The sequence below is a fragment of the Mycobacterium sp. MFM001 genome (assembly GCF_003402475.1).
In the GTDB taxonomy this organism is placed as follows: Bacteria; Actinomycetota; Actinomycetes; order Mycobacteriales; family Mycobacteriaceae; genus Mycobacterium.
In genome coordinates, this window is the sequence record NZ_BFAB01000003.1 from 1 (window position 1) to 57,241 (window position 57,241).

General features: G+C 68.2%; 53 protein-coding genes and 1 other RNA gene (1 of these 54 cut by a window edge). 23 read left to right on the top strand and 31 right to left on the bottom strand.

The features are described from left to right. Positions 1-126: 126 nt before the first annotated feature. The gene (gene trpD, locus MFM001_RS06250) at positions 127-1,167 is read right to left on the bottom strand and encodes an anthranilate phosphoribosyltransferase (RefSeq protein WP_371685316.1); all 1,041 of its coding nucleotides are present in this window, start codon (positions 1,165-1,167) and stop codon (positions 127-129) included. 170 nt (positions 1,168-1,337) lie between these two features. Between trpD and MFM001_RS06255 the strand changes: the two genes are divergently transcribed. The 4 genes from MFM001_RS06255 to MFM001_RS06270 are packed head-to-tail and all read left to right on the top strand — an operon-like array spanning position 1,338 to position 5,621. Continuing rightward, entirely contained in the window at positions 1,338-1,949 is a 612-nt protein-coding gene (locus tag MFM001_RS06255; protein ID WP_045382917.1) for a heme-copper oxidase subunit III, read from the top strand. Beyond that, positions 1,946-2,791, top strand: a complete 846-nt coding sequence (locus MFM001_RS06260) for a c-type cytochrome (protein WP_116374417.1) — start codon at positions 1,946-1,948, stop codon at positions 2,789-2,791. The genes MFM001_RS06255 and MFM001_RS06260 overlap by 4 nt, the downstream gene beginning before the upstream one ends. Continuing rightward, positions 2,788-3,984: a ubiquinol-cytochrome c reductase iron-sulfur subunit gene (locus MFM001_RS06265; RefSeq protein ID WP_116374700.1), complete on the top strand. Its 1,197-nt coding sequence runs from the start codon at positions 2,788-2,790 to the stop codon at positions 3,982-3,984. The genes MFM001_RS06260 and MFM001_RS06265 overlap by 4 nt, the downstream gene beginning before the upstream one ends. Further along, on the top strand, positions 3,981-5,621 hold the full coding sequence (locus MFM001_RS06270; protein ID WP_116374418.1) for a cytochrome bc complex cytochrome b subunit: 1,641 nt from the start codon (positions 3,981-3,983) through the stop codon (positions 5,619-5,621). Before MFM001_RS06265 ends, MFM001_RS06270 begins: the two co-directional genes overlap by 4 nt. A gap of 41 nt (positions 5,622-5,662) precedes the next feature. Here the strand turns inward: MFM001_RS06270 and MFM001_RS06275 are convergent, their stop codons facing one another. The 4 genes from MFM001_RS06275 to MFM001_RS06290 form a co-directional block, all read right to left on the bottom strand. Further along, on the bottom strand, positions 5,663-6,298 hold the full coding sequence (locus MFM001_RS06275; protein WP_116374419.1) for a DUF2561 family protein: 636 nt from the start codon (positions 6,296-6,298) through the stop codon (positions 5,663-5,665). Then, entirely contained in the window at positions 6,298-7,173 is an 876-nt protein-coding gene (locus MFM001_RS06280; RefSeq protein ID WP_116374420.1) for an MmpS family transport accessory protein, read from the bottom strand. Before MFM001_RS06280 ends, MFM001_RS06275 begins: the two co-directional genes overlap by 1 nt. A 193-nt stretch (positions 7,174-7,366) precedes the next feature. Continuing rightward, a complete protein-coding gene (locus tag MFM001_RS06285; protein ID WP_116374421.1) occupies positions 7,367-7,786 on the bottom strand; it encodes a cytochrome c oxidase subunit 4 in 420 nt (139 codons plus the stop codon). Between the two features lie 18 nt (positions 7,787-7,804). Continuing rightward, a complete protein-coding gene (locus MFM001_RS06290; protein WP_116374422.1) occupies positions 7,805-8,857 on the bottom strand; it encodes a cytochrome c oxidase subunit II in 1,053 nt (350 codons plus the stop codon). Positions 8,858-9,023: 166 nt separating this feature from the next. Here MFM001_RS06290 and asnB point away from each other — a divergent pair, with 166 nt between their 5' ends. Next, positions 9,024-10,943 (top strand): asparagine synthase (glutamine-hydrolyzing), encoded by a 1,920-nt coding sequence (gene asnB / locus MFM001_RS06295; protein ID WP_116374423.1) that lies wholly within the window; start codon positions 9,024-9,026, stop codon positions 10,941-10,943. On the opposite strand, the gene MFM001_RS06300 is transcribed toward asnB, so the two are convergent. Then, entirely contained in the window at positions 10,940-11,914 is a 975-nt protein-coding gene (locus MFM001_RS06300; protein ID WP_116374701.1) for a carbohydrate kinase family protein, read from the bottom strand. The two genes, asnB and MFM001_RS06300, sit on opposite strands and share 4 nt — an antisense overlap. A 121-nt stretch (positions 11,915-12,035) precedes the next feature. On the opposite strand from MFM001_RS06300, the gene MFM001_RS06305 reads away from it, so the two are divergent. Continuing rightward, positions 12,036-12,719 carry a hypothetical protein gene (locus MFM001_RS06305; protein ID WP_116374424.1) on the top strand — a complete coding sequence of 228 codons (684 nt, stop codon included), beginning with the start codon at positions 12,036-12,038 and terminating at the stop codon, positions 12,717-12,719. Positions 12,720-12,734: 15 nt separating this feature from the next. Here MFM001_RS06305 and MFM001_RS06310 read toward each other — a convergent pair whose 3' ends face one another. Beyond that, a complete protein-coding gene (locus MFM001_RS06310) occupies positions 12,735-13,091 on the bottom strand; it encodes an iron-sulfur cluster assembly accessory protein (protein WP_116374425.1) in 357 nt (118 codons plus the stop codon). Positions 13,092-13,151: 60 nt separating this feature from the next. Next, complete coding sequence (locus MFM001_RS06315; RefSeq protein ID WP_116374702.1) at positions 13,152-14,228, bottom strand: glycerate kinase; 1,077 nt, start codon at positions 14,226-14,228, stop codon at positions 13,152-13,154. Positions 14,229-14,451: 223 nt separating this feature from the next. Here MFM001_RS06315 and MFM001_RS06320 point away from each other — a divergent pair, with 223 nt between their 5' ends. The 4 genes from MFM001_RS06320 to MFM001_RS06335 are packed head-to-tail and all read left to right on the top strand — an operon-like array spanning position 14,452 to position 17,365. Beyond that, entirely contained in the window at positions 14,452-15,066 is a 615-nt protein-coding gene (locus MFM001_RS06320; protein WP_116374703.1) for a DUF3043 domain-containing protein, read from the top strand. Positions 15,067-15,072: 6 nt separating this feature from the next. After that, the gene (locus MFM001_RS06325; RefSeq protein ID WP_116374426.1) at positions 15,073-15,609 is read left to right on the top strand and encodes a bifunctional adenosylcobinamide kinase/adenosylcobinamide-phosphate guanylyltransferase; all 537 of its coding nucleotides are present in this window, start codon (positions 15,073-15,075) and stop codon (positions 15,607-15,609) included. Next, entirely contained in the window at positions 15,606-16,640 is a 1,035-nt protein-coding gene (gene cobT, locus MFM001_RS06330; protein WP_116374427.1) for a nicotinate-nucleotide--dimethylbenzimidazole phosphoribosyltransferase, read from the top strand. The genes MFM001_RS06325 and cobT overlap by 4 nt, the downstream gene beginning before the upstream one ends. Next, the gene (locus tag MFM001_RS06335; protein ID WP_116374428.1) at positions 16,637-17,365 is read left to right on the top strand and encodes an adenosylcobinamide-GDP ribazoletransferase; all 729 of its coding nucleotides are present in this window, start codon (positions 16,637-16,639) and stop codon (positions 17,363-17,365) included. The genes cobT and MFM001_RS06335 overlap by 4 nt, the downstream gene beginning before the upstream one ends. Here MFM001_RS06335 and MFM001_RS06340 read toward each other — a convergent pair. Then, complete coding sequence (locus MFM001_RS06340) at positions 17,362-18,468, bottom strand: branched-chain amino acid aminotransferase (RefSeq protein ID WP_116374429.1); 1,107 nt, start codon at positions 18,466-18,468, stop codon at positions 17,362-17,364. The genes MFM001_RS06335 and MFM001_RS06340 overlap by 4 nt on opposite strands. A gap of 22 nt (positions 18,469-18,490) precedes the next feature. After that, a complete protein-coding gene (gene gcvT / locus MFM001_RS06345; RefSeq protein ID WP_116374430.1) occupies positions 18,491-19,585 on the bottom strand; it encodes a glycine cleavage system aminomethyltransferase GcvT in 1,095 nt (364 codons plus the stop codon). Positions 19,586-19,657: 72 nt separating this feature from the next. On the opposite strand from gcvT, the gene MFM001_RS06350 reads away from it, so the two are divergent. After that, positions 19,658-20,749, top strand: coding sequence for an adenylate/guanylate cyclase domain-containing protein (locus MFM001_RS06350; protein ID WP_116374704.1), 1,092 nt, complete (start codon positions 19,658-19,660; stop codon positions 20,747-20,749). A gap of 11 nt (positions 20,750-20,760) precedes the next feature. After that, on the top strand, positions 20,761-22,284 hold the full coding sequence (locus MFM001_RS06355; protein WP_116374431.1) for a leucyl aminopeptidase: 1,524 nt from the start codon (positions 20,761-20,763) through the stop codon (positions 22,282-22,284). 74 nt (positions 22,285-22,358) lie between these two features. Here the strand turns inward: MFM001_RS06355 and MFM001_RS06360 are convergent, their stop codons facing one another. From MFM001_RS06360 to MFM001_RS06370, 3 genes are all read right to left on the bottom strand, one after another. Continuing rightward, the gene (locus tag MFM001_RS06360) at positions 22,359-23,780 is read right to left on the bottom strand and encodes an NAD(P)/FAD-dependent oxidoreductase (RefSeq protein WP_116374432.1); all 1,422 of its coding nucleotides are present in this window, start codon (positions 23,778-23,780) and stop codon (positions 22,359-22,361) included. 10 nt (positions 23,781-23,790) lie between these two features. Beyond that, a complete protein-coding gene (locus MFM001_RS06365) occupies positions 23,791-24,255 on the bottom strand; it encodes an SRPBCC domain-containing protein (RefSeq protein ID WP_116374433.1) in 465 nt (154 codons plus the stop codon). A gap of 77 nt (positions 24,256-24,332) precedes the next feature. After that, positions 24,333-26,093, bottom strand: coding sequence for an SDR family oxidoreductase (locus MFM001_RS06370; RefSeq protein WP_116374434.1), 1,761 nt, complete (start codon positions 26,091-26,093; stop codon positions 24,333-24,335). Between the two features lie 220 nt (positions 26,094-26,313). On the opposite strand from MFM001_RS06370, the gene sucB reads away from it, so the two are divergent. The 5 genes from sucB to MFM001_RS06395 are packed head-to-tail and all read left to right on the top strand — an operon-like array spanning position 26,314 to position 31,357. Beyond that, positions 26,314-28,071: a 2-oxoglutarate dehydrogenase, E2 component, dihydrolipoamide succinyltransferase gene (sucB, locus tag MFM001_RS06375; protein WP_116374705.1), complete on the top strand. Its 1,758-nt coding sequence runs from the start codon at positions 26,314-26,316 to the stop codon at positions 28,069-28,071. Between the two features lie 4 nt (positions 28,072-28,075). Continuing rightward, complete coding sequence (locus MFM001_RS06380; protein WP_116374435.1) at positions 28,076-28,987, top strand: TIGR01777 family oxidoreductase; 912 nt, start codon at positions 28,076-28,078, stop codon at positions 28,985-28,987. A 12-nt stretch (positions 28,988-28,999) separates the two neighbouring features. Continuing rightward, positions 29,000-29,671, top strand: a complete 672-nt coding sequence (lipB, locus tag MFM001_RS06385) for a lipoyl(octanoyl) transferase LipB (protein WP_116374436.1) — start codon at positions 29,000-29,002, stop codon at positions 29,669-29,671. Then, the gene (gene lipA / locus MFM001_RS06390) at positions 29,668-30,600 is read left to right on the top strand and encodes a lipoyl synthase (RefSeq protein WP_116374437.1); all 933 of its coding nucleotides are present in this window, start codon (positions 29,668-29,670) and stop codon (positions 30,598-30,600) included. Before lipB ends, lipA begins: the two co-directional genes overlap by 4 nt. A gap of 4 nt (positions 30,601-30,604) precedes the next feature. Continuing rightward, on the top strand, positions 30,605-31,357 hold the full coding sequence (locus MFM001_RS06395; protein WP_116374438.1) for a DUF4191 domain-containing protein: 753 nt from the start codon (positions 30,605-30,607) through the stop codon (positions 31,355-31,357). On the opposite strand, the gene MFM001_RS06400 is transcribed toward MFM001_RS06395, so the two are convergent. Beyond that, complete coding sequence (locus tag MFM001_RS06400; protein WP_116374439.1) at positions 31,358-31,810, bottom strand: RDD family protein; 453 nt, start codon at positions 31,808-31,810, stop codon at positions 31,358-31,360. Positions 31,811-32,006: 196 nt separating this feature from the next. On the opposite strand from MFM001_RS06400, the gene glnA (MFM001_RS06405) reads away from it, so the two are divergent. Together glnA (MFM001_RS06405) and MFM001_RS06410 are read left to right on the top strand one after the other, a co-directional pair. Continuing rightward, a complete protein-coding gene (glnA, locus tag MFM001_RS06405) occupies positions 32,007-33,443 on the top strand; it encodes a type I glutamate--ammonia ligase (RefSeq protein ID WP_116374440.1) in 1,437 nt (478 codons plus the stop codon). A gap of 26 nt (positions 33,444-33,469) precedes the next feature. Continuing rightward, positions 33,470-34,018, top strand: coding sequence for a DoxX family protein (locus MFM001_RS06410; RefSeq protein ID WP_116374441.1), 549 nt, complete (start codon positions 33,470-33,472; stop codon positions 34,016-34,018). A gap of 67 nt (positions 34,019-34,085) precedes the next feature. On the opposite strand, the gene mddA is transcribed toward MFM001_RS06410, so the two are convergent. The 11 genes from mddA to MFM001_RS06465 form a co-directional block, all read right to left on the bottom strand. Further along, the gene (gene mddA, locus MFM001_RS06415; RefSeq protein ID WP_116374442.1) at positions 34,086-34,850 is read right to left on the bottom strand and encodes a methanethiol S-methyltransferase; all 765 of its coding nucleotides are present in this window, start codon (positions 34,848-34,850) and stop codon (positions 34,086-34,088) included. Between the two features lie 102 nt (positions 34,851-34,952). Then, complete coding sequence (locus MFM001_RS06420) at positions 34,953-36,077, bottom strand: epoxide hydrolase family protein (protein ID WP_116374443.1); 1,125 nt, start codon at positions 36,075-36,077, stop codon at positions 34,953-34,955. Then, on the bottom strand, positions 36,074-36,307 hold the full coding sequence (locus MFM001_RS06425; RefSeq protein WP_045378126.1) for a hypothetical protein: 234 nt from the start codon (positions 36,305-36,307) through the stop codon (positions 36,074-36,076). The genes MFM001_RS06420 and MFM001_RS06425 overlap by 4 nt, the downstream gene beginning before the upstream one ends. Before the next feature lie 67 nt (positions 36,308-36,374). After that, positions 36,375-37,745 carry a 13E12 repeat family protein gene (locus MFM001_RS06430; RefSeq protein WP_116374444.1) on the bottom strand — a complete coding sequence of 457 codons (1,371 nt, stop codon included), beginning with the start codon at positions 37,743-37,745 and terminating at the stop codon, positions 36,375-36,377. Positions 37,746-37,911: 166 nt separating this feature from the next. Next, positions 37,912-38,772, bottom strand: a complete 861-nt coding sequence (locus MFM001_RS06435; RefSeq protein WP_116374706.1) for a TIGR03619 family F420-dependent LLM class oxidoreductase — start codon at positions 38,770-38,772, stop codon at positions 37,912-37,914. Beyond that, positions 38,769-39,368, bottom strand: coding sequence for a PaaI family thioesterase (locus MFM001_RS06440; RefSeq protein WP_116374707.1), 600 nt, complete (start codon positions 39,366-39,368; stop codon positions 38,769-38,771). Before MFM001_RS06440 ends, MFM001_RS06435 begins: the two co-directional genes overlap by 4 nt. A gap of 29 nt (positions 39,369-39,397) precedes the next feature. Then, positions 39,398-42,364, bottom strand: a complete 2,967-nt coding sequence (locus tag MFM001_RS06445; protein ID WP_116374445.1) for a bifunctional [glutamine synthetase] adenylyltransferase/[glutamine synthetase]-adenylyl-L-tyrosine phosphorylase — start codon at positions 42,362-42,364, stop codon at positions 39,398-39,400. Between the two features lie 24 nt (positions 42,365-42,388). Further along, positions 42,389-43,729, bottom strand: a complete 1,341-nt coding sequence (gene glnA / locus MFM001_RS06450; protein ID WP_116374446.1) for a type I glutamate--ammonia ligase — start codon at positions 43,727-43,729, stop codon at positions 42,389-42,391. A 20-nt stretch (positions 43,730-43,749) separates the two neighbouring features. Then, positions 43,750-45,294, bottom strand: coding sequence for an alpha/beta hydrolase (locus MFM001_RS06455; RefSeq protein ID WP_116374708.1), 1,545 nt, complete (start codon positions 45,292-45,294; stop codon positions 43,750-43,752). Positions 45,295-45,419: 125 nt separating this feature from the next. Then, complete coding sequence (locus tag MFM001_RS06460; RefSeq protein ID WP_116374447.1) at positions 45,420-46,985, bottom strand: alpha/beta hydrolase; 1,566 nt, start codon at positions 46,983-46,985, stop codon at positions 45,420-45,422. 89 nt (positions 46,986-47,074) lie between these two features. Further along, complete coding sequence (locus MFM001_RS06465; protein WP_116374448.1) at positions 47,075-48,466, bottom strand: wax ester/triacylglycerol synthase family O-acyltransferase; 1,392 nt, start codon at positions 48,464-48,466, stop codon at positions 47,075-47,077. 185 nt (positions 48,467-48,651) lie between these two features. On the opposite strand from MFM001_RS06465, the gene panB reads away from it, so the two are divergent. Beyond that, positions 48,652-49,491: a 3-methyl-2-oxobutanoate hydroxymethyltransferase gene (gene panB / locus MFM001_RS06470; protein WP_116374709.1), complete on the top strand. Its 840-nt coding sequence runs from the start codon at positions 48,652-48,654 to the stop codon at positions 49,489-49,491. Between the two features lie 31 nt (positions 49,492-49,522). Beyond that, positions 49,523-50,956, top strand: coding sequence for a CYTH and CHAD domain-containing protein (locus MFM001_RS06475; protein WP_116374449.1), 1,434 nt, complete (start codon positions 49,523-49,525; stop codon positions 50,954-50,956). A 6-nt stretch (positions 50,957-50,962) separates the two neighbouring features. Here MFM001_RS06475 and rnpB read toward each other — a convergent pair. After that, positions 50,963-51,353: RNase P RNA component class A (rnpB, locus tag MFM001_RS06480), an RNA gene on the bottom strand. A 283-nt stretch (positions 51,354-51,636) separates the two neighbouring features. Here rnpB and MFM001_RS06490 point away from each other — a divergent pair. Further along, on the top strand, positions 51,637-52,356 hold the full coding sequence (locus MFM001_RS06490) for a 2OG-Fe(II) oxygenase (RefSeq protein ID WP_116374451.1): 720 nt from the start codon (positions 51,637-51,639) through the stop codon (positions 52,354-52,356). Here the strand turns inward: MFM001_RS06490 and MFM001_RS06495 are convergent. After that, entirely contained in the window at positions 52,341-52,982 is a 642-nt protein-coding gene (locus MFM001_RS06495) for a bifunctional 2-polyprenyl-6-hydroxyphenol methylase/3-demethylubiquinol 3-O-methyltransferase UbiG (protein WP_116374710.1), read from the bottom strand. The genes MFM001_RS06490 and MFM001_RS06495 overlap by 16 nt on opposite strands. Before the next feature lie 46 nt (positions 52,983-53,028). Here MFM001_RS06495 and MFM001_RS06500 point away from each other — a divergent pair, with 46 nt between their 5' ends. Then, complete coding sequence (locus MFM001_RS06500; protein WP_116374452.1) at positions 53,029-53,607, top strand: helix-turn-helix domain-containing protein; 579 nt, start codon at positions 53,029-53,031, stop codon at positions 53,605-53,607. On the opposite strand, the gene MFM001_RS06505 is transcribed toward MFM001_RS06500, so the two are convergent. The 4 genes in view from MFM001_RS06505 to cobC are tightly spaced (each overlapping or abutting the next) and all read right to left on the bottom strand, a layout consistent with a single transcriptional unit that may run on beyond the window. Beyond that, positions 53,604-54,686: a bifunctional RNase H/acid phosphatase gene (locus MFM001_RS06505; RefSeq protein ID WP_116374453.1), complete on the bottom strand. Its 1,083-nt coding sequence runs from the start codon at positions 54,684-54,686 to the stop codon at positions 53,604-53,606. The two genes, MFM001_RS06500 and MFM001_RS06505, sit on opposite strands and share 4 nt — an antisense overlap. Next, complete coding sequence (locus MFM001_RS06510; RefSeq protein ID WP_116374454.1) at positions 54,683-55,417, bottom strand: zinc ribbon domain-containing protein; 735 nt, start codon at positions 55,415-55,417, stop codon at positions 54,683-54,685. Before MFM001_RS06510 ends, MFM001_RS06505 begins: the two co-directional genes overlap by 4 nt. Further along, positions 55,414-56,553, bottom strand: a complete 1,140-nt coding sequence (locus MFM001_RS06515; protein ID WP_116374455.1) for a Nif3-like dinuclear metal center hexameric protein — start codon at positions 56,551-56,553, stop codon at positions 55,414-55,416. The genes MFM001_RS06510 and MFM001_RS06515 overlap by 4 nt, the downstream gene beginning before the upstream one ends. Then, positions 56,550-57,241 carry the 3' portion of an Rv2231c family pyridoxal phosphate-dependent protein CobC gene (cobC, locus tag MFM001_RS06520; RefSeq protein WP_116374456.1) on the bottom strand. It continues 340 nt past the right edge of the window, so the window shows 692 of its 1,032 coding nt (coding positions 341-1,032); its start codon lies off the right edge, out of view — the gene reads right to left on this strand; its stop codon occupies positions 56,550-56,552. Before cobC ends, MFM001_RS06515 begins: the two co-directional genes overlap by 4 nt.

The window sequence follows — 57,241 nt, forward strand, 5'->3', positions numbered from 1 at the left end:
GATGCGCCCGGCGTGCGCATTGTGCAGGCCGACCACGGGTGGGCGTCGCCGCTGCACGCGGCGGGCCGATGGGCGGCGTGGGCGGCGGCGGCCCGCTCGGCGCGGGCCGCCGCCGCGCAGGCCGAGTCAGAGCTTCTGACCGAACCGCACCCATCGCGCGAGGAGTTGTTCGGCCGCACCGGAATCGATCGCGTCGGCGGCGCGGCACAGCCCGTCCTCCCACGCCGGCAGCCACTCGGCGCGGCTGGATAGCCCGGCGTGGGCCACGATCGCGCCGGCGGCGTTGAGCACGACGGCGTCGCGCACGGGGCCCTTGGCGCCGGACAGCACGGCCCGCGCCTCCGCCGCGTTGGCCTCCGCGTCGCCGCCGAGCAGGTCGTCGAGATCCGCACGGGCGAACCCGAACCCGGCGGGATCGAATGTCAGCCTGTCGACCGTGCCGGCTTGCACCCGCCAGATCGTGCTGGTCGTGGTCGTCGTCAACTCGTCGAGGCCGTCGTCGCCGTGCACCACCAGCACGCTGGAGCGCCGTGCCGCAAACACCGTCGCCATCACCTCGGCGAGGTCAGCGAAGGCGCACCCGATCAGCCCGGCCCGCGGCTGGCCCGGATTGGTCAGTGGCCCAAGGAGATTGAAGACCGTCGGCACACCCAGCTCGCGTCGCACCGCCGACGCGTGCCGATACGACGGGTGGAAGGTCGGCGCGAAGCAGAACCCGATCCCGATCTCGGCGACACTGCGGGCGACCTCGTCGGGTCCCAGGTCGATGCGCACGCCGAGCGCCTCGAGCGTGTCGGCCCCACCCGCCAGCGACGACGCCGCCCGGTTGCCGTGCTTGACCACCGGCACACCGGCGGCAGCGACCACGATGGCGGCCATCGTCGACAGGTTGACGGTGGACACGCCGTCGCCGCCAGTGCCCACTACATCGACAGCATCGATTTCGCCGGTGGGCAGCCGGCGCGCGTGGTGCAGCATCACTTCGGCGAGCTCGCCCACCTCCGCGGCGGTGGGCACCTTCGTCGTCAACGCGACCGCGAAGGCGGCGATCTGCGACGGCGCCGCGGCGCCGGTCATGATCTGCTCCATGGCCCAGGCGGCCTGGCCGCGGGCCAGGTTCTGGCCCGCCGTCAAGCTCGCGAGCACCTGGGACCACGACACCGCCACTCGCCGATGGTCCCATATGGCCAACCCGCACCTCGCCTTCGGCGAGTGTGGGCTTGTGGCACGCATGCTGTGCTTGGGCGTGTCATAAGTCCACTCTCGGCGCCGACCCGCCGCGCCAATTGCTGCCCCCGGGTGGAGTTCGACAACTACAAAGCGTCATACTTGCGGATGTGACGAGTGCTGTAGGGACCTCGGGTACTGCCATCACGTCGCGCGTGCATTCGCTGAACCGACCGAACATGGTCAGTGTCGGCACCATTGTGTGGCTTTCCAGCGAACTGATGTTCTTTGCTGGACTGTTCGCGATGTATTTCACCGCACGCGCTCAGGCCGGCGGCGACTGGCCGCCTGAGCCCACGCACCTCAACCTGTATCAGGCCGTGCCCGTCACGCTGGTGCTGATCGCATCGTCGTTCACCTGCCAGATGGGGGTGTTCGCCGCCGAGAAGGGCGACGTGTTCGGCCTGCGCCGCTGGTATGTCGTCACGTTCCTGATGGGGTTGTTCTTCGTGCTCGGCCAGGGCTACGAGTACTACCATCTGACCGGCCACGGCACCACGATCCCGGGCAGCGCCTACGGCAGCGTCTTCTACCTGGCCACCGGCTTCCACGGGCTGCACGTCATCGGCGGGTTGATCGCGTTCATCTTCCTGCTGGCCCGCACCACGATGAGCAAGTTCACCCCCGCACAAGCGACCGCGTCGATCGTCGTCTCCTATTACTGGCACTTCGTCGACATCGTCTGGATTGCGCTGTTCGCCACCATCTATTTCATCCGATGACCGACAAGAACAGGAGTGCTCGGTTGAAGACTTCTGCGTCACCACGCGCGAAGCGGCGGCTGCGCCGCCGGCTCTCCGCCGGACTGCTGCTGTTGGTGGCGCTGGCCGTCGCCGGTGGCTTGGCCGCCGTCTTGACACCGACGCCGCAGAAGGCGGTTGCCGACGAGTCGTCCTCGGCGTTGCTGCGGACCGGCAAGCAGTTGTTCGACACCTCGTGCGTCACCTGCCACGGCGCCAACCTGCAGGGCGTGCCCGACCGCGGCCCGAGCCTGATCGGCGTCGGCGAGGCGGCCGTGTACTTCCAGGTCTCCACCGGGCGGATGCCCGCCGCGCGCGGCGAGGCCCAGGCACCCCGTAAGGACCCGATTTTCGACGCCGGGCAGATCGACGCGCTGGGCGCCTACGTGCAGGCCAACGGCGGCGGCCCCACCGTGGTGCGCAACCCGGACGGCAGCATCGCCCAAAAGTCGCTGCGCGGAGACGATCTGGGCCGCGGCGGCGACCTGTTCCGGCTCAACTGCGCCTCCTGCCACAACTTCACCGGCAAGGGCGGCGCGCTGTCGTCGGGCAAGTACGCGCCCGACCTGGAACCGGCCACCGAGCAGCAGATCCTCACCGCGATGCTGACCGGGCCGCAGAACATGCCCAAGTTCTCTGATCGTCAGCTGTCCTTCGAGGCCAAGAAGGACATCATCGCCTACGTGAAAACCGTGAACGAGGAACGGCAGCCCGGCGGCTACGGCCTGGGTGGTTTCGGGCCCGCTCCCGAGGGCATGGCGATGTGGATCATCGGGATGGTTGCCGTCATCGGCGCAGCACTGTGGATTGGGGCGCGATCGTGAGCGACACGAAGGGCACCGACACACCCGGTCAGAAGGGCGTACCGGACCAGCCCACCGAAGACGAGCTGAACGCCATGTCGCGTGAGGAGCTCGTCGAGCTCGGCGGACGGCTCGACGGCGTCGAGACCGTATATAAGGAATCGCGCTGGCCGGTCGCGGGCACCAGGGCCGAAAAGCGCGCCGACCGCCAGGTGGCGCGCTGGTTGTTGCTGGGCGGCTTTTTCGGGTTGGCGCTGCTGCTGGTCTTTTTGTTCTGGCCTTGGGAGTACAAGCCGAAGGAAGCCGAAGGCAGTTTCCTGTACTCACTGGCCACCCCGCTCTACGGCCTCACCTTCGGGTTGTCCATCCTGGCGATCGCCGTCGGCGCGGTGCTGTTCCAGAAAAAGTTCATCCCCGAAGAGATTTCGATCCAGGAACGCCACGACGGCGACTCCCCGGAGATCCACCGCAAGACGGTGGTCGCCAACCTGACCGACGCCTTCGAGGGCTCAACGTTGCGGCGCCGCAAGCTGATTGGCGCGTCGCTGGGCATCGGCCTGGGCGCGTTCGGCCTCGGCACGCTTGTCGCCTTCGCTGGCGGCCTGATCAAGAACCCGTGGAAACCGGTGGTACAGACCGCCGACGGTAAGAAAGCCGTGCTGTGGACGTCGGGCTGGACGCCGCGCTATCACGGCGAAACCATCTATCTGGCCCGGGCCACCGGTGAGCATCTGGGTGCGCCGTTCGTCCGGATGCGTCCGGAGGACATCGACGCGGGTGGCATGGAAACCGTCTTCCCCTGGCGGGAATCCGACGGCGACGGCATCAGCCACGAGTCGCGGGAACGGTTGCGCGAGATCATGATGGGCGTCCGCAACCCGGTGATGCTCATCCGCATCAAACCGGGCGACATGCCGCGGGTGATCAAACGCAAAGGCCAGGAAAGCTTCAACTTCGGCGAGTTCTTCGCCTTCACCAAGGTCTGCTCGCACTTGGGTTGTCCCTCATCGCTTTACGAGCAGCAGTCCTACCGCATCCTGTGCCCGTGCCACCAGTCGCAGTTCGACGCGCTGCAGTACGCCAAGCCGATCTTCGGTCCCGCGGCGCGCGCGTTGGCGCAGCTGCCCATCACGATTGACAGCGACGGATACCTGGTCGCCAACGGCGACTTCATCGAGCCTGTCGGACCGGCATTTTGGGAGCGCACCTCATGAGTCCGAAAATTGATGTTGGCAATCTGCTGGCCCGCCAGGCGCAGGACATCGACACCCGGTATCACCCGTCGGCGGCGGTGCGGCGTCAGCTGAACAAGGTCTTCCCGACGCACTGGTCGTTCCTGCTCGGCGAGATCGCCTTGTACAGCTTCATTGTGCTGCTGATCACCGGCGTGTACCTGACGCTGTTCTTCGACCCGTCGATGACCGAGGTCACCTACAACGGCGTCTACCAACCGTTGCGCGGCGTGGAAATGTCGCGCGCGTACGAGTCAGCGCTCAACATCTCCTTCGAGGTCCGCGGCGGTCTGTTCGTGCGGCAGATCCACCACTGGGCCGCGTTGATGTTCGCCGCGGCGATCATGGTGCATCTGGCGCGCATCTTCTTCACCGGCGCGTTCCGCCGGCCCCGCGAGGCCAACTGGGTCATCGGCTCACTGCTGCTGATCCTGGCCATGTTCGAGGGCTACTTCGGCTACTCGCTGCCCGACGACCTGCTGTCGGGTATCGGGCTGCGCGCCGCGCTGTCGTCAATCACGTTGGGAATGCCGGTGATCGGGACGTGGCTGCACTGGGCGCTGATCGGCGGCGACTTCCCCGGCAACATCCTCATCCCCCGGCTCTACGCGCTGCACATCCTGCTGATCCCGGGCATCATCCTGGCGCTGATCGGCGTGCACCTGGCGCTGGTGTGGTTCCAGAAGCACACTCAGTTCCCGGGGCCCGGCCGCACTGAGCGCAACGTCGTCGGCGTGCGGGTGATGCCGGTGTTCGCGGTCAAGTCCGGCGCGTTCTTCGCGCTGACCACCGCCATCCTCGGCCTGATGGGCGGCCTGCTGCAGATCAACCCGATCTGGAACCTCGGTCCCTACAAGCCATCTCAGGTCTCGGCGGGCTCACAGCCGGACTTCTACATGATGTGGACCGAGGGCCTGGCCCGCATCTGGCCGGCGTGGGAGTTCTACTTCTGGCACCACACGATCCCCGGCCCGGTCGGCGTCGCGCTGATCATGGGCTTGGTTTTCGTGCTGCTGACCATCTATCCGTGGATCGAGAAACGGCTCACCGGCGACTACGCGCACCACAATCTGCTGCAGCGGCCGCGCGACGTTCCGGTGCGCACGTCGATCGGCGCGATGGCGATCGCGTTCTACATGGTGCTGACGCTGTCCGCGATGAACGACATCATCGCGTGGAAGTTCCACATCTCGCTGAACGCGACGACGTGGATCGGCCGCATCTCGGCGGTGGTGTTGCCGCCTCTTATCTACTTCGTCACCTACCGGTGGTGCATCGGGCTGCAGCGCAGCGACCGCGCGGTGCTCGAGCACGGCATCGAGACCGGGATCATCAAGCGGCTGCCGCACGGCGCCTACATCGAACTGCACCAGCCGCTGGGTCCGGTCGATGACCACGGACACCCGATTCCGCTGGAATACCAAGGCGCTCCGGTGCCCAACAAGATGAACAAGCTCGGCTCGGCCGGCTCGCCCGGCTCGGGCAGCCTCCTGTTCGCCGACCCGGCGTCGGAAGATGCGGCGCTTCGCGAGGCGGCGCACGCCGGCGAGCAGCGCGCTCTCACCGCGCTGCGTGAGCACCAGGACAGCTCCAACGGTGAGGTCAACGGCGAGCACTAGCCCGTCACGGATATTGCGCTGCCCGTGAGGCTTTCCCGCAGCTAGTGCTGCGCAAGCATGCGACGCAGCTGCCGTACGTGTTGCCACGGGATCACCGGCATGGCGGCCGTGACGATCCCGGCAATCACGTACGCGGTCCAGGCGGCCCCCTGATGCCCGACAGCCATCAGGTAGGTCGCCGTCGCGACCGCTATCAGCGCCACCCCCATCGCGGCCATCAGCGCAACGCTGCCGCGTAGCCAGATGCGCTCCACCGCCGCGTCCGGCAACCCGGGTCGCAGTGTGGTCAACCGTTCGGTGCGGGCCTGCTGAATTGTGGTGCGCGCCTGCGGATGTCCGGGCCGCAGCTGGCTGCCCGCGCCGCGCGCCGGCACCACCGCCGACCGCGCGGCGGCGTCGGGCCGGGCCGTGCGCCGGGCCCGCAGCAGCACCGGGATCGCCGCCAGGATGACCAGCGCCGAAACGGCGATGATGACGTACAACACCGCCGACGAGTGTGGGCTGCCGGTGCTCTCGTGGAAGCCGCGGCCCAGGTCGGCCAGTGCGACGACGGCGGCCACGCTCACGCCGACCAGCACCAGCCAGATCGCGGCGCAGGCGCCGATCAGGATGCGGTCGCCGGTGGTCGGCGACATCGTGGACCAGCCGCGCGGGCCGGTGGAGTATCTGTCGGCCATCAGCAGCTCGTCTGCGGGGCGTTGTTTTCGTTCGACGACAAGACCTGGCCGTCGCTGGTGGTGATCGAGCAGTTCAGCCTGCTGACCCGAAACAGGCTGGACGCCTCCACCGATCCGACCTCCGACTGCGAGATCGGCGTGACCGTGATCGACCACGGGATGTAGACGTTGTGCTGGGTGCGTCGCCGGCCCGAGGCGTCGACGTAGGTCACCGAGATGATGTCGCCGGGCGCTTTGGTGCCGGTCACCGAGTAGGTGACCTGCCGCGGGCCGGCCGGGGCGGTCGTGGTCGGAGGCGGAGGCGGCGCGGCGGACGTGCTCGCCGGCGGTGGCGCCGGCTCGGGCGTCACTGTCACCGTCTCTGGCGGAGGCGGTGGCGGTGGCTCGCTGGTCGGCGGCGGAGGAGGCGGCGCCTCACTGGTCGGCGGCGGAGGCGGCGGTGGCGGCGTGGTGACGATGATCTCGTCCTGCATCGGCGGTGTGGACGTGGGAGCGGTCTCGGGGGTGGCCAGTTTGTTGGTGTCGGTGCGGGCGAACAACAACGACACCGACACCACCAGGGCGATCGCCGCCACGATCGCGGCAATACCCACCACCCACGGCCAGCGCGGCGGCGTCGCTTCCTCTTCGGCCTGCTCGTCGTAGCTGTCGTAGTCGTACAGGTCGAGGTCGACCGGGACATAGGGACCGCTGGTGAAGTGCTCCGATTCCGGGGCCGAGTAGGCCCGCGAATGGATTTCGGTCTCGCTGGTCTGGACGCTGTCGTCGGCGTGGTCCCCGTCGTAGGCTTCTTCGTCGAATTCGTGGTCTTCGCTGGGCTCGACGCCGGGTTCCACTTCGTCCGAGTCCGGTCCTGGGGGATTCGGCCCGCTCATGTCTGCCTGTCCTGTCCGCCTACATCACCAGCGCACGCAGCGCCGCGGCTGCGTGTTCGAGTGCGCGCTCCGATAATCCTCATTGTGCCTCGCAAACCCTACCCAACCGGCACAGGCACGGCATTCTCGGCGAGCTGGTCACGGATCAACTGATGCCCCGATTGTGACCTTGCCAGTGACTGGTGTGCGCCGATCAGTGCTTCTCGGGTCCGAGGTAGTACTCGAAGACCAGACCGGCCGCCGCGCTCAGGATGAACACCACGCCGGCGACGATCAGCCACGGCAACCACAGCGCGATGCCGACGGCGGCCACCGAACCCGCCAACGCCACCAGTACCGGCCACCAGCTGTGTGGGCTGAAGAAACCCAACTCCCCTGCGCCGTCGCTGATCTCGGCGCCCTCGTAGTCCTCCGGACGGGTGTCGAGCCGACGGGCCACGAACCGGAAGAACGTGGCGACGATCAGCGCCATGCCGCCGGTCAGCACCAGCGCGGTGGTGCCGGCCCATTCCACCCCGCCGGTCGCGAACAGCTGAGTCAGCACGCCGTAGAGCACCGCGGTCACCACAAAGAATGCGGCGACGAATTCGAACAGCCTGGCTTCGATGTGCATCGTGGTTTCCTGGCTTTCCTACTTACTCGCTTGGGGCGACCGCTCACCGCGGCGGGTCTCGAACGGGTGAGTGGTTTGGGCCACCGGCGGCTGGTTGATCGCCTGCAGCGCTTGAGCGTTGGTCTTGCCGGCGATCCGCTGTTGCAGGTAGGCCTTGAAGTCGTTGGGCGCCACCACCCGGACCTCGAAGTTCATCATCGAGTGGTAGGTGCCGCACATCTCGGCGCAGCGACCGACGAATGCTCCGGTCTTGGTGATCTCTTCCACCTGGTAGCGGTTCACCGAGTGGTTGGCCTCGGGGTCGGGCATCACGTCACGTTTGAACAGGAACTCCGGCACCCAGAAGGCGTGTACGACGTCAGCGGAGGCCAGCTGGAACTCGATCCGCTTGCCTGCCGGCAGCACCAGGACCGGGATCTCGGTGCTGGTGCCCACGGTTTCGACCTTGTCGAAATTGAGGTAGGTCCGGTCTGAGGTGTTGCGGCCGCGGATTGGGCCGACGAGCTCCTCGCCGTGCTTGTCCTTGCCTTCGGGCTTGGAGACCATCGCGGCTTTGCGCGCCGGGTCGGCGCCGTCGTATTTGAGCGTGCCGTCCTTGAAATCGACCTTCTGGTAACCGAACTTCCAGTTCCACTGGAAGGACGTGACGTCGACGACGACCTCGGGATCGGACGCCAGGTGCAGCATCCGCTCCTGCACCACGACGGTGAAATAGAAGAGCACCGAGATGATCAGGAACGGCGTCACGGTGAGCACCAGTTCCAGCGGCATGTTGTAGCCGAACTGGCGGGGCAATTCGGTGTCGGTGGCCTTTTTGCGGTGGAACGCCGCCGCCCAGAAGATCAGCCCCCACACGATGACCCCGACCACCAGCGAGGCGATCACGGCGCCCAGCCACAGCTCGCGGTTGCTCTCGGCCTCATGCGTGATGCCGTTCGGCCAGCCCAGCCCCAGAACCTGCTGCCAGCTGCAGCCGCTGAGGATGACCGCCAGCAGGCCCAGGGTGCCGGCCAGCAACGGCAGACGGAACCGACGGGAGCCTGCAGATCGGCCTGCCCCGCGAGGTGTCACCTTGGCGCCTCCTGTATCCCGAGCTGGGCCGACGACGCCGGCCGCTCCCTGCAGCAGTCGAATACTACGCAGCGTAGACCACGCGGCCTGGCGCAGCCCCGCGAGCCTCCCGTTTCGCCGTTTGCCGAGTCTTGGCGGTCGGCGCGGTGCGGCATACTGGGGCCCGATGTGCGGACTGCTGGCTTTCGTGGGCGCGGCTGCCCACGACGCGGCCGGCGCCGTGGCCGACGCGTCGCACCTGATGCGCCACCGGGGCCCCGACGAGCCGGGCACCTGGGCCGACGACACGGTTGTTTTCGGGTTCAACCGGCTCTCGATCATCGACATCGCGCACTCGCACCAGCCGCTGCGCTGGGGGCCGCCGGAATCCCCTGACCGCTACGTGCTGGTGTTCAACGGCGAGATCTACAACTATCTGGAGCTGCGTGCGGAACTCGCCGCCGACTACGGCGCGGTCTTCGCCACCGACGGCGACGGCGAGGCCATCGTCGCCGCCTACCACCACTGGGGCACCGACGCGCTGACCCGGTTACGGGGCATGTTCGCGTTCGCGCTGTGGGACTCGGTGGCAAATGAATTGTTCTGCGCCCGTGACCCGTTCGGTATCAAGCCGCTGTTCGTGGCGACCGGGACGGCCGGCACCGCGGTGGCCAGCGAGAAGAAATGCCTGCTGGAGTTGGCCGAGGTGATCGGGTTCGACACCGCGATCGACGAGCGGGCAGTGCAGCACTACACGGTGCTGCAGTATGTGCCCGAGCCCGAGACGCTGCACCGCGGGGTGCGCCGGCTGGAATCCGGTTGCTACCTGAAGGTTCGGCCCGGAACGGCGCCCGAGACCACGCGCTACTTTGCGCCCCGGTTCGCCGTCACCCCGATCACCCGCGGCACCGAGCAGGCCCGCTACGACGAGATCACCGCGGTGCTGGAGGACTCGGTGGCCAAGCACATGCGTGCCGACGTCACCGTCGGCGCGTTCCTGTCTGGCGGCATCGACTCCACCGCGATCGCGGCGCTGGCCATCCGGCACAACCCCCGGCTGATCACCTTCACCACCGGCTTCGAACGGGAAGGATTCTCCGAAATCGACGTGGCCGTCGCCTCGGCCGAGGCGATCGGGGCGCGGCACGTCGCCAAGGTGGTCAGCCCGGACGAGTTTGTCGCCGCACTGCCCGAAATCGTCTGGTATCTCGACGAACCGGTGGCCGACCCGGCGCTGGTGCCGCTGTTCTTCGTGGCACGCGAGGCCCGCAAGCACGTCAAGGTGGTGCTCTCCGGTGAGGGCGCCGACGAGCTGTTCGGCGGCTACACGATCTACCGAGAACCGTTGTCGCTCAAGCCTTTTGATTACCTGCCCGCGCCGCTTCGCCGCGGAGTGGGCAAGGTGTCCAAACCGCTGCCGACCGGCATGCGCGGCAAGAGCCTGCTGCATCGCGGATCGCTGACGCTCGAGGAACGCTACTACGGCAACGCCCGCAGCTTCTCCGACGACCAACTGCGCGATGTGCTGCCCGGCTTCCGCTCGGAGTGGACCCACACCGACGTGACGGCGCCGCTGTACGCGCAATCGGCGGGCTGGGATCCGGTGGCCCGCATGCAGCACATCGACCTGTTCACCTGGCTGCGTGGCGACATCCTGGTCAAGGCCGACAAGATGACGATGGCCAATTCGTTGGAGCTACGCGTGCCATTCTTGGACCCCGAGGTGTTCGCGGTGGCATCGCGGCTTCCGGTGCAGGCCAAGATCACCCGCAGGACAACCAAATACGCGCTGCGGCGCGCGCTCGAGCCGATCGTCCCGGCGCATGTGCTCAACCGGCCGAAACTGGGCTTCCCCGTGCCGATTCGGCACTGGCTGCGCGCCGGCGAACTGCTGGAATGGGCGTATGCGATGACGGATTCCTCGCAGGCCGGCCACCTGGTCGACATCCCCGCAGTCCGCCGGATGCTCGACGAACATCGTTGCGGCACAACGGATCACAGCCGTCGCTTGTGGACAGTGTTGATCTTCATGCTGTGGCACGCGATCTTCGTCGAGCATTCCGTGGTGCCGCAGATCGCCGAGCCGCACTACCCCGTGCAGCTCTAGGCCAGCGCGGTGGCGATCTCCTTGGCCGCGTCGTCGCCGTAGGCGCCGGCCAGCCGGCTCACCGCGGAGTCGCGCTCCCAATCCCACTCCTGCGTGCCGGTCGACTCGAGCACCAGCACCGCCACCAGCGACCCGAGCTGGGCGGACCGCTCCAGACCCAGGCCCGCGCTGCGGCCGGTCAAAAAGCCGGCCCGGAAGGCGTCGCCGACGCCGGTGGGATCGACTTGGCTGGTCTCGGGCACCACACCGACGTGAATGGTGGTGCCGTCGCGGTCGACGATGTCGACGCCCTTGGCGCCCAACGTCGTCACCCGCAGCCCGACCTGCGCCATCACGTCGGCCTCGGTCCAGCCGGTCTTGGACAGCAACAGGTCCCACTCGTAATCGTTGGTGAACAGGTAGGTGGCGCCGTCGATGAGCCGACGGATCTCCTCACCAGACAACCGGGCCAGCTGCTGGGACGGGTCGGCGGCGAAGGCCAGACCGAGTTTGCGGCACTCCTCGGTATGCAGGAACATCGCCTCCGGGTCGTTGGCGCCGACGATCACCAGCTCCGGTGTGCCGATCGCCGACACCACGTCGGCCAGCGAGATGTCGCGGGCCTGCGACATGGCACCCGGATAGAACGACGCGATCTGCGCCATCTCCAGGTCGGTGGTGCAGACGAACCGCGCGGTGTGCGCCGTGTCCGAGATCAGCACGTTGTCGCAGTTGACGCCGTGAGATTCCAACCAGTTCCGATAGTCACCGAAGTCGTCGCCGGCGGCGCCCACCAGCGCCACGTCGCCACCCAGCACACCGATCGCGTAGGCCATGTTTCCGGCCACACCCCCGCGGTGGATCACCAAATCGTCGACGAGGAAACTCAGCGAAACCTTTTGCAGATGGTCGGCGAGCAGTTGTTCGGAAAACCGGCCCGGAAACCGCATCAGATGGTCAGTTGCAATGGAACCGGTCACCGCAATCGTCACGAAATATCCACCCTTCATTCGTAAGCTCGTCTAGCTAAGCTTACGCGCGGCGGTGCTCGCCGTTGCGCTAGCCTGCCTAGAGCAGCGTCGCCGGAGTCAACCAGCTTAGGAGAAGCCCCGAATGCCCGGTCCGTACTCGCCGAATCACGGGCTCGGCGCCGACGGACCGCCGTTCACCGACCCGCACCCCAGCCAGCCCATTCCCAACCCGCCGGCCTACGCAGGGCCGCAGGACGCCGACACCGCAGAGCCGGCCGAGGCGGCGCCGCCGTCGGCCGCCTATCCGGGGTTGTTGCCGCCGCCGGTGCCCTACCCGAAGCGGAAGCGTCGGCGACTGGTTGCCGGCGTACTGGTGGCCCTGGTGCTGATCGGCGCGCTGACCACGGCCATCGTCTACGGCGCGCGTCAAGGTGGATCGACGTCGGCCGGCGTGTTTTCCGAGACGACGGCCAAGGCGGCAATTCAGGGCTATCTGGACGCGCTGCAACACCGCGACACCGAGGCGATTGCCCGCAACACGCTCTGCGGCATCTACGACGCCGTCCGGGACCGGCGATCCGACCAGGCGCTGGCCAAACTGTCCAGCGACGCGTTTCGCAAGCAGTTCTCCGGCGCGCAGGTGACCTCGATCGACAAGATCGTCTACTGGTCGAACTATCAGGCGCAGGTGCTGTTCACGATGCGGGTGACCCCCGCCGGCGGGGGCCGGCCACGCGACAATGTGCAAGGCATCGCGCAGCTGCTACACCAGCACAACCAGGTGCTGGTGTGCTCCTACGTGCTGCGCACGGCGGGGACGTACTGAGTTCTCGCCGCTAGATCAGTTGAACGAGTCGCCGCAGGCGCAGGATCCCGTGGCGTTCGGGTTGTCGATCGTGAAGCCCTGCTTTTCGATCGTGTCGACGAAGTCAATCGAGGCGCCTTGCACGTAGGGCGCGCTCATCCGGTCGACGGTCAGCGTCACGCCGCCGAACTCCGCGGTCAGGTCACCGTCGAGGGACCGGTCGTCGAAGAACAGGTTGTAGCGCAGTCCGGCGCAGCCCCCCGGCTGGACCGCGATACGCAACGCCAGGTCGTCGCGGCCCTCCTGGTCCAGCAGTGACTTCGCCTTGGCCGCCGCGGCCTCGGTCAGGATCACGCCGTGGGTCTTGGCGGCTGACTCGTCCTGAACAGTCATTGCTTCTCCCTATATGCCTAGTCTGCTCAGTGCAATCGATTGGGCAGTAAGCCCACTGCCTCAACGGTACCTTGTTAAGTCGCTATTCCCGAGTTGCGCTGCCGCCGCGGTGGCCAGACCCATCAGCTGGTTGACGGCATCGACCAGGGCCAGCCGCACCGAACCGGCATAGTCGGCAATCGCGTAAGCCGCAAGAATGCCCGCCGATCGCTGTGCGGAATCGTCGAGGCAGACCTGACCGGCCAGCACCAGCACTGGAAGCTGCCGTGACCGCGCGGCGGCCGCCAGCGACCCGACCACCTTGCCGTGCAGGGATTGTTCGTCCAACTGCCCCTCACCGGTGACGAGGAGATCGGCGGCGGCAATGTCGTCGGCCAGGCCGGTGTGCTCCGCGATGATCGCCGCCCCCGATTCGCAGCGGGCGCCCAACGCGAGCAGTGCCGCGCCGATCCCGCCGGCCGCGCCGGCGCCCTGTTCGGCGCTCACTTGCCGTCCGGCCGCCGCGTCCAGCTCGACGGCCCACGTGCCGAGCCGCTGCTCCAGCTCGGCGACGGTACGGGCGTCGGCGCCCTTTTGCGGCCCGAAGACGCGGGCGGCGCCCCAGGGCCCCAGCAGCGGGTATTCGACGTCGGAGGCGGCGACGAGCTCGACCCCGGCCAACCGGCGGCGCGCCGCGTCGAGGCCGCCGAGTTCGTCGACCAGGCCGCGACCGCCGTCGGTGCTGGCGCTGCCGCCGAGGCCGACCACGATGCGCGCCGCCCCGGCCTCCAGCGCCGCGGCGATCAGCTGGCCGACGCCACGGCTGTGGGCGGCCAGCGCGGTCTGCGGGGTCGGCGGCCCGTTGAGCAAGGCCAGGCCGCAGGCTTCGGCGCAGGCGAGGTATGCGGTGGCTGACGTGGGGTCGAACACCCACTCGGCGTCCACCTCGCCGTCCAGCGGGCCCGATACGCGCAGCGTGCGTCGCTCCCCCAAGCGGTCGGCCAGCACGGTGACGAAGCCGGGGCCGCCGTCGGACTGAGGCGCGATCGTGATCTGGTCGCGGGGACGGGCCCGGTTCCAGCCCGCCGCGATGGCGGCGGCGGCCTGCACGGCAGTCAGGCTGTCGCCGTAGGAATCGGGGGCGATCAGGATCCGCAGGGCCGGGTGATCAGCCCCCGAGCTGCTCATTCCAGAGAATCTAGCGGCGATCGCAAGCGCGGCGAAGCCGGGTGCAGCGGGTCGCCGTCAGAGACCTAGCGGCGATCGCAAGCGCGGCGAAGCCGGGTGCTGCGGGTTGCCGCCAGGAAGTAACCTGGCCACTGTGAAGCTGCTCGGCCGGAAGAAAGACGAGTCCGGTGTCTCGGAGGAGACCGACGCACCGATGCTCGACGACGACATCGCCACCTCCAGTGCTTCTCGCGGGTCACGCACCACCGCGCCGAAGGGCCGGCCGACACCGAAGCGCAGCGATCGGCGTCGCGGCCCGGTCGCCCCGGCCCCGATGACCGCCGCGGAAGCCCGCGCCCGTCGCAAATCGCTCAGCGGACCCAAGCTGTCGCGCGAGGAACGCAAAGCGCAGAGCGCCGCGCGCCGGGCCCAGATGTCCCAGCGCCGCGAGCGCATGATGGCCGGCGACGAGGCCTACCTGCTGCCGCGCGACCAGGGGCCGGTACGCCGGTTCGCCCGGGATGTGGTCGATGCCCGCCGAAACGTGCTGGGACTGTTCATGCCGTCGGCGCTGGGACTGATGTTCATCATGTTCGCCGTTCCGCAGCTGCAGTTCTACATGTCGCCCGCGATGATGGTGTTGATGGTGCTCATGATGATCGACGGGGTCATCCTGGGCCGCAAAGTCACCAAGCTGGTCGACGAGAAATTCCCGGACAACACCGAAAGCCGTTGGAAGCTGGGCCTTTACGCGGCCGGGCGGGCGTCCCAGCTGCGCCGGATGCGGGCGCCCCGGCCACAGGTCAAGCGCGGCAGCAAAGTCACCTGAACTGCCATGCGGACGCTGGTGCTGGGCGGCATCAAGTCGGGTAAGTCCCAGTGGGCGGAAGCCGCCATCGCCGAGTCGCTGGAACCCGTTGAGCCCGTGTGCTATCTGGCGACCGGATCGGTAGCCGATGCCGAGGCGGGTTGGTTGGAGCGCATCGCCGAGCATCGTGCCCGCAGGCCCGAACACTGGTCGACCGTCGAGAGCCACGACATCGCAGCACAATTGCGGGTGTCGCCGAGCATGCCGACTCTGGTCGACGACGTCGGCGGCTGGTTGGCGGCCGCCCTCGACCGCCGCGGCTGGGAGTACGGGTCGATATCGGACGACGTCGACGAGATGCTCGCCGCCGTAGCCGCTTTCGATTCACCGCTTGTTTTGGTCAGCCCCGAGGTCGGGCTGACCGTGGTGCCCACCACGGCCTCCGGCCGACGGTTCGCCGACGAATTGGGCACGGTCAACCAGCGACTGGCTGACCTGTGCGATCGGGTGGTGCTGGTGGTGGCCGGGCAGCCGGTGCAGATCAAGCCCTCGGGCAGCGGATGACGTTCGGCCCGGTGGAGCCGCCCGACGCGGCGACTGCGGCGGCTGCCCGCGCCCGGCAGGACACGTTGACGAAGCCGACGGGTGCGCTGGGCCGGCTGGAGGATCTGTCGGTGTGGGTGGCGGCGTGCCAGAGCCATTGCCCACCAAGGCAATTCGAGCGTGCGCGGGTGGTGGTGTTCGCCGGCGACCACGGCGTCGCGCGATCGGGGGTGTCGGCGTATCCGCCGGAGGTCACCGCCCAGATGGTTGCCAACATCGACGCCGGCGGCGCGGCGATCAATGCGCTAGCCGATGTCGCGGGCGCCACGGTGCGAGTCATCGACCTGGCGGTGGATACCGAACACATTGGGGCACACAAGGTCCGGCGTAGCAGCGGCAACATCGCGGTCGAGGATGCGCTGACCGATGCCGAAACCACCGCCGCGGTAGACGCCGGCCGCCGGATCGCCGACGAAGAGGTCGACGCCGGGGCGGACCTGCTGATCGCCGGCGATATGGGGATCGGGAATTCGACGGCGGCAACAGTTTTGGTGGCAGCGCTGACGGGTGCCGAACCCGTCGCGGCGGTCGGCTACGGCACCGGCATCGACGACGCCGGCTGGATGCGCAAGGCGGCGGCGGTGCGCGACGCGCTGTTCCGGGCCCGGACGGTGAAATCCGATCCGGTCGGGCTGTTGCGGTGTTGCGGCGGAGCGGATCTGGCGGCGATGGCCGGGTTCTGTGCGCAGGCCGCTGTCCGTCGCACCCCACTGTTGCTTGACGGGCTGGCGGTGACGGCCGCGGCGCTGATCGCCGAACGCCTGGCTCCCGGTGCGCGACTGTGGTGGCAGGCCGGTCACCGCTCCCCCGAACCGGCACACGCGCTGGCGTTGGCCGCGCTGGAGTTGGAGCCGATCCTCGATCTGCGGATGCGTCTGGGTGAGGGCACCGGTGCGACGCTGGCGCTGCCGCTGCTGCGCGCCGCGGTGGCCGCATTGTGGTCGATGGCGACTTTCACCGCGGCGGGTGTCTCCAACCGGACCTCATCGTGATCCGCTCGGTGGCAACGGCTTTCGGATTCGCAACGGTACTACCCGGGACCGGCGGTCGCCCGCTGGGCGGCGGCACGATCACCGCGCTGCCGGTGGTCGGCGCCGCGCTGGGCGGGTTGGCCGCGGCCGTGACATGGGGCGGCTCGCTGGCGTTCGGGGTGGGCAACCCGCTGGCCGGACTGCTGGCCGTGGCCGCACTGCTGGCGGCCACCCGAGGACTCCATATCGACGGGGTGGCCGATACCGCCGACGGTCTGGGCTGCTACGGGCCGCCGCAGCGTGCGCGGGAGGTCATGCGCGACGGCTCGACCGGCCCGTTCGGCGTGGCGGCCGTGGTGCTGGTGATCGCGTTGCAGGGCTTGGCCTTTCCGATGCTGAACGCGGTCGGGATTGTCGTCGCGGTCACCGCCGGGCGGGTGGCTGCGGTGCTGGCCTGCCGCCGGTCGGTGCCCGCAGCCGAGGGCAGCACGCTGGGCGTCCTCGTCGCCGGCACCCAGACCGCGGCGGTGGCGCTGGGCTGGATCGCGGCGCTGGTCGCTGCGTCGCTGTGGGCGGGTCCGCGGTTGTGGGCCGGGCCGGTGGCGGTGCTGGTGGCGCTGGCCTGCGGGGCGGTGCTGGTGGCGCACTGCGTACGCCGGTTCGGCGGCATCAGCGGCGACGTGCTGGGCGCCGCGATCGAAGTGACGACGACGGTAACCGCGGTCTTGCTGGCGGGGCTGGCTTAACCCAGCCGGGTCATCCAGCCGTGGGTGTCGGCGAAGGTGCCGCGCTGTATTCCCGTCAGCGTGTCGCGCAACGCCATCGTCACTTCGCCGGGTTCGCCGTCGCCGACGGTGAATTCGACGTCGCCGTATTTGACGTGGGCGATCGGGGTGATGACGGCGGCGGTGCCGCACGCGAACACCTCGGTGATCTCCCCGGCCGCGGTCTTCTTCTGCCACTCATCGACGTCGATCTTGCGTTCCTCGATCGCGAAGCCGGCGTCAGTTGCCAACTGCAGCAACGAATCCCGGGTGATGCCGGGCAGCAGGGAGCCGGACAGCTCCGGGGTGACCAGCCGCGCCGAGCCGCCGCTGCCGAACACGAAGAAGATGTTCATCCCGCCCATCTCTTCGATGTAGCGGCGCTCGACGGCGTCGAGCCACACCACCTGGTCGCAACCGTTTTCGGCGGCTTGGGCCTGCGCCACCAGCGACGCGGCATAGTTGCCGCCGAATTTCGCCGCACCGGTGCCTCCCGGGCTGGCCCGCACGTATTCCGTCGACACCCAGACGGTCACCGGCCGCAGGCCGCGCGGGAAGTACGCGCCGGCCGGCGAGGCCAGCACCAGATACCGGTACTGCTTGGCGGGGCGAACTCCCAGCCCCGGTTCGGTGGCAAAGACGAACGGCCGCAAGTACAACGACTCCTCGCCGCCGGCGGGTGGCACCCATGCCTTGTCGACGGCGATCAGTTGCCGCAGCGACTCGATGAACAGCTCGTCGGGCAATTCAGGGATCGCGATGCGCCGCGCCGACGACCGCATCCGGGCGGCGTTGGCGTCGGGGCGAAACGACACGATCGACCCGTCGGCCCACCGGTAGGCCTTGAGCCCCTCGAACACTTCCTGCGCGTAGTGCAGCACGATCGCCGACGGATCCAGTTCGATCGGGCCGTAGCCGATCACCCGCGCGTCGTGCCAACCCTGGCCGTCGGTGTAGTCGATCGACACCATGTGGTCGGTGTGGTATCGGCCGAAGCCGGGGTCGCGCAGGATCGATTCGCGTACTTCGTCGGCCGTCGGGTTTGCGGTGCGCGAAACCGTGAACTCGAGAAGGCCGCTGGTCATGGGCCGATTGTATATGTGGGCGCTAGCGAGTTTTCGCATCGACAAAAGGCGGCCGCACCACTTCGCACTCGACGGCGCGACCGCGGACGTCGACGGTCACGTGCTGACCGTCCTCGACACCGGCGTCGACGTCGATGAGCGCCAGCGCGATGCCGACTTGCAGTGTCGGAGAGAAGGTTCCCGACGTGGTGACCCCGATCTTGCGGTCGCCGTCGAGCACGGTCAGCGCGGGCCGCAACACGCCGCGGCCCACCGCGCGCAGCCCGCGCAGCAGCCGCGACGGGCCCGCCGCCTTCTCGGCCAACAGCGCATCCCGGCCGAAGAACGCGTCCTTCTTCCAGCCGATGGCCCAGCCGCAGCGCGCCTGCAGCGGCGAGATGTCCGCCGACAACTCGTGCCCGTGCAGCGGGTAGCCCATCTCGGTGCGCAGCGTGTCGCGTGCGCCCAGGCCCGCCAGCTGCCCGCCGGCGCGGCCGACCGCGTCCACCAGCGCGTCGAACACCACGCCCGCGGACTCCCAGGGCGGCAGTAGCTCGTAGCCGTGCTCGCCGGTGTATCCGCTGCGGCACACCCGCACCGGCACCCCGGAAAACGAGGCGTCGGCATACGCCATGTAGTCCATGCCGGTGGGCAGCCCCAGCTCGTCGAGCACGTCGACCGAACGCGGTCCCTGCACCGCCAGCACCGCGTAGGAGCGGTGCTCGTCGGTGACAGTCACGCCGGCCGGCGCGGCTTCGGCCAGCGCTGCGACCACCGCGGCGGTGTTGGCGGCGTTGGGCACCAGGAAGATCTCGTCGTCGCCGACGTAGTAGGCGATCAAGTCGTCGATCACGCCCCCGGATGCGTTGCAGCACAACGTGTATTGCGCCTTGCCGGGTTCGATGCGGTGCAGGTCGTTGGTGAGCGCGGAGTTGACGAATTCGGCGGCGCCCGGCCCGCGGACCGACGCCTTGCCGAGGTGGCTGACGTCGAACAGCCCGACGGTGTTGCGAGTCGCGGTGTGCTCGCTGACGGTGCCGGCATACGACACGGGCATCAGCCAGCCGCCGAACTCCGCGAAGTTGGCGCCCAGCTCGCGGTGGCGATCTTCCAGCGGTCCGTGCTGCGGCTCAGGCATTATGCGCCGCTCCTCCTCATCGCTTTGCTCTGCATCGTCGCCGGCGCGCTCACGGTGCTCCACACTAATCAGGTGGTCGACTTCGATGCCCTGGAAGCTGCCGGTATCGCCAACGCCCGCGAGCGGGCCGGCCTGATCGAGTACCTGGACAGCCTGGGTTTCAGCGCCGAGGAGATGGTCGACGCCGAGCGCCGCGGCCGCCTGTTCGGACTCGCCGGTGACGCCCTGCTGTGGTCGGGCCCACCGATCCACACGCTGAGGACGGCCGCCGACACACTCGGGGCGCCGGTCGAGGACGTCGAGCACGCCTGGGCCATGCTCGGCCTGACCGTCGCCGATCCGGATACCCCGGCGTTGAGCCAGGCCGATGTCGACGGCCTGGCGACCTGGCGGGCGATGAGAATGCAATGGGGCCCAGACGCCGCGGACGGCTTGTTGCGGGTCCTCGGCGCGACCGTCGCCCGGCTGGCCGAGGCCATATCGTCGATGATCCGGACGAGTCAACCCAAAATGTGGCTCAGCCTCACCGGGGACGAGCTGGCCACCGCGCAGGCCTACCGCGAGGCCGCAGCGTTCGTCCCTCGCGCCGGGGCAATGATCGACGCCATCCACCGCCACCACCTGGTCAGTACCCGGACGTTCATCGAGGGCGTCGTAACCGGCCCATCGGCTGGGGTGGTGTGCGGTGTCGGATTTGCGGATCTGTCAGGCTTCACCGCGCTGACTCAGATGCTCACACCAGCGGAGTTGTCGGCGCTGCTTACCGAGTTCGGCGCCACGGTCTCCGACGTGGTGCATGCCGACGGCGGGCGAGTGGTGAAGTTTCTCGGCGACGCGGTCATGTGGGTGAGCGGTAAACCGGAGCGGCTGGCCAAGGCGGCGCTCGATCTCGTCGAGCACCCGCGGGCGCGCGAGACTGGCCTGCAGGTCCGGGCCGGTCTCGCATACGGGGAGATACTGGCCCTCAATGGTGATTACTTCGGCAACCCCGTCAACCTGGCCTCCCGGCTGGTCGCGGCCGCACAGCCGGGGCAGATCCTGGCCGCAGCCGCTGTGCACGACGCGCTGCCGGACTGGCCGGCCACCGTGCAGGAGCCGTTGACGCTCAAGGGTTTCGACGCGCCCGTGACGGCCTATGACCTGCACGCCGGCCCCGGTGATTAGGGTGGTTGGCCGTGAGCATCGAACCCGGTTACCAGTCGCCGTCCGTCACCGTCACCGCTTCGCTGCCGAGCCGCGGTATCGCCAAGTCGGTGTTGATCGTGCCGGTGGTGTCGGCCGGCGACGAGGACCGGCCGGGCGCCAGCGTCGCGGCGGCCGAGCCGTTCCTCGACGCCGATGCGGTCGCCGAGATCGAGGCCGGGCTGCAGGCGCTGGGCGCCAAGGGCGGTAGCGAGCAGGTGCACCGGCTGGTGGTGTCGTCGCTGCCGGTGGGCAGCGTGCTGGCGGTCGGCTTGGGCAAGCCGCGCGACGAGTGGCCGGCTGACGTGATTCGCCGCGCGGCCGGCGCGGCGGCCCGGTCGCTCAACGGCGCCGAAGCCGTCGTCACCACACTGAGCGAGTTGGACCTCGCCGCAGCCGTCGAAGGACTGATCCTGGGCGGCTACCGGTTCACCGCCTTCCGCAGCGACAAGACGGCACCGAAAGACCCGGGGCTGCGCAAGATCACCGCGCTGTCCAGCGCCAAAGACGCGAAAACCGAAGCCGCACATGCCACCGCGGTCGCAACGGCGGTAGCCACCGCACGCGATCTAGTCAACACCCCGCCCAGTCATCTCTACCCTGCCGAATTCGCCAGCCGCGCAAAGGATTTGGGTGAATCAGTGGGCCTGGAGGTCGAGGTGCTCGACGAGAAGGCGCTGGCCAAGGCCGGCTACGGCGGGGTGATCGGGGTCGGCAAGGGCTCGTCGCGTCCGCCGCGGCTGGTGCGGCTGATCCACCGCGCCAACACCAAGGGCAAACGCAAGACGGTGGCGCTGGTCGGCAAGGGCATCACCTTCGACACCGGCGGCATCTCGATCAAACCGGCCGCCAACATGCACCACATGACGTGCGACATGGGCGGTGCGGCAGCCGTCGTCGCGACCGTGACGCTGGCCGCGCAACTGCAGCTGCCGATCGACGTGATCGCCACCGTGCCGATGGCCGAGAACATGCCGTCGGCGACGGCGCAGCGCCCCGGCGACGTGCTGACCCAGTACGGCGGCAGGACCGTCGAGGTGCTCAACACCGACGCCGAGGGCCGTCTCATCCTGGCCGACGCGATCGCGCGGGCCTGCGAGGACAATCCCGACTACCTGCTCGAGACGTCGACACTGACAGGCGCGCAGCCGATTGCGCTGGGCAACCGCACCCCCGGCGTGATGGGCAGCGACGAGTTCCGCGACCGGGTGGCCGCCATCTCGCAGAAGGTCGGCGAGAACGGCTGGCCGATGCCGCTGCCCGACGAACTCAAGGACGAGCTGAAGTCGACGGTCGCCGACATGACCAACGTCACCGGGCAGCGCGTCGCCGGGATGCTGGTGGCAGGTGTGTATCTGCGCGAATTCGTGGCCGACGGCGTGCCGTGGGCGCACATCGACGTCGCGGGGCCGGCCTACAACACCGGCGGACCGTGGGGATACACGCCGAAGGGCGGCACCGGGGTGCCGACTCGCACCATGATCGCCGTGCTGGAGGACATCGCCGAAAACGGTTGAGCGCCGCGCCGAGTGTGGACTTATGTCACGCTGTAGGCGAAAACCCGTGCCACAACTCCACATTCGGCGCCACTTCAAGCCAGGTCCGTTCCCAGTGCGCTGCGGGCGGCCAGATACCCGGGCATTCCATGAACTCCCGGGCCGGGCGGCGTGAACGACGAGCACAAGTACGTGCCGCGGCGCGGTAACCGGTAAGGCCGCAGCCCGACGGCCAAGTTCACCATGTAGCGCAACGGATCCTGCAAGCCGCCGTTGATCACTCCCCCACACATGTTGGGGTTGTGGGCTTCCTCGTCCTTGGCGGTGGTCGTCACCTTCTTGACGATCCTGGCCGCGAACCCCGGCGCGAACCGCTCGATCTGACGACCGATGGCGTCCGACATGTCGACCGTAGATCCGTTCGGCACATGGCAATACGCCCACACCGTCTCTTGACCGTCGGGCGCACGGGTCGGATCGAACCTGCTCTGATTGGCCAGCAGAACGAATGGCTTTTCCGGATGCTGCCCCGTGTTCACCGCCCACTCGCCTGCCGCAATCTGGGGCAGGGTCCCGCCGAGATGCACGGTCGCCGCCTGCTTGCACTCGTCGGCGCGCCACGGGATCGGGCCGTCCAACAGGTAGTCCACTTTGCAAAGCCCCGGACCGTACCGGTAATTCGCGTAAAGGCGCCGATACCAGCCGGGCACACTGTCGCCGAGTATCGACGCCACCTGCGTCGGCGAGACGTCGAGCAAGAGCACCCGGTGCGCGGGCACATCCGAAAGCCGTCGAACCCAGTGGCCCAACCGGATTTGGCCACCGAGGTGCTCGAAATATCCGAGTAGCGCATCCGCTATCTTCTGCGATCCGCCGCGGGGCATGGGCCAGCCGGTTCGGTGCGCGCTGGTGGCGAACATCAAACCCGCGGCAGCGGTGCCGAACAGGTTGAGCGGCATGAACGAGTGCGCGGCCATGCCGGCCAGCAACGCGGGTGCCCGCTCGTCGCGGAAGCGGCGCTTCGAAAGACCTGCGATCGAAGCCATTCCGAGCCGGCCGAACTTGGCAACGGTCATCGGATGCTTGGGCGGAAAGGGGTCGAGGATGCTGTCGAACAGCTCTAACCCGTTGGACACCAACGGACTCAGCAATTTCGCGTAGGCCTCCTTGTCGGCGCCCATGCCGGCAGCGGTCTTACTCACGTCGCGATACAGTGCGACCGCGCTGCCGTCGTCGAGAGGGTGCGCCGCCTCTATCGGGGTGAAGATCCACTCCAGGCCGTAATCTTTCAGCGGCCAACGCCGGAAGGCCGGAGAGGCCATCGCCAGCGGATGTATCGCGGAGCAGATGTCGTGTACGGATTCGTCGCCTGTTACATGCGCGGATCTGGCCCCGCCGCCAGGGGTGTCCGAACCTTCCAGGATCAGGACGCGACGGCCCGCTTCCGCCAAGGTAACTCCGGCGGCAAGCCCATTGGGACCCGATCCGACTACCACGGCATCGAATTGCTCAGTCATGTCGAGGGTGTCACTTGACTTGGCTGGGGTCCAGGCGCTCGGCCAGGGCCGCCAGCCGCAAGATGCACTCGCGGTTGCGCGCGTAGATCGCAACCAAAGTCAGAGAATCAGGCACGACCCGGACCGGTCCCTCGGCGGGCACTTCGATCATCTCGACGCGGCAGCCGTCGGGAATCTCCTGCAGTCGCATGGTGATTCGTGCGGCGCCCAGCATCCCGAGCCCGGCACGCAGCACCAGCTCGTGCTGCGGCTCGCATTGCTCGACGGACGTCTGGTCGTCGATCACCAGCGGCCACACGCCGATCGAGTGCCGGATGGCCGCGCCGGGTTCCGGCCAGTTCGAGTCGACGGCCCGGGTGCGGCTGTTGCCCACCACCCACTGGCTGTAGGTCCACCCGTCGGCCAGCACATCCCAGACTCGCTGGCAGGACGCGTGCACGTCTCGGATCGCGGACAGTGCGGGCGTGGCAGCCATCGGCAGGGTTCCTTTCGCATGGGTCTCGAACCCTGCGGGTACCCCCGCCGGCCGTCGACGATGCGTGAAACTCTCGGCTACACCAACCGGCGGCGCGCGGTGCTGCGCAGCGCCTGCGGCGCCACCCGGGACAGCCCGTAAAGCGCATAGGCCTCGGGCGCCACCGGCCGGATCGCCTTGTTCTTCTTGACCGCCGCGACGATGGCGTCGGCCACCTTGTCCGGGCCGTAGCGGCGCACGGCGAACATCTTCTCCAGCTGTGCCCGCCGCCCCTCGGCCTGCTCGATCTGTCCCGACGGCGCGTCGAACCGCGTGGTGTGCACGATGTTGGTGTCGATGACGCCGGGGCAGATCGTGGTCAGCCCGACGCCGGCCGCGTCCAGTTCGGCACGCAGGCAGTCGGAGAACATGTACACCGCGGCCTTCGATGTGCAGTAGGCGTTCAGCTGCTGCGACGGCGCGTAGGCCGCCATCGACGACACGTTGACGATGTGTCCGCCGGTGCCGCGCTCGACCAGCCGCCGCGCGAAAGCGCGGCAGCCGTTGACCACGCCGCCGAAATTGACGTCGAGCACCCGGTCGAATTGCTCGGCCGGGGTGTCCAAGAAGCGGCCGGCCTGCCCGATCCCGGCATTGTTGACGACGACGTCGGGCACGCCGTGCTCGGCGCAGACCTGTTCGGCGAAGGCCTCGACGGCTTCGGCGTCGGCAACGTCGAGTAGGTAGGCGTGCGCCACCCCGCCTGCCGCGGCGATCTCGGCGGCGGTGTCCTTGACGGCCGCTTCGTCGATGTCGCTGACAACGACCTCGGCGCCCTCGCGGGCGAACCCGAACGCGGTTGCCCGGCCGATGCCGCTGCCCGCCCCGGTCACCGACACCAGCATGTCGGTGAAGTAGTCGCGCCGACGGCCCACCTGCGCGCGGCGCAGCGTCCGGCACGGCGGCTTGCCCTCGATCAGGTCGGCGAGTTCATGCACAGCGGCCGCCAGCACCTGCGGGTGCGACATCGGCGACCAGTGCCCGGCCTTGATGTCGCGGCGCCACAGCCGCGGCACCCAGCGCGCGGTGGCGTCGTATCCGTAGGGCCGCACGTAGCGGTCTTCGGTGTTGACGACGAGTTGCACGGGCACGCCGACGTAGTGGTCGCGTCGGTGACGGGTGAACGACCGAAAGTAGTTGGCCGGGTAGGTTTTTACCGACCTCGCGGCGTCTGCGGCCAGAGTGCCGGAGTGATGGACCTGCGCGGCGGGAATGTTGTCGACCAGGCGGCGCCGGAAGGTCGCGCTGGACAACACGGCCCGGATCAGCAGCGGCGCCAGCAGCGGTATCGAGAACGCCGCCATGTAGCTCAGCCGCAGCGCCTGGCTGAGCGCCCGCGCAAAGCCGCGCGGCCGGTACGGGCGCCGCAGACCGGTGAAGATGTAGTCGACGAGGTGGTCCTGGCTGGGCCCGGACACCGAGGTGAACGACGCCACCCTCTCGCCGGCGTCGGGCCGGCTCAGGTACTCCCACACCCCCACCGATCCCCAGTCGTGGGCCAGCACGTGCACCGGCTGACCGGGGCTGCATGCGTCGACGACAGCGGCGAAGTCGTCGGCGAAATGGGCCATCGTGTACGCCGAAACCCGCTTGGGGGCCGACGACCCGCCGACTCCGCGGTTGTCGTAGCGGATGACCCGGAAGCGCTCGGCCAGCAACGGGGCCACGCCGTCCCACAGCACGTGCGAGTCGGGCCAGCCGTGGACCAACACGACCGCGGGTCCGTCCGCGTTGCCCTCTTCGTAGACCGCTAAGCGGACATCGTCGACGCTCTCGACGAACCGTTGTGGGGCTGGCATCGCACTCCTCCGCTGACCCGAGACTTACTGTGACGGCCAGTAGCTCATACCGTTGGTAGCGAGCGTGTTTCGACACTGCCCGGGCGCTGCAGGGGTGTCAAGGGCCGTCGGCACCCACTCTGCCCTGGATGAGCACCGGTCACATCGCAGTGAAAGGATGCTGTGGTAAGCCAGAGGTCGACCCGTGCCGACCGACCGACCGATCGAGGAGTCAACAGAGATGGCCTTCTCAGTCCAGATGCCGGCACTCGGTGAGAGCGTCACCGAAGGCACGGTCACCCGCTGGCTCAAGCAAGAAGGCGACACGGTCGAACTCGACGAACCGCTGCTGGAGGTGTCCACCGACAAGGTCGACACCGAAATCCCTTCCCCGGCGGCCGGTGTGCTGACCAAGATCATCGCCCAGGAGGACGACACCGTCGAGGTCGGCGGCGAGCTGGCCATCATCGGCGACGCCGCCGAGGGTGACGGTGGACAACCCGCCGGCGGGCAAACACCGGCAGCACAGCCCGAGGCGCAACCGGAGCCGCAACCCGAGGCGCAGCCCGAGCCGGCCCAGCCGGAGCCGCAACCCGAGCCGCAGCCCGCGGCGTCGTCGCCGGACGGCGAGGCCGGTGCGACGACGCCGGTGCTGATGCCCGAACTCGGCGAGTCGGTCACCGAGGGCACGGTGACCCGCTGGCTGAAGAAGGTCGGCGACATGGTCGAGGTCGACGAGCCGCTGGTCGAGGTGTCCACCGACAAGGTCGACACCGAAATCCCGTCGCCCGTCGCGGGCACGCTGGTCAGCATCACCGCCGAGGAGGACGTCACCGTCCCGGTGGGCGGCGAGCTCGCCAAGGTCGGCAGCGGCGCCGCCGCGCCTGCCGCCAAGCCGGCCCCCGAGCCACAAGCCCCGGCCGCGCCGCAGCCCGAGGCCAAGCCGGAGCCCGCTCCGCAGCCGGAGGCCAAACCCGAGCCGAAGCCGACGCCCGAGCCGGCGCCGCAACCGGAAACCAAGCCGGAGCCGGCACCCGCCAACGGTGCGCCAACCACCCCCTACGTCACTCCGCTGGTGCGAAAACTGGCTGCGGACAACAACATTGACCTCAACGAGGTGACTGGCACCGGCGTCGGCGGGCGTATCCGCAAACAGGACGTGCTGGCCGCGGCGGAAGCCAAGAAGGCGCCGCCACCTGCGCCGGCCGCGCAGCCGGCGCCGGCCGCCGCCGCCCCTGCCCCGGCCGCCCCCACTCCGGCACCCGCGCTGGCTCATTTGCGCGGCACCACCCAAAAGGCCAGCCGGATCCGGCAGATCACCGCCAAGAAGACTCGCGAATCGCTGCAGGCCACCGCGCAGCTCACCCAGACCCACGAAGTCGACATGACCAAGATCGTGGCGTTGCGGGCCAGGGCCAAGGTCGCGTTCGCCGAGCGCGAGGGCGTGAACCTGACGTTCCTGCCATTCATCGCCCGCGCCGTGATCGACGCGCTCAAGATCCATCCGAACATCAACGCCAGCTACAATGAGGAAACCAAGGAGATCACCTACTACGACGCCGAACACCTCGGGTTCGCCGTCGACACCGATCAGGGCCTGCTCTCCCCCGTCATCCACAACGCCGGCGACCTGTCGCTGGCCGGGCTGGCGCGCGCAATCGCCGACATCGCCGCGCGGGCCCGCTCCGGCGACCTCAAACCCGACGAGCTGTCCGGCGGCACCTTCACGATCACCAACATCGGCAGCCAAGGCGCGCTGATGGACACCCCGATCCTGGTGCCGCCGCAGGCCGCCATGTTGGGCACCGGCGCCATCGTCAAGCGGCCGCGGGTCGTCGTCGACGACACGGGGAACGAATCCATCGGCGTTCGCTCGATCTGCTACCTGCCGCTGACCTACGACCACCGGCTGATCGACGGCGCCGACGCCGGACGGTTCCTGACCACCATCAAGCAGCGGCTCGAAGAGGGAGCATTCGAGGCCGACCTAGGATTGTGAGACTGTGGCCAAGGCCGTCATCGCAATCGCGGGTTCCTCCGGGCTGATCGGCTCGGCACTGGTGGCCGCGCTGCGCGCCGCCGAATACCGCGTGCTGCGCATCGTGCGCAGAACACCGTCGAACGGCACCGAACTGCGCTGGGATCCCGACAGCGGCGAATTCGACCCGTCGGCGCTGCGTGGCGTCGACGCGGTGGTCAACCTGTGCGGCATCAACATCGGGCAGCGACGCTGGTCGGGTGCTTTCAAGCAGAACCTGCGCGACAGCCGCATCACACCGACTGAAGTGCTGTCCGCCGCGGTCGCCGAAGCCGGTGTCGGAGTCCTGATCAACGCCAGCGCCGTCGGCTACTACGGTAACACCAAGGACCGGGCTGTCGACGAAACCGATTCGGCCGGAACGGGTTTCCTGGCGCAGCTGTGTGAGGACTGGGAAGCGGCCACCGCGCCCGCCCAGCAGGCGGGCGCCAGGGTGGTGCTGGCCCGCAGTGGGCTGGTGTTGGCCCCGTCGGGCGGCGCGCTGGGCCGGATGCGGCCGCTGTTCTCGTTGTGCCTGGGCGCCCGGCTGGGCAATGGCCGCCAATACATGTCGTGGATCAGCCTCGAGGACGAGGTGCGCGCGCTGCAGTTCGCCCTCACCCACCGCAAGCTGTCCGGGCCGGTGAACCTCACCGGCCCCGCACCGGTCACCAACGCCGAGTTCACCGCGGCGCTGGGCCGCGCGATGCACCGGCCCACCCCGCTGATCATGCCCGGCTTCGCGGTGCGCGTCGCGCTCGGCGAGTTCGCCGACGAGGGCTTGCTGTGCGGCCAGCGCGCGATCCCGGCGGCCTTGGAGCAAGCCGGTTTCCAGTTCCACCACAACACCATCGGCGAGGCGCTGCGCTACGCCACCACCCGGCCCGCGGCCGCCTAGTAGCCTCGGCTTGTGAGCTCCATCCGCTCAAGCAGCACGCCCATCGAGGTCCGCCAACTCGGCCGCATCGACTACGACGCCGCGTGGCAGCTGCAACGGCAACTGGCCGACGAGCGTGCGGCCGGTGGTCCCGACACACTGTTACTGCTGGAGCACCCGCCGGTCTACACCGCCGGACGGCGGACCCTGCCGCACGAGCGACCGGTTGACGGCACGCCCGTCGTCGACACCGACCGCGGCGGCAAGATCACCTGGCACGGGCCAGGACAACTCGTCGGCTATCCGATCATCGGACTGACCGAGCCGCTCGACGTCGTCAATTACGTTCGGCGACTTGAGGAATCGCTGATCAAGGTGTGCACCGACCTGGGCGTGGAGGTCGGCCGCGTCGAGGGCCGGTCCGGGGTGTGGGTGCCGGGCCTGCGCGCGCGCAAGGTCGCCGCGATCGGCGTGCGGGTGTCGCGGGCGACCACGCTGCACGGCTTCGCGCTCAACTGCGACTGCGACCTGGCCGCGTTCGATCGGATCGTGCCGTGCGGCATCACCGACGCCGGGGTGACGTCGATCACCGCCGAACTGGGCCGGCGGGTCGGGGTCGACGATGTCCGAGCGGCCGTCGCCGACGCGGTATCCGACGCGCTGAACGGTCGGCTCGCGCTCAGCTGCGTAGCATCGACATCGTGACGGTTGCACCCGAGGGCAGAAAGCTGCTGCGCCTGGAGGTGCGCAACGCGGCCACCCCGATCGAGCGCAAGCCGCCGTGGATCAAGACCCGCGCGCGAATGGGTCCCGAATACAGCGAATTGAAGAGCCTGGTTCGGCGCGAGGGCCTGCACACCGTGTGCGAGGAGGCCGGCTGCCCCAACATCTACGAGTGCTGGGAAGACCGCGAGGCCACCTTCCTGATCGGCGGCGATCAGTGCACGCGTCGCTGCGATTTCTGCCAAATCGATACCGGTAAGCCCGCCGCGCTGGACCGCGACGAGCCGCGCCGCGTCGCCGAGAGCGTGCAGGCGATGGGGCTGCGGTATTCGACCGTGACCGGGGTGGCCCGCGACGACCTGCCCGACGGCGGCGCGTGGCTCTACGCCGAGACCGTGCGCGCCATCAAGGCGCTCAACCCGTCGACCGGCGTCGAGCTGCTGATCCCCGACTTCAACGGCGACCCCGAGAAGTTGCGCGAGGTGTTCGAGGCTCGCCCGGAAGTGTTGGCGCACAACGTCGAAACGGTGCCGCGGATATTCAAACGGATCCGCCCGGCCTTCCGCTATCAGCGCAGCCTCGACGTGCTCACCGCCGCCCGCGAATTCGGGTTGGTCACCAAGAGCAACCTGATCCTCGGATTGGGTGAGACGCCCGACGAGGTGCGCACGGCGCTCGACGACCTGTACGCGGCTGGCTGCGAGATCATCACGATCACCCAGTACCTGCGGCCGTCGGCCCGGCATCACCCGGTCGAGCGCTGGGTTCCTCCCGAGGAGTTCGTCGAGTACGCGCACTACGCCGCGGGCCTGGGCTTCGCCGGGGTGCTGGCCGGACCGCTGGTCCGATCGTCGTACCGCGCCGGGCGGCTCTACCGGCAGGCCGTGCAGGCGCGCCCGACCGTATCCTGAACCAATGGCGAAATCCCGTAGTAGCGCGGCGAACAAGGCCGCCAGAGCCGAGGCGAAGGCGGCCCGCAAGGCCGCCGCCAAGGAGCGCCGCAGCCAGCTGTGGCAGGCGTTCACCATGCAGCGCAAAGAGGACAAGCGGCTGCTGCCCTACATGATCGGCGCGTTCGTGCTGATCGTCGGGATATCGGTGGCGGTCGGGGTGGCCGCCGGCGGGTTCACCATGGTCACGATGATTCCGCTGGGCGTGGTGCTCGGTGCGCTCGTGGCGTTCATCATCTTCGGCCGGCGCGCGCAGCGGTCGGTGTACCGCAAGGCGGAGGGGCAAACCGGCGCGGCCGCGTGGGCGCTGGACAACCTGCGCGGCAAGTGGCGCGTCACCCCGGGCGTGGCCGCGACGGGCCACTTTGACGCCGTGCACCGGGTGATCGGTCGTCCCGGCGTGATCCTGGTGGCCGAGGGGTCGGCCGGGCGGGTGAAGCCGCTGCTGGCCCAGGAGAAGAAGCGCACCGCTCGGTTGGTGGGCGAGGTCCCGATCTACGACATCGTCGTCGGCAACGGCGAGGGTGAGGTTCCGCTGGCCAAGCTCGAGCGTCACCTGACCAAACTGCCGGCCAACATCACGGTCAAGCAGATGGACTCGCTGGAATCCCGGCTGAGCGCATTGGGGACGAGGGCGGGAGCGGCCGCGATGCCGAAGGGGCCGATGCCCGGCGCCGCCAAGATGCGGGGCGTGCAGCGGACTGTGCGTAGGCGTTAGCTACCGACGCACCACGGCAGTGCCCGTCGCGCGGTCCTGCCAGCCGCGGCCGTCGGCGTCGACGAACAACGCCGGAATGACCAGTGCGATCATCAGCCCGCGCAGCGCGGCCCGGCCGAGCCCGACGTGCAGCCGCCCGTCGACCGACATCACCCGCAGCCCCAGCGCGAACTGCCCCGGCGTGAACTCGAACAGCCGAACCGCGATCACGCCGAGCACCAGCCAGACCACCAGCACCGCCGTCGACAGCATGCTCGGCGCAATCAGCCCCAGCGCCATCGCCAGCGCGGCAAGCCCGTAGGCCACCAGCCAGTCGACCATCAGCGCCGCCAGCCGGCGCCCCAGTCGGGCCAGCGACCGGGGCCCGTGCTCGGGCAGTCCGAGCGCTTCACCCGGGTAGCCGGACGACGAGCCCGGCGGGCCGGACAGCCACGATGCGATGTCTCGGGCCATGGCCCCAACAATAAGAGGTCGCGACCCGGTTTCGACTGTGGCCAACCACGTCGCGTAACGTCAGCGCAACACGCGGTTGACTGCCGGGCAACATCGCATCCCTACGGTCTGATCGGGCCACCCGTCACGGCCAGTAAAGGAGAGCGCCTCAATGACCGCATTAGATTCGATGCCCTCAGCAAAGGAGAGCGCTTCGGTGTCCGAAAAGACGGCCGACGACATCATCAAGCTCATCAAGGACGAGAAAGTCGAATTCGTCGACGTCCGGTTCTGCGATCTGCCCGGTGTGATGCAGCACTTCACGATTCCGGCGTCGGCGTTCGATGAGAGCGTGTTCGATGAGGGGCTGGCCTTCGACGGCTCGTCGATCCGCGGCTTCCAGTCGATCCACGAGTCCGACATGATCTTGCTGCCCGACCCGGAAACGGTCCAGATCGACCCGTTCCGGGAAGCCAAGACACTCAACCTGAACTTCTTCGTGCACGACCCGTTCACCCGCGAGGCGTACTCGCGCGACCCGCGCAACGTCGCCCGCAAGGCGGAGAACTACCTGATCAGCACCGGCATCGCCGACACCGCCTTCTTCGGCGCCGAGGCAGAGTTCTACATCTTCGACTCGGTCGCCTTCGACTCGACGACCAACAGTTCGTTCTACGAGGTCGACGCAATCTCCGGGTGGTGGAACACCGGCTCCGCGGCCGAGGCCGACGGGACCCCCAACCGCGGCTACAAAGTCCGGCCGAAGGGCGGTTACTTCCCCGTCGCTCCCAACGACCAGTACGTCGACCTGCGCGACAAGATGCTGACCAACCTGATCAACGCCGGGTTCACCCTGGAGAAGGGGCACCACGAGGTCGGCAGCGGCGGGCAGGCCGAGATCAACTACAAGTTCAACTCGCTGCTGCACGCGGCCGACGACCTGCAGCTGTACAAGTACATCGTCAAGAACACTGCCTGGCAGAACGGCAAGACAGTCACGTTCATGCCCAAGCCACTCTTCGGCGACAACGGGTCCGGCATGCACTGCCACCAGTCGCTGTGGAAGGACGGCTCTCCGCTGATGTACGACGAGGTGGGCTACGCCGGCCTGTCGGACCTTGCCCGCCACTACATCGGCGGCCTGCTGCACCACGCCCCGTCGCTGCTGGCGTTCACCAACCCGACGGTCAACTCCTACAAGCGGCTGGTGCCCGGCTACGAAGCGCCGATCAACCTGGTGTACAGCCAGCGCAACCGCTCGGCGTGCGTGCGCATCCCGATCACCGGCAACAACCCGAAGGCCAAGCGACTGGAGTTCCGCTGCCCCGACTCGTCGGGCAACCCGTACCTTGCGTTCTCGGCGATGTTGATGGCCGGCATCGACGGCATCAAGAAGAAGATCGAGCCGCAGGCGCCGGTCGACAAGGACCTCTACGAGCTGCCGCCGGAAGAGGCCGCCAACATCCCGCAGGCGCCCACGTCACTGGCGGCGGTGATCGACCGTCTCGAAGAGGACCACGAATACCTCACCGAGGGCGGCGTTTTCACGTCCGACCTGATCGAGACGTGGATCAGCTTCAAGCGCGAGAACGAGATCGAGCCGGTCAACATCCGGCCGCACCCGTACGAATTCGCGCTGTACTACGACGTTTAAGCGCGCGTAGCCGTTATCGTCGTCGCATGACGACGCGCAACATCGAGGCCAGGCTCAGCCCGCACTCGCCGGTGGTCCTGACGGTTTTCCGCGTGGTGGTGGGACTGCTGTTCTTGTGCCACGGCCTGCAGAAGCTGATCGGCTGGCCCGTCGGACCTACTGTGCCGGTCGGCGATTGGCCGTTCTATTACGCGGGCTGGATCGAGGCGGTCACCGGCGGCCTCGTTGCGCTGGGGTTGTTCACTCGGGTGGCGGCTTTGGTGGCCTCCGGGGAGATGGCCTACGCCTACTTCACTCAGCACTTCCCGCACGGCTTTTGGCCGATCGTCAACCAGGGCGAGCTGGCGGTGCTGTACTGCTTCGCGTTTTTGCTGTTGGCGTTCATCGGCGGCGGCGTGTACGCGTTGGACGCCCGACGTCGCACGGGTGCCCGCTGGGGTGGCGCACGGGCGGGTGCGCCGTGGCGCCGCGGACGTGGCAGGCGCCTCGACGACACCCGCACGACAGCCGCCGACGCCGGGCGTGGTGCACCCTTGAGGCGCTGGTGGCGAAATCGCCGACTCGGCCGCCGGTGAATGGCGACGACGCCGAGCGCACGGCACCTGACCCGGCCCGAATGTCGGTGTGGCAGTACTCAGATCGTCAAGCGTGTCGATGCGGCCAGGGCACCAGCATCGGCACCCGTTGGCGGTAGTCGCGGTATTGCGACCCCAGCATCGCGATCAGGTCGTGCTCTTCCAGCTGAATCGCGATCAGGATGTAGGCCGTGGTGGCGATCGAAAAAAGCAGGTGACCGGCTGTCATCGTGGGCGCCGCCCAGAAGGCGATGATGAAACCGACCATCAGCGGGTGGCGCACCACCCGGTAGAGCAGTGGCGAGCGAAAACTGATGTCGCGCAGTGGTTCTCCACGCCACACCGAGAACACCTGCCGCAGCCCGAACAGATCGAGATGACTGATCATGAACGACGACAAGAATACGGTCGCCCACCCGATCCAGAACAACACCCACAGCACCATCCGGGCCGCAGGCATCCTGATGTCCCACACCGCGGTAGGCATCGATCGCCACTGCCAGTACAGGAGGAACAGCGCCAAACTCGACAGGATCACGTAGGTGCTGCGCTCCAGCGGTTGGGGCACCACGCGGGTCCACCACCGCTTGAACGCCGGTCGCGCCATCACGCTGTGCTGGGCGGCGAAGATCCCGAGCAGCAACACATTCACCACGATCGCCTCCCCGATCGGGGCGGCGACGGCGTGATCGATGCTGCGTGGCACCCAGAGGTCGCCGACGAAGCCGATCGCATACAGGAAGGCCGCCACGAATGCCACATAGCCGAGCGCGCCGTAGCTGACCGCGAATAGGCGGTTGACTTTCCTCGGGGTAGTAGTTGGTTGGGTCATTGACAAGACGCCTCCCCGCCGGTCCCGACGGTATCGATGTCCAACTATCGCTGGTCTTCGGCGAAGCGGCATAGGGTAGCCGGCTACCCGAATCCCGGTTGCTTAGCGGGCGGTGGCGAAGAACGCGCGGACGTCGTCGACGAACAGTTCCGGCTGCTCGAACGCGGCGAAGTGCCCGCCGCGCGGCATCGTCGTCCAGTGCGTGATGTTGTAGGCGGCGTCGCACCAGTGCCGCGGTGCAGGCAGGATTTCCTTGGGGAATGCGGCGACGCCGGTGGGCAGCTCGACCCGGCCGGCGCCGCCGAAGTTGTTGAAGCTCTCCCAGTACAGACGCGCAGAGGAGGCACCGCTACCGGTCACCCAGTACAGCATCACGTTGTCGAGGAGCTCGTCGCGAGTGAGCACGTTTTCGGGATGCCCCTCGCAGTCCATCCAGGCCCAGAACTTCTCGACGATCCAGGCCAGTTGTGCCACAGGCGAATCCACCAATCCGTAGCCCAGCGTTTGAGGCCGGGTGGACTGCTGCTTGGAATAGCCGGTCCCCCAGCGGCGGTGCTGCGCAGCGGCCGCCAATGCCCGTTGCTCGTCATCGGTGAGCTCGCCGCCGCCATCAGCCGGCGGCCGGGCGATGGGCATGTTCAGGTGGATGGCGAGGCAGCGACCGCCGTTGCGGCCCAGTTGGGTGGTGACGGCGGCGCCCCAATCGCCGCCTTGCGCGCCGTAACGGTCATAGCCGAGGCGGCCCATGAGCGTCTCCCAGGCCTGCGCGATCTTGTCGACGCCCCACCCGATGCGGGTGGGCTTGCCGGAGAACCCGTAGCCGGGAAGCGACGGGCAGACGACGTGGAACGCGTCCTCCGGGCGGTCGGGATTGGTCAGCGGCTCGATCACCTTGTGGAACTCCACGATCGAGCCGGGCCAGCCGTGGGTGATCAGCAGCGGCAGGGCGTCGTCGTGTGGGGACCGCTGGTGGATGAAATGGATGTCTAGCCCGTCGATTTCGGTGACGAACTGGTCGAAACGGTTCAGCGCGGATTCCCGTGTCCGCCAGTCGTAGCCGTCGGCCCAGTAGCCGGCCAGCTCACGGGTGTAGGCGAAGGGCATGCCCTGGCTCCAGTCGTCGACGCACTCGGCATCGGGCCACCGGGTGCGTGACAGGCGCGTCCGCAGGTCGTCGAGGACTTCACTGCCGACGTCGATGCGAAACGGTGTGACGTGCGGGGTCACAGAATGCGCCGAGGCGACCTGCCCATGTGGTAGCCGGCCGGGAAGGACATCTCGATCACTCGAAGCTGGTCGTTGGCCTTGGATTCGAGTTCGAGGACGACGCAGCCCTCGCCGATGGCTTTGGATTCGAGAACCGTGTAATGCTGACCGCCACCTTGGACGTCGGTGATCGGGTCACCTGAGCGCAATGCCTCGACGGGCACGAGTTCGGGGGTTCCGTGTGACTCCACGTTCGTCACGTTAGGGCAATCCGACGGGCAAGGGAACGGTTTTGACTGCTAGCGAGCGCGGCGGCCCTTACGGGTCGTCCTCTTCGTCCTCATCGCCATCCCGGAGGAGTTTTTCGGGGTGGTGGTATTGGTTGACGCGTGGTTGGCCGTGGTCGAGGTGTGGTGGTGGGATCCATTCGGTGTCGCCTTTGGAGTTTTTGCGGGTGGTCCAGCCTTGTTCGGCCAGCGGGTGGTGTCCGCCGCAGCCCAGGGTGAGGTCGTTGACGTCGGTGGTGCGGCATGTGGCATACGGGGTGCAGTGGTGGGCTTCGCAGTAGTAGCCCGGCACCGGACAGTTGGGAAACGTGCAGCCGTGATCCTTGGCGTACAACACGATTCTTTGCGCGGGCGACGCGAGGCGTTTGGTGTGGTAGAGCGCCAAGGCTTTGCCCTGGTCGAAAATCGCCAGGTAATGGTGCGCATGGGAGCCCAGCCGGATCACGTCGCTCATCGGCAGCAGCGTCCCGCCGCCGGTGAGTCCGTGTCCGGTGCCGGCTTCGAGATCGCCCAGGTTGGCGGTGACGATGATGCTGGCCGGTAACCCGTTGTGCTGACCCAGCGATCCGGACGCCAGCAGTCCCCGTAGCCCGGCTAGCAGGGCGTCGTGGTGGCGCTGCCCGGCTGTCCGTGAGTCACGCTGGGCGGTCTGCTCACACGGTGTGCCGTCGAGCACCGGGGCGGGGTCCTCGGCGTTGCACATGCCCGGGGCGGCCAGCTTGGCCCACACTGCTTCGAGGGTGGCGCGCAGTTCCGGGGTGATCCAGCCGCTTAGTTGTGACATCTGATCGGGGCCTTGTTTGCCGAGGGTGAGCCCGCGGCGGCGGGCTCGGTCGTCGTCGGTGAAATCGCCGTCGGGGTTCAGACAATCGGTGAGGCGCTGGGCTAGCTTGGCCAAATCGTCGGGGCGATGCTGGGCGGCCAGCCCGGCCAGATGGGCTTCGGCGTGCTCGCGGGTCTCGACGTCAACGAAGCCGGGCAGCCGGTGCATGAAGCTGCGGATCACCGCCACGTGACCGGCGCCGATCTGGCCGGCGCGTTGGGCGGCGGCGGTGGCGGGCAACACCGGCTCAAGGGATTCGCCGGTCAGCGCCTGGCGCTCCCCGAGCTCGTCGGCGTCGTGGATGCGCCGGGAGGCTTCGGCGGGGGTGATGCGTAGCCGTTCGGCCAGCGCGAAGCGCAGCGTGCCGCCCAGCTCGGTGTCGCTGGCCTGCTCGGCGAGCTGGGTGATCAACGGGTGTTCGACGGCGGGCAGTTGGCGGCGCAGCGTCTCGCAGCACTCCAGCATGGCCAAAGACTCCGGGGTGGTCAACACCTCGAAAGACAGGTCAAGCGCCCGCTTCATGGCGGCCTTGAGCGCGTCGAAGACCTCGACGATCTCCTCACGGCTACTCGAACGCATGTTCGAATCATATCACGCGAACCAGACGGCAGCCACCGCAATCCACAAACAAAACCACAGTGACACAAGTGATTACAGTGGTTGAAGGGACAAACCGTCGCCCTCTGTTTGGCATGACTACAGGTCGATCTCGGAAGCCAGCAAACGGAGCAGGGGCCCTAACCCGTCACCTGTCGAGCGCTAAATCCTTGCGGAAGCGTCGCATGCCGTCGACCTTCTCGGCCAGCGTCGCATCCGGGCCGGCGTAGAACATCCACGGCATGGTGAGGATGCCGGTGATGCCGGCATCCTCGGCACGCTGGTAGTCGGCGACAGTCAGGGCATCCGTCAACGGCGTCAGAATCGTGAAATCCTCCATACCCAAACCGTTTTCGGCCCGCAGCGCACGCAGTCGGCCGGCCGCTTCGATCGCGCGGTCGGTTCGGATCAGGTCACCGATCCAGCCGTCGTTGCGGGCGGCCCGGCGCAACGCGGTGTCGCTGAGCCCGCCGACGTAGATCGGCACCCGCGGCGGCGTCGGCTCCATCTCCAACCGTGGTGTCTGGTAGAACCGGCCGTCGAACTCGGTCCAGCCCGGGCTCCACAACGCGCGAAGAAGCTCGAGCATCTCGTCGGTGCGTTTGCCGCGGTCCTCGAATCGTTGCTCCATCAACGCGAATTCGTCGGCGCACCAGCCCACCCCCACACCGAGCTCCACCCGGCCGTCCGCCAGGCATGCCGCGGTGCCAATGGCCTTCGCCGCCGAATAGGGATTGCGCATCGCCGGGATGTAGACGGTGGTGACGAACCGCAGCCGGGTGGTGACTTGCGCGAGCGCACCGACCAGCACCCACGGGTCGGGCCAGTCGGTGAACGGCTGCCAACGCCGCTGCCCGTCCTTGGTGTACGGGTATGGCGTGCTCAGCGTCTCCAGGTTGACGACGTGGTCGGGAATCCCGATCCCGTCGTAGCCCAGTTCGTCGGCGGCCTTGGCGATTTCGATGATCTCGCGGGTGGCCAGGAATCCGCTGCTGATGTAAAACTTCATCCGGCGTCCCGCGCCCACGCTGGCTGCACAAAGATCCCCTCGGCCTCGACGGTAATGCCCTGCGCATCCGAAATATGGCCGCGGACAAAAGTTTTGACGCTTTCAGTGCGTTCGATCGCGGCTTCGGCACGAAGCCTGCCCAGTGGCGTGCCACGCAGGTATCTAACGCTGATAGTGCCAGTGAAACGTGGCTTGGTCAGGCCCTCGCTGGCCGCCTCACCCAACACGTGGTCGAGCACCAGCGCGCAGACTCCGCCGTGCACCAGCCCAGGCGGCCCCTCATAGGCCGCGCCCAGGCTGAATTCGCTCCAGCACCCGGTGCCCTCGTGGTGGATGGTCAGCGGCGGGGCGATCGGGTTGCGCATGCCGATCACGGCGTTACCCCATGCCAGCGGACGACCGTCTACGGCGTAGCGTCTGCCGTCCAGCGCCTGCCTGCTGCGCAACCGCTGAGTTACCGCCTGAACTGCGGTCCGCGCGTCACGGATGGTGTCGGCGTCGGCTTCGGTCCGGATCGTCGCATCGATGAGGTCGCGTACGGCGTCGGTCAGCGGGCCGTACAACGCCGTCAGCCGGTCGTGCTCCTCGGCGCTCATGACGTCCAATGCGAAGTCCACCTGATCTCCTAGTCCCCGAAAACCTTGCGCACCACCGCTTTTGCGCGACGCGTCACCCGCAGGTAGTTGTCCAGGAACTCGCCGCCGTCGCCTTTGTCCCAACCGGCGGCGACCGCGACCGCGTTAAGTTGGCGTCCCGGTCCGGGCAACTGGTCGGTGGGCTTGCCGCGCACCAGCACCAGCGCGTTGCGGGCCCGCGTGGCCGTCAGCCAGGCTTGGCGCAGCAGCTCCACCTCGTCGGCGTCGATCAGTTCGGCCGCGGCGATCGCGTCCAGGCTTTCCAGCGTCGACGTGTTGTGCAGCGCGGGAATCGCGTGCGCGTGCCGCAGCTGCAGCAGCTGCACGGTCCATTCGATGTCGGCCAACCCGCCGCGCCCCAGCTTGGTGTGCGTGTTCGGGTCGGCGCCGCGCGGCAGCCGCTCGGAGTCGACGCGGGCCTTCATCCGCCGGATTTCGCGCACCGCTTCGGCCGACACTCCCCCTTCCGGGTAACGAGTCTTATCGGCCATCAGCAGGAAACGCTGGCCCAACTCCGCGTCGCCGGCCACCGCGTGCGCACGCAGCAGGGCCTGCACCTCCCACGGCTGCGCCCACTGCTCGTAGTAGGCGGCGTACGACGCCAGCGTGCGAACCAGCGGACCGTTGCGCCCCTCCGGGCGCAGGTTGGCGTCGACCTCCAGCGGCGGGTCGGCGCTGGGCGTACCCAGCAGCGCCCGCACACCCTCGGCCACCGACACCGACCAGCGCACCGCGGCCGAATCCTCAACGTCCGCAGCCGGTTCGCAGACGAACATCACGTCGGCGTCTGAGCCGTAGCCCAATTCGCGGCCGCCTAGTCGGCCCATCCCTATCACGGCAATCTTGGCCGGGGCCTTACCGTCCCCAGGAATATTCGCGCGGATCACCGCGTCGAGGGCGGCCTGCAGCACCGCCACCCACACCGAGGTGAGCGCGGCGCACACGTCGGTCACCTCGAGCATGCCGAGCAGGTCGGCCGAGGCGATCCGGGCCAGCTCACGGCGGCGCAGGCTGCGCGCGGCGGCGATGGCCCGGACTGGGTCGGCGTGCCGGCCCGCCGAGGCCACCAACGCGCCGGCGACCGCGTCGGGATCGGTCTCCAGCAGTTTGGGCCCCGACGGCCCGTCGCCGTAAGACTGAATGACCTCCGGCGCGCGCATCAGCAGATCCGGCACATATGCCGAGGTGCCCAGCACGCGCATGAGCCGCTTGGCCACCGCGCTGCTGTCCCGCAATGTCGACAGATACCAGCGGTGCGGGGCCATCGCCTCGGACAGCCGCCGGTAGGACAGCAGTCCCGCGTCGGGGTCCGGGGTGTCCGACAACCAGTCCAGCAGCTTGGGCAGCAGCACTGACTGCACCCGGCCGCGACGCCCACTCTGGTTGATCAACGCGGACAAGTGAGTCAACGCGGTCTGCGGCCCGTCGTAGCCGAGCGCCGCCAGCTGGCGTTCGGCGGCTTCCGGCGTCATGCCGTGGGCGAATTCCAGACCCGCGGGGCTGATCGATTCCAGCAGCGGTTGGTAGAACAGCTTGGCGTGCAGCCGGGAGACCCGCACGTTGTGGCGCTTGAGTTCTTCGCGCAGTACACCCAGCGCGTCGCGCCGCCCGTCGGGCAGGATGTGGGCCGCGCGGGCCAGCCAGCGCAGCGCCTCGTCGTCGTCGAGCGCGGGCAGCATGTGAGTGCGCTTGAGCCGTTGCAGCTGCAGCCGGTGCTCCAGCAGCCGAAGGAACTCGTAGGAGGCGGTCAGATTCGCCGCGTCGTCGCGGCCGACGTAGCCGCCGCGGCCCAGCGCGGCCAGTGCATCCACCGTCGAGGCAACGTGCAGCGACTCGTCGCTGCGGCCATGCACCAACTGCAGCAGCTGCACCGCGAACTCGACATCACGCAGGCCGCCGCTGCCGAGTTTGATCTCGCGGCTGCGCACGTCGGCCGGCACCAACTGCTCGACCCGCCGCCGCATCGCCTGCACCTCGTCGACGAAATCCTCACGCTCGCAAGCACTCCACACCATCGGCATCAACGCGGCCACGTAGCGCTCCCCCAGCTCGCGGTCGCCGGCGGCGGGCCGGGCCTTGAGCAGAGCCTGGAACTCCCAGGTCTTGGCCCAGCGTTGGTAGTAGGCGATATGCGAGTCGAGCGTGCGGACCAGCTCACCGTGCCGGCCCTCCGGGCGCAGGTTGGCGTCCACCTCGAAAAAGGCCTCCGACGCCACCCGCATCATCTCGCCGGCCACCCGGGTGCTCACCGAGTCGGCGCGTTCGGCGACGAATATCACGTCGACGTCGCTGACGTAATTCAGTTCGCGCGCACCGCATTTGCCCATCGCGATGACGGCCAGCCCGGGTGGCGTATCGTCGCCGCACACCGTTTGCTCGGCGACGGCCAGCGCGGCGGCCAGCGCGGCGTCGGCCATGTCGGCCAGATGGGCGCCGACCGCGGTGAACGGCACCACCGGCTCGTCCTCGACGGCCGACGCCAGGTCGAGCGCGGCCAGCACCAGCAGCCGGTCACGGTACAGCGCCCGCAATGCGTCTATGCTTGCGCCGCTTGAGGTTTCGAGGAAAGCGCGGCGCAGCTCGTCGGCCGACGGCAGTATCACGTCGCCCCGCAGCAGCTGCCAGGACTGCGGGTGGGCCACCAGGTGGTCGCCCAACGCCAGTGACGAGCCCAGCACGCCCAGCAGCCGGCCCCGCAGCCCCTGGTCGGTCAGCAGCGCAGTGTTGAGTTCGTCCCAGCCGTCACCGAGCGCCTCGGCCAGCCGGACCATCGCATTTAGCGCCGCGTCGGCGTCCGGTGCGCGCGACAGTGACCACAGCAAATCGATGTGGTCTTGATCCTCTTCGGTGTCCCAGCCGAGCTGTGCCAGGTTGGCGCTCGCGCGTGGGTCGACCAACCCGAGCCGGCCGACGCTGGGCAATTTCGGGCGCTGCGTGGCGGGTTGGCTCACGACCACGACGGTAGCGCACGCCGCCAATGACTACAGCGAGAGATACGTCTTGAGCTCGAAGGGCGTGACGTGGCTGCGGTAGTTGGCCCACTCCCGGCGCTTGTTGCGCAGGAAGAAGTCAAACACGTGCTCCCCCAACGCTTCTGCGACCAGCTCGGAGCTCTCCATGGCGCGCAGCGCGCTGTCCAGGCTGGACGGCAGCTCGCGGTAGCCCATCGCGCGGCGCTCCTCGGCCGTCAGGTCCCAGACGTTGTCCTCGGCTTGCGGGCCCAGCGCGTAACCCTTTTCCACCCCGCGCAGCCCGGCGGCCAGCAGCACCGCGAAGGTCAGGTAGGGGTTGCAGGCCGAGTCGGGGCTGCGGACCTCGATGCGCCGCGACGAGGTCTTGTGCGGGCTGTACATCGGAACCCGTACCAGCGCCGACCGGTTGGCCGCGCCCCACGACGCCGCGGTGGGCGCCTCGCCGCCGTGCACCAGCCGCTTGTAGGAGTTCACCCATTGGTTGGTGACCGCGCTGATTTCGCTGGCGTGCTCGAGGATTCCGGCGATGAATGACTTGGCGACGTCCGAGAGCTGCAGCGGATCGTCGGGGCTGTGGAACGCGTTGACCTCACCCTCGAACAGGCTCATGTGGGTGTGCATCGCCGAGCCGGGGAACTGCCCGAACGGCTTGGGCATGAACGACGCCCGCACACCTTCCTCGAGCGCGACTTCCTTGATCAGGTAGCGGAACGTCATCACGTTGTCGGCCATCGACAGCGCGTCGGCGAAGCGCAGGTCGATCTCCTGTTGGCCGGGGGCGCCTTCGTGGTGGGTGAACTCCACCGAAATGCCCATGGACTCCAGCGCTTCGATGGCGCGGCGGCGGAAGTTCGACGCGGAGTCGTGCACGGCCTGGTCGAAGTAGCCGGCGTCGTCGGCCGGTGTCGGCGGCTGCCCGTCGTCGGGACCTGGCTGCAGCAGGAAGAACTCGATCTCGGGGTGGACGTAGCAGGAAAAGCCGAGCTCGTTGGCCTTGCCGAGCTGCCGGCGCAGCACGTGGCGCGGGTCCGCCCACGACGGCGAGCCGTCGGGCATCGTGATGTCGCAGAACATCCGGGCCGAGTGGTGATGTCCGGTGCTGGTGGTCCAGGGCAGCACCTGGAAGGTCGACGGGTCGGGGTGTGCGACGGTGTCGGATTCCGAGACTCGGGCGAACCCCTCGATCGAGGAACCGTCGAAGCCGATGCCCTCCTCGAACGCGCCCTCGAGTTCCGCCGGGGCGATCGCGACCGACTTGAGGAAACCGAGCACGTCGGTGAACCACAGCCGAACGAACCGGATATCCCGTTCTTCCAGCGTGCGGAGCACGAATTCCTTTTGTCGATCCATGATGCGAAGCGTATCGCGTCTTAGCACTGCAAGCTGCTTGGAGACACCCCGTCGACGAAATAACGCTCGACTGCGGTGTCGACGCAGCGGTTGCCGCCCAGCACCGCGGTGTGCTGGGTGCCGTCGTAGCTGATCAGTGGGGCGCCGAGCTGCCGGGCCAGGTTCACCCCGGCCTGATACGGGGTCGCGGGGTCGTGGGTGGTGGAGACGACGACGACCTTGCCCGGCCCGACGGGCGCGGCCGGATGCGGCGACGACGTGGCTGGCGCCGGCCACAGCGCGCACAGGTCGCGGGGCGCGTACCCGGTGAATTGCCCATAGGACAGGAACGGCGCGACCTGCCGAATCCGGCGGTCGGCGTCCACCCAGGCGGCCGGGTCGGTGGGCGACGGCGCGTCGACACAGCGGATGGCGTTGAAGGCGTCCTGGGAGTTGTCGTAGTGGCCGTCGTCGTCGCGGCCGTTGTAGTCGTCGGCCAGCATCAGCAGGTCACCGGGGTCGGTGCCGTGCTGCAGACCCAGCAAGCCGCTCGTCAGGTACTTCCAGTGCTGCGGGGCGTAGAGCGCGTTGATGGTGCCGGTGGTCGCGTCGGCGTAGCTCAGGCCGCGCGGATCGGACGTCTTGGCGGGCTTGCTGACCAGCGGGTCGACCAGCTGGTGGTAGCGGGCCACCCACTTGGCCGGGTCGGTGCCCAGCGGGCAGGCCGCTGAGCGGGCGCAGTCGGCCGCGTAGTCGTTGAACGCGGTTTGGAACCCGGCTTCCTGGTTGACGTTCTCGTCGATCGGCCCGACGGTCGGGTCGATGGCGCCGTCGAGCACCATCGACCGCACATGGTTGCCGAACCGCTCGACGTACGCGGTGCCCAGTTCGGTGCCGTAGCTGAAGCCCAGGTAGTTGATCTGCTCCTCGCCCAGCGCCTGCCGGACCATGTCCATATCGCGAGCCACGGACGCGGTTCCGACGTTTTGCAGAAACGTCGGGCCCATCCGGTCGGCGCACTGCTGGGCCAACTGTCGGTAGATCTGCTCGATGTGGGCGACACCGGCGGAGCTGTAGTCGACCATCGGTTCGCGGCGGTAGGCATCGAACTCGGCGTCGGTGCGGCAGCGCAGCGTCGGGGTGGAGTGGCCGACGCCGCGGGGGTCGAACCCGACCAGGTCGAAGCGCCGGGCGAGCTCGCTGTCCGACAGCGCGGCGCCCATGCCGGCGACGGTGTCGACCGCCGACGCTCCCGGGCCGCCGGGATTGACCAACAGCGATCCGATTCGCTGGCCGCTGGCCGGAATCCGAATCACGGCGAGCTGAACTTGGGCGCCGCCGGGTGCGCTGTAGTCGACGGGAACCGCGACGGTGGTGCAGCGCGCGGTGGGGATGTCGCTGGTGTCGCCGACGAATTGGCTGCAGCTGCCCCAGGTAGCCGCCGCCGGTCGCGGCACGGCGGAGCTCGGTGCCTGCCCGGCGTCGGGTTCGGGGGTGGCTCGGGCCGGGGTGACGGCCAGCGTTGCCAGCAATCCGAAGGTAACCAGCGCAGAGCTCAGCCGTCTCATGCGCCACATGGCTAGCAATCGTCGCATCCGCCGGTCACGCGTAGTGCGGCCGGAAGGTCACACGTTGGTCTCGTTATGTGGCGGGAGCAGACGCAAAATCCCCCAAATCACACGGCTTTTGGGGGATTTTGCGTCTGCTCGCCCTAGCATTTGGCGCCCTGCGGTGGCGTCGTGCCCTTGATCAGATAGGCCGTCGCGAAGTCGTCGATGCAGCTGTTGCCCTGGAACACCACCGTGTGTTGCGTTCCGTCGAAGGTGAGCAGCGCGCCGTGCAGCTGCTTGGCGAGGTCGACACCGGCCTTGTACGGCGTAGCGGGGTCGTGGGTCGTCGACACCACCACCGTCGGCGGCAGGCCCGGCGCGGAAATGGTGTGCGGCTTGCTCGTCGGCGGCACCGGCCAGAACGCGCAGGTGCCGAGCGGCGCGTCGCCGGTGAACTTGCCGTAGCTCATGAACGGCGCGATCTCACGGGAGCGACGGTCCTCATCGATCACCTTGGCGCGATCCTTGACCGGCGGCTGGTCGACGCAGTTGATCGCCACCCGCGCGTCGCTGGCGTTGGTGTAGTGGCCGTGCGAATCGCGGCGCATGTACATGTCGGCCAACGCCAGCAAGGTGTCGCCCCGATCGCTTTTCAGCTCGGTCAGCCCGGTGGTCAGGTGGTGCCACAGCGTCGGCGAGTACAGCGCCATGATGGTGCCGACGATCGCGTCGCTGTAACTGAGCCCGCGCGGGTCTTTGGTGCGGGCCGGCCTGCTCTTCATCGGGTTGGCCGGATCGACAAGCGGATTCACCAGGCTGTGGTAGACGTCGACCGCCTTCGCCGGGTCGGTGCCCAGCGGGCAGTCCGGGTCCTTGGCGCAGTCGGCGGCGTAGTCGTTGAATGCATCCTGAAAACCCTTGGCCTGCCGCAGATCTGCCTCGATCGGATCCGCGTTGGGGTCGACGGCCCCGTCCAGGATCATCGCCCGCACGTTCTGCGGGTAGGCCTCGGCGTAGGCCGACCCGATCCGGGTGCCATACGAGTAGCCCAGGTAGGTGAGCTTGTCGTCGCCCAGTGCGTCGCGGATTGCGTCCAGATCGCGTGCGACGTTGACGGTTCCGACGTTCGCCAGGAACTTCTTGCCCATCTTGTCGACACAGCGCTGCACGAACTGCTTGGTCTCGTCTTCGATGTGCGCCACGCCCGCCGGGCTGTAGTCAACCTGCGGTTCGGCGCGCAACCGGTCGTTGTCCTTGTCGGAGTTGCACCAGATTGCCGGGCGCGACGACGCCACCCCGCGCGGGTCGAAACCGACCAGGTCGAAGCGCTCCCGGACCCGGGGCGGCAGCGACTGCAGGACGCCCACGGCGGCCTCGATACCGGATTCGCCCGGACCGCCGGGATTGATGACCAGTGAGCCGATCTTGTCGCCGGTTGCCGGGAAACGAATCATCGCCAGCGTCGTGGCGTCGCCGTCGAGGTGGTTGTAGTCCACCGGCACGGCGATCTTGCCGCATTGCGCACCGGCGGGCAGCTTGACCGCAGTGCCGCCCGAGACCCGGCACTGTCCCCACTCCAGCGCCTGGCCGATTTTCGGCCCGGCCATCCGCGCACGACCGCCGACGACGTGTGTGCAGCTCGCCACCGTAAGCACAATCGCGGCCATTGCGGTCCAGATCAACGTCGTGCGCGCGATCGCGTCGCGGCGAGGCAGGCCCATGGTCACCTATGCTGCCATGCGTTTAAAGCAGCTCCCGGCTAGGTGGATTTGCGGTGACCCGCCGCGCCCGGCTTCGCCGCCCTTGCGATCGGCCGCTAGTGGGTGGCCAGCAGCAGTTCTTCCATCCCCACGGCGAAGTCGTCGGCCAATTCCCACAAGTCCGGCACCAGCTCCGGGCAGGCGATCAACCCCACGTCAAGCTTGCCGTTGAGCGACATGACGGTGATGTTCAGACCCGACCCGTGGAAAATCGGGCCCAGCGGATACATCGCCTTGACCTCGCACCCCAGCATGTACAGCGGCATCTGCGGCCCGGGGACGTTGGACACCACCAAGTTGTGCACCGGCCGGCTGCGGGTCAGTCGGGTCTTGGCGTAGGCGCGCATCGCCAAACCGAACACCGCAGGCGCGGCGAACTGCGACCAGTCCTGCAGCAGCGTGGCGCTGATCGCCGAACTGTGTTGTTTGGCAATCGAATTCGCCTCCGCGATGGCCTCGATGCGTTCGGCCGGGTCGGCGATATGGGTGTGCAGGCTGGAGAACATCCCCGAAACCTGGTTGCGGCCGGGCCGGTCGGACTTGCCGTGCACCGACACGGGCACCATCGCCACCAACGACGACTCCGGCAATTCGCCGCGGTCGAGCAGAAATTGGCGCAGCACACCGGACACCAGCGCCATCACCACGTCGTTGACTTTGACGTTGAAGTGGTCCTTGACCTTCTTGATGTCCCCGAGATCCAGCTGCGCATAAGCGATGTTGCGGTGCCCGGTGATGCTGGCGTTGAACGTGGTTCGCGGCGCGGCGAACGGCCGTGCCATCGCCTGACCGCTGCGCGCCCGCGCCACCGTCTTCACCACCGACGCCGCTGTGTTGGGCAGCACGTTGGCCAAATGCAACGGCCGCGTCGCGAACTTCGCCAGACCACTCACGGCGATCTGGACGGTGTTGGCCCCGCCTACCCCGTCGACCGGTTCCGGTGGCGGCGCGTCGGCTTCGGTGCTGCACAGCTGCGACATCAGGTTGGCGCCGGTGACGCCGTCTACGCAGGCGTGGTGGACCTTGGTCATCAGAGCCAGCCGGCCGTTCTGCTGGGCATCGGTGCCGGCGACGCCCTCGATCACCCACATCTCCCACAACGGGCGGCTGCGGTCCAGCGGCAGTCCCGCGATATGGCCGCAGATCTCGGACAGTTCCATCCGGCCGCCCGGCGGCGGCAGCCCGATGCGATGCAGATGACGGCTGACGTCGAAGGTGTCGTCGTCGACCCAGACCGGGTGGTCGAGGTTGAACGCGCTGTCCGCCAGCTTCTCGCGGAACTGGGGCATCGCCTTGATCCGGACCGCCAACTCGTCGCGCAGCCGGTCGAAGCTGTAGCCGCCCGGCATCGTCGAGGTGTCCAGCTCCAGGATCGAGCACACATGCAACGGCTGGGAGGGTGTTTCCAGGTACAGAAAACTGGCGTCGAGTCCGCTGAGCCGCTGCATGCGCAGATGGTATGCCCGGCGCCGCGCGATGGCGGGGGAATCGCCGTGCCAGGACCCGGTGTGAGCAACTCAACTGATCTTGGTATGTATCCGCGCTGCGCTAGATGGCAGACTGGCAAGGTCAGACGAACCCGGGGACCCGGCAGGGCCACGAGGATCGACCCGACGAACACTCAAGGACAATGATGTCTGAGCACACTGTTTACGGTGGTGCGTCCGCCGCCGCTCCGCGAACCAAGACTCGCATCCACCACCTTCAGAAGATGAAGGCGGAGGGCCACAAGTGGGCCATGCTCACGGCCTACGACTACTCCACCGCCCGTATTTTCGACGACGCCGGCATTCCGGTGCTGCTGGTCGGTGACTCGGCCGCCAATGTCGTCTACGGCTACGACACCACGGTGCCCATCAGCATCGACGAGCTGATCCCCCTGGTCCGTGGCGTGGTGCGGGGCGCCCCGCACGCGCTCGTCGTCGCCGATCTGCCGTTCGGCAGCTACGAGGCCGGGCCCGCCGCCGCTCTGGCCAGCGCCACCCGGTTCATGAAGGAAGCCGGCGCACACGCGGTCAAACTCGAAGGCGGCGAGCGGGTTGCCGAGCAGATCGCCGCGCTCACCGCGGCCGGCATCCCGGTGATGGCACACATCGGCTTCACCCCGCAGAGCGTCAACACCCTCGGCGGGTTTCGCGTGCAAGGCCGCGGCGACGCCGCCGAACAGACCATCGCCGACGCGATCGCGGTCGCCGAGGCCGGGGCTTTCTCCGTGGTGATGGAGATGGTGCCGGCCGAGCTGGCCACCCAGATCACCGGCAAGCTGACCATTCCGACCGTCGGTATCGGAGCCGGGCCCAACTGCGACGCCCAGGTGCTGGTCTGGCAGGACATGGCCGGACTCACCAGCGGCAAGACAGCTCGCTTCGTCAAGCGCTTCGGCGACGTCGGAGGCGAATTGCGCCGTGCTGCAATGCAATACGCCGAAGAGGTGGCCGGCGGCGTGTTTCCCGCCGACGAGCACAGTTTCTGACCCCTCCACCGAGCGCATAGGCTAGCGCGACATGCCGCGCTATGTGGAGGTCGAGCGCAAGTTCGACGTCGCCGAGTCGACGTTGCCGCCGTCGTTCGGGGGTATCCCGGCCATCAGCCGAATCGAAAAGCGACCGCCGCAGACGCTGGATGCCGAGTATTTCGATACACCCGATCATGATCTGGCGTCGCATCGAATCACGTTGCGCCGCCGCACCGGTGGCAGCGACGCCGGTTGGCATCTGAAGTTGCCGGCCGGCCCCGACACGCGCACCGAGGTGCGGGCGGCGCGGAGCGACACGGTGCCCGACGACTTGCGAGATGTGGTACTGGCGATCGTGCGGGATCGCCCGCTGCGACCGGTTGCGCGGATCAGCACAATCCGGGAATTGCAGCTGCTGTCCGGCGCCGACGGCGAGGTGCTGGCCGAGTTCTGCGACGACCGCGTCACCGCATCCGCCGAAGCCGGCGCCGAACAGCGTTGGCGTGAATGGGAAGTCGAACTCGCGGGGTCCGACACGAAACTGCTGGACTTGCTGAGCACCCGCTTGCTCGACGCGGGAGCCACACCGGCGCGGCACGCCTCGAAGTTGGCGCGGGTGCTCGACGGACACGATGCGCAGACCCTACCTGCCGATCCGCTGCGCCGCGCTGTGGCCGAGCAGGTCGACCAGTTGCTTGTCTGGGATCGCGCCGTGCGCGCCGACGTCGACGACGCCGTACACCAGATGAGGGTGGCGACACGCAAGATCCGCAGCCTGTTACGGGCCGCGCCGGAGTCGTTCGGGGTCTCCGACGACACCCGGGTGCTCGACCAATTGCGGGGGCTGGCCGCAGTGCTGGGCGAAGCGCGCGACACCGAGGTGTTGGCTGAGCGCTACCGGCGGGCGCTCGACCGGCTGCCACCGGAACTGGTGCGCGGACGCGTCCGGGAACGTCTGGTCGACGAGGCCCACGACCGCTACCAGGCGGGCCTGCGGCGGTCGTTGGAGGCGATGCGTTCGCCGCAATACTTCCGGCTGCTCGACGCCCTGGAAACGCTGGTGGCCGAACCCGCGGCGACCGGCCCGGGCCAGGAGCCGGAGCCGGCGGTGGGCGCCGGCTACAAACGAGTGCGCAAGGCCGCCAAGGCCGCGGCGACCACGCCCGAAGACGGCCGCGATGCGGCTCTGCACCGGATCCGCAAGCGCGCCAAGCGACTTCGATACACCGCGGCGGCCGTGGGCGTGAAAAAGGTAGCGCGGCGGGCGGAGGCAATTCAAAGCTTGCTCGGCGAGCACCAGGACAGCGTGGTCAGCCGCACGCATTTACAGCAGCAGGCCGACGCCGCGAGCGCCGCTGGCGAGGACACCTTCACCTTCGGCCTGCTGTATCAGCAAGAGGCCGACCTGGCCGGCAGCTCTCGGCGGCAATTGCCCAAGGCGCTGCGCAAACTCGACAAGGCGGTGCGCAAGAAGCTGCGGTAGTCGGGGCGGGCGAGTTGGCCTGTAAGCCGGATTCTGTACCGCGCCATCATTGCTGGCGGCGCGGCGGCGACCATCCATCTGGACACACCGTCACCGGGTGCCTCGAGCGGCCTACCCGCAGGCTCGGGCGAGCAACCCTCGGACGCCTGCGCGACCGCACTGTAGTGCGGTCTTCTTGGCCTTGCTTCGGGTGGGGTTTGCCGAGCCATCCCGGTCACCCGGAATGCTGGTGCGCTCTTACCGCACCGTTTCACCCTTACTACCTAGGTAGCGGTCTGTTTTCTGTGGCACTTTCCCGCGGGTCGCCCCGGGTTGCCGTTAGCAACCACCCTGCTCTGTGAAGTCCGGACTTTCCTCGAACCGCCTTGCGACGGTCCGCGGCCGCCCGGCCAACTCGTCCGCGCTACCACCGTACTAGCTACCGAAACTGCAGGCCAGCTACGCGGCATGCAGTTGCGAGAGCGTTATCCCGATGACGGCTTCTACCTCGCTGATTTGAATCCTCAACGGCGCCCGCGCTGGCGGCGGCGCGGTCGACTGATACTGCGCTCCCGTCGCCCCCACCAAGCCCTCAACGACCAAACCCCCAAGCAGGCCTACCTCAACAAGACTTAACAACAAAACCTGCCACTTTCCTGGCGCAAGACACGAGGCGGGCGACACTGCCTATCGTGAGAACGGTGACGCAGGTCAATAGGTGGCGCAAGCGCGTCGCCGCTGCCGACTGGGACGCAGTAACCGCCGCGGTCGACGACCACGGCGGTGCGCTGCTGCCCCGACTCCTCACTCGCGCCGAGGCGGTGAAGCTGCGCAAGCTCTATGTCCGCGACGAGTTGTTCCGCAAGACAATCGACATGCAGCGGCACCGCTACGGCGCGGGCGAATATCGGTACTTCCACGCGCCCTATCCCGAACCGATCGAAGAGCTCAAGCAGGCCCTGTATCCGCGGCTGCTGACGATCGCGCGCGACTGGTACACCAAGCTCGGCCGCGACGCCCCGTGGCCAGACACGCTCGACGAATGGCTGCGAATGTGTCATGCCGCGGGCCAGTCCAGGTCGACGGCGCTGATGCTGAAATACGGTACCGCCGACTGGAACGCGCTGCATCGGGACCTTTACGGCGACTTGGTGTTTCCGCTTCAAGTGGTGATCAACCTGAGCGACCCGGAAACCGAGTACACCGGCGGTGAGTTCCTGCTTGTCGAGCAACGTCGACGGGCGCAATCGCGCGGGATCGCGACGCAGTTGCCGCAGGGCCACGGCTACGTGTTCACCACACGCGATCGCCCGGTACGGTCCGCCCGTGGCTGGTCCATATCACCTGTGCGGCATGGTCTTTCGATAGTCCGCTCCGGAGAGCGGTATGCTCTCGGGCTGATCTTTCACGACGCCGCCTGACGATCCTCCCGTCGCAGCACGATGACGTTGTCGGTCAGCGTCGCACGCTCGCCGCCCGGGCCGATCACTTCGCGTTGCACACCCTCGGCCCGCACACGATGCCAGCCGGCGTTGTCCGGCGGCAGGTCGGCGAGTACCTCGGCGATGCTGGGAAATCGGTGATCCTGGTGCAGTGACCAGGGCGGCGCCGACCCGTGGTCGACGACCAGCAAAACGCCACCGGGGGCCAGACTTTCGGCGGCGCGGCGCAGCACCGCCGTGCGCTCCAGCCGCACCGGCGATTGAAAGAACTGGGCGGACACCAGGTCGAACGTCCCGTCCGGAAAACTCTCGGACAGGTCGCGATGCTGGAAGTCGATACGATCCAGCAGGTTTCGCTCCTGCGCGTCGGCCACTGCGCGCTGTAACGCGGTCCTCGACACGTCGACGGCCACCACCTGCCATCCGTGCTTGGCCAGCCACATCGCATCGGCGCCCTCACCGCAGCCCAGATCCAACGCCCGACCGGGCTTCAGGGCCGAAACCAGTTCGGCCAGCCGGACATTGACCCGACTGCTCCAGATCCGGTCGGCCCGGCCATAGTGCTGCTCCCAAAACTGCTGTACTTCATCTAATTCAGCTGCCATACAGCGAGCTTGCAGCCGGGCGCCGAAAATGCCAACCTTGTTTGCCATGCGGGCAAACGCGGATGAGACGGTCGACACCAGGGTCCGCAGGCGGCTGCGGGAATTGCGCATGCAGCGCGGCATGACGCTGGAAGACGTGGCGGGGCGCGCGAGTATCGACATCTCCACGCTGAGCCGGCTGGAATCGGGAAAGCGCCGGCTGGCGCTGGATCATCTTCCCCGTCTGGCCGAGGCGCTGTCAGTCAGCACCGACGAGCTGCTGCGCGAACCCGAGCAGCCCGACCCTCGGGTGCGCGGTGCCTCGCACACCCATCACGGAGTGACGTACTGGCCGCTCACACGCCACGGACCGGCCGGTGGCCTGCACGCCTTCAAGGTGCGCGTCAGCGCGCGTCGGCGCAGACCCCCGGCGCAGCTACCGGTCCACGAAGGCCAGGACTGGATGTATGTGCTGGCCGGCAGCATGCGGCTGGTGCTGGGCGAGCGGGACTTCGTCATTCGGCCCGGGGAGGCCGTCGAGTTCTCGACCTGGACACCGCACTGGTTCGGCGCCGTCGACGGACCCGTGGAAGCCATCATGATCTTCGGCCAGCACGGCGAGCGACTGCATCTCCACGCCGATTAGAGGTACGCCGTCTGGTTCACCAGTCGCACCGACGACGCACCGTCCGGGTAGAACTCGGCGATGGAGAGTGACGCCAGGTCCAGATGTAGCCGGTAAAGGATGCCGGGACCGGCGTCGAGCGCGATTCGCAGCAGCATCTTGATCGGGGTCACATGCGACACCACCAGCACGGTAGAGCCGCCGTGTTCCTCGACGATCCGATCCCTTGCCCGGACGACCCGCTGGTGCACGGCATCGAAGCTCTCCCCGCCCGGCGGCGTGGTGCTGGTGTCGCGCAGCCAACGCCGATGCAGCTGCGGATCGCGTTCAGCCGCTTCGGAAAACGTCAGACCCTCCCAGCCGCCGAAGTCGGTTTCGACCAGGTCGTCGTCGACGGTCACATCCAGACCCAGCGCCTTGGCGGCCGTCGTCGCGGTGTCATAGCAGCGCTGCAGCGGCGAGCTGATCACCGCCCCGATTCCGCCGCGCTGCGCCAGATACCGCGCCGCCGCGTCGGCTTGGCGCCACCCCAGGTCGGTGAGCGCCGGATTGCCGCGTCCCGAGTAGCGCCGCTGGATCGACAGTTCGGTCTGGCCGTGCCGCAACAGCAGCAGCCGGGTGGCAGCACCGCGCGCGCCGGTCCATCCGGGCGCCGTCGCAGGCTCGGTTCCGGTTGCAGCCGTGTCGGATTCGATCCCCGCCGCCGCGTCCATCGCCTCGTTGGCCAGCCGGTCGGCGTAAGAGTTCTGCGCGCGCGGCACCCAGGAATAGCTGATCGCCTCGAACCGCGACGCCAGTGCGCGGGCCTGCGCATGCAGTTGCGCCAGGTCGGGGTGCTTGACCTGCCAGCGCCCCGACATCTGCTCGACCACCAGCTTGGAGTCCATCGAGACGGCGACGTCGGTGGCGCCCAGTTTCGCGGCCTCCTCCAAACCGGCGATCAGCCCACGGTATTCGGCGACGTTGTTGGTGGCCCGACCGATCGCCTGCTTGCTCTCGGCCAGGACGGCCGAACGGTCCGCCGACCACACCACCGACCCGTACCCGGCCGGGCCGGGGTTGCCACGAGATCCGCCGTCGGCTTCGACGATGACTCTCACTGGCCAAACCCTTTGACCCGCAGAAGGATTGCTCCGCATTCCGGGCAGCGCAGCACGTCGTCGTCGGCGGCCGTCGCGATCCGGGAGAGTTCCCCGCGGTCGATTTCGATCCGGCAGGCACCGCAGCGGCGGCCCTGCAGCGGCCCGGCACCCGGTCCGCCGCGGGCGCGCTGCCGTTCGTAGAGCGCGACCAGCTCGGGGTCCAGGGCCGCGGTCAGCTCGTCGCGCCGCGACGAGCGCTGCTGTCGGGTCTGGTCGATTTCGGCGAGCGCATTGTCGAGAGCCTGTTGCGCGGTGCTCAATTCGGCCTGCAGCCCGTCGATCGCGGCCAGTTCGGCGTCCTGCCGAGCTTGCAGTTCCTCGCGGCGCTCCATGACCTCCAGCAGCGAATCCTCCAAGCTGGACTGGCGCCGCTGCAGCGTTTCCAGTTCGTGCTGAAGCTCGGACAGTTGCTTGGCATCGGCCACCGATTGCAGCAGCGCGCGGTCGCGGTCTTCGCGCTGGCGCACGGCGTCGATCTCGGATTCGAATCGTGAGACCTGGGCGTCCAAGTCCTCCAGCGCGATTCGCAGCGCTGCCAGCCGGTCGTTGGCTGCGCCGTGGTCGGCCTGTATCCGCTCGTAGTCCTGCTGTTCGGGCAGATGACCGGCCCGATGCGTCAGGCGAGCCAGCTCGGCATCCAGCTCGGCCAACTCGAGCAGCGAACGCTGCTGGGCTACTGCGGCTTTCACGTGTGTTGGCCTCCGGCGGTGTTGTCGACGTTCCAGGGATCGGTGCGGACGGGGCACACCCGTACCCGCAAAGCAGTGCCAAATGCCGACCGCAAGACCTCGGCGGCCTGGTCGCACCACGGGTATTCGCTGGCCCAGTGCGCGACGTCGATCAGCGCGACGTCAGAGGCGCGGCGGTGTTCGTCGGCCGGATGGTGGCGCAGGTCGGCGGTGACATACGCCTGCACACCGGCCCTCGCCACCGCGTCCAGCAACGAGTCGCCGGCGCCGCCGCAGACCGCGACCCGCGACACCGGCATATCGGGATCACCGGCGGCGCGCACTCCCCACGACGTCTTCGGCAAGCCCGCGTTGACGCGAGAGACGAAGTCGCGCAACGGTTCCGGCTGCAGCAGCGTGCCGATGCGGCCCAACCCGACATCGGTGGGCGTTGCCGCCAGCACGAAGATGTCGAACGCCGGCTCCTCGTAGGGATGGGCGGCGCGCATGGCGGCGAGCACCTCGCGGCGTGCCCGCGCCGGCGCGACAACCTCCACCCGGTCCTCGACCACCCGCTCGACGGCGCCCACGCTGCCGATGGCAGGCGTCGCCGCGTCGCCCGGCAGGAACTGGCCGGTGCCCGTGACGCTCCAACTACATTGCGAATACTCGCCGATGACGCCGGCGCCCGCCGCAAAGACCGCACCTCGCACCGCGTCCGCGTTTTCCGGTGGCACGAAGATCACCCACTTGTCCAGATCGGTCGCCGCGGGCAGCGGCTCCAACACCGCTTCGACGGACAGCCCGAGCGCCTGCGCCAGCGCGTCGGACACGCCCGGCGACGCCGAGTCGGCGTTGGTGTGCGCCGTGAAAAGCGAACGGCCGGACCGGATCAGCCGGTGTATCAGCGCGCCCTTTGCGGTGCTGGCCGCGACGGTGTCCACGCCGCGCAGCAGCAGCGGATGATGGGCCAGCAGCAGGCCACCGTCGGGAACCTCGTCGACCACGGCGGTGGTGGCGTCGACCGCCACCGTCACCGACTCCACGGCATCGTCGGGGTCGCCGCACACCAGCCCCACCGAATCCCACGACTGGGCAAGCCGCGGCGGGTACGCCTCGTCGAGCACGCCGATCACGTCGGCAAGTCGGACGCTCACGGCAACACCTCGGCAAGAGCCTCGATGAGCACCGGCCACTCGGGGCGCACCGCGGCCCGCAGGTAGCACCCGTCCAGCCCAACGAACGTGTCGCAGCGCCGAACGGCAATCCCTTTGGCGTGCAATTGCTTTCGCATTAATTCGGCATCCGGCACGGTGAACAGCACAAACGGCGCGCGACCGTCGACCACTTCGAGGCCCAACGAAACCAGCCCCGCTACCATCTCCGCCCGCAGCCCTGCCAGCCGCGCGGCGCCCGCTGCGGCCTCGGCCACCGCCTCGGGCGCACAACACGCCGCGATCGCCGCCAACTGCAGCGTGCCCAGCGGCCAGTGCGGCCGCGAACAGCCCAGCCGCGCAAGCACCTCGGGCGCGCCCAGCGCATAGCCCACCCGCAGCCCCGCCAACGACCAGCTCTTGGTCAGGCTGCGCAGCACCAGCACGTCGGGCAGCGAGTCACCGGCCAGCGACTCCGGTTCGCCGGCAATCGAATCGGCGAACGCCTCGTCCACCACCACGATCCGGCCCGGCCTGCGCAGCGCAAGGATCTGCTCACGCGCGTGCAACACCGCAGTCGGATTGGTCGGGTTGCCCACCACGACCAGATCGGCCTCGTCGGGCACCTCTATCCCGGCCAGCCTGAACGGCGGCTCGAGCACCACATGCCGCACCGGAATACCTGCGCCGG

Bases quoted from the DNA above. Each gene is read 5' to 3' on its own strand.
- MFM001_RS06260 (WP_116374417.1), top strand. From the start codon at position 1,946: ATGACCGACAAGAACAGGAGTGCTCGGTTGAAGACTTCTGCGTCACCA.
- MFM001_RS06270 (WP_116374418.1), top strand. From the start codon at position 3,981: ATGAGTCCGAAAATTGATGTTGGCAATCTGCTGGCCCGCCAGGCGCAG.
- MFM001_RS06275 (WP_116374419.1), bottom strand. From the start codon at position 6,298: ATGGCCGACAGATACTCCACCGGCCCGCGCGGCTGGTCCACGATGTCG.
- MFM001_RS06280 (WP_116374420.1), bottom strand. From the start codon at position 7,173: ATGAGCGGGCCGAATCCCCCAGGACCGGACTCGGACGAAGTGGAACCC.
- MFM001_RS06285 (WP_116374421.1), bottom strand. From the start codon at position 7,786: ATGCACATCGAAGCCAGGCTGTTCGAATTCGTCGCCGCATTCTTTGTG.
- asnB (WP_116374423.1), top strand. From the start codon at position 9,024: ATGTGCGGACTGCTGGCTTTCGTGGGCGCGGCTGCCCACGACGCGGCC.
- MFM001_RS06305 (WP_116374424.1), top strand. From the start codon at position 12,036: ATGCCCGGTCCGTACTCGCCGAATCACGGGCTCGGCGCCGACGGACCG.
- MFM001_RS06310 (WP_116374425.1), bottom strand. From the start codon at position 13,091: ATGACTGTTCAGGACGAGTCAGCCGCCAAGACCCACGGCGTGATCCTG.
- MFM001_RS06320 (WP_116374703.1), top strand. From the start codon at position 14,452: ATGCTCGACGACGACATCGCCACCTCCAGTGCTTCTCGCGGGTCACGC.
- MFM001_RS06325 (WP_116374426.1), top strand. From the start codon at position 15,073: ATGCGGACGCTGGTGCTGGGCGGCATCAAGTCGGGTAAGTCCCAGTGG.
- cobT (WP_116374427.1), top strand. From the start codon at position 15,606: ATGACGTTCGGCCCGGTGGAGCCGCCCGACGCGGCGACTGCGGCGGCT.
- MFM001_RS06340 (WP_116374429.1), bottom strand. From the start codon at position 18,468: ATGACCAGCGGCCTTCTCGAGTTCACGGTTTCGCGCACCGCAAACCCG.
- gcvT (WP_116374430.1), bottom strand. From the start codon at position 19,585: ATGCCTGAGCCGCAGCACGGACCGCTGGAAGATCGCCACCGCGAGCTG.
- MFM001_RS06360 (WP_116374432.1), bottom strand. From the start codon at position 23,780: ATGACTGAGCAATTCGATGCCGTGGTAGTCGGATCGGGTCCCAATGGG.
- MFM001_RS06365 (WP_116374433.1), bottom strand. From the start codon at position 24,255: ATGGCTGCCACGCCCGCACTGTCCGCGATCCGAGACGTGCACGCGTCC.
- MFM001_RS06370 (WP_116374434.1), bottom strand. From the start codon at position 26,093: ATGCCAGCCCCACAACGGTTCGTCGAGAGCGTCGACGATGTCCGCTTA.
- sucB (WP_116374705.1), top strand. From the start codon at position 26,314: ATGGCCTTCTCAGTCCAGATGCCGGCACTCGGTGAGAGCGTCACCGAA.
- MFM001_RS06395 (WP_116374438.1), top strand. From the start codon at position 30,605: ATGGCGAAATCCCGTAGTAGCGCGGCGAACAAGGCCGCCAGAGCCGAG.
- MFM001_RS06400 (WP_116374439.1), bottom strand. From the start codon at position 31,810: ATGGCCCGAGACATCGCATCGTGGCTGTCCGGCCCGCCGGGCTCGTCG.
- MFM001_RS06410 (WP_116374441.1), top strand. From the start codon at position 33,470: ATGACGACGCGCAACATCGAGGCCAGGCTCAGCCCGCACTCGCCGGTG.
- mddA (WP_116374442.1), bottom strand. From the start codon at position 34,850: ATGACCCAACCAACTACTACCCCGAGGAAAGTCAACCGCCTATTCGCG.
- MFM001_RS06430 (WP_116374444.1), bottom strand. From the start codon at position 37,745: ATGCGTTCGAGTAGCCGTGAGGAGATCGTCGAGGTCTTCGACGCGCTC.
- MFM001_RS06435 (WP_116374706.1), bottom strand. From the start codon at position 38,772: ATGAAGTTTTACATCAGCAGCGGATTCCTGGCCACCCGCGAGATCATC.
- MFM001_RS06440 (WP_116374707.1), bottom strand. From the start codon at position 39,368: ATGAGCGCCGAGGAGCACGACCGGCTGACGGCGTTGTACGGCCCGCTG.
- glnA (WP_116374446.1), bottom strand. From the start codon at position 43,729: ATGGATCGACAAAAGGAATTCGTGCTCCGCACGCTGGAAGAACGGGAT.
- MFM001_RS06465 (WP_116374448.1), bottom strand. From the start codon at position 48,466: ATGCAGCGGCTCAGCGGACTCGACGCCAGTTTTCTGTACCTGGAAACA.
- panB (WP_116374709.1), top strand. From the start codon at position 48,652: ATGTCTGAGCACACTGTTTACGGTGGTGCGTCCGCCGCCGCTCCGCGA.
- MFM001_RS06475 (WP_116374449.1), top strand. From the start codon at position 49,523: ATGCCGCGCTATGTGGAGGTCGAGCGCAAGTTCGACGTCGCCGAGTCG.
- MFM001_RS06495 (WP_116374710.1), bottom strand. From the start codon at position 52,982: ATGGCAGCTGAATTAGATGAAGTACAGCAGTTTTGGGAGCAGCACTAT.
- MFM001_RS06500 (WP_116374452.1), top strand. From the start codon at position 53,029: ATGCGGGCAAACGCGGATGAGACGGTCGACACCAGGGTCCGCAGGCGG.